General features: G+C 32.8%; 49 protein-coding genes (1 of these 49 running past the window's edge). 30 read left to right on the top strand and 19 right to left on the bottom strand.

Annotation, left to right across the window (positions count from 1 at the left end):
- Positions 1-365 precede the first annotated feature (365 nt).
- The 3 genes from H3T54_RS05825 to H3T54_RS05815 form a co-directional block, all read right to left on the bottom strand.
- Positions 366-1,520, bottom strand: a complete 1,155-nt coding sequence (locus tag H3T54_RS05825) for an MFS transporter (protein WP_198221429.1) — start codon at positions 1,518-1,520, stop codon at positions 366-368.
- Positions 1,521-2,447: 927 nt separating this feature from the next.
- Entirely contained in the window at positions 2,448-3,941 is a 1,494-nt protein-coding gene (locus tag H3T54_RS05820; RefSeq protein WP_198221427.1) for an MFS transporter, read from the bottom strand.
- Positions 3,942-3,970: 29 nt separating this feature from the next.
- The gene (locus H3T54_RS05815) at positions 3,971-7,120 is read right to left on the bottom strand and encodes an alpha-mannosidase (protein ID WP_198221425.1); all 3,150 of its coding nucleotides are present in this window, start codon (positions 7,118-7,120) and stop codon (positions 3,971-3,973) included.
- A gap of 1,105 nt (positions 7,121-8,225) precedes the next feature.
- Between H3T54_RS05815 and H3T54_RS05810 the strand changes: the two genes are divergently transcribed.
- From H3T54_RS05810 to H3T54_RS05775, 8 genes are all read left to right on the top strand, one after another.
- Positions 8,226-9,269 carry a type II asparaginase gene (locus H3T54_RS05810; RefSeq protein WP_198221423.1) on the top strand — a complete coding sequence of 348 codons (1,044 nt, stop codon included), beginning with the start codon at positions 8,226-8,228 and terminating at the stop codon, positions 9,267-9,269.
- A 938-nt stretch (positions 9,270-10,207) separates the two neighbouring features.
- A complete protein-coding gene (locus H3T54_RS05805) occupies positions 10,208-10,666 on the top strand; it encodes a Panacea domain-containing protein (protein ID WP_086364519.1) in 459 nt (152 codons plus the stop codon).
- Between the two features lie 3 nt (positions 10,667-10,669).
- Positions 10,670-11,116 carry a hypothetical protein gene (locus H3T54_RS05800; RefSeq protein ID WP_198221421.1) on the top strand — a complete coding sequence of 149 codons (447 nt, stop codon included), beginning with the start codon at positions 10,670-10,672 and terminating at the stop codon, positions 11,114-11,116.
- 416 nt (positions 11,117-11,532) lie between these two features.
- A complete protein-coding gene (locus H3T54_RS05795) occupies positions 11,533-11,982 on the top strand; it encodes a hypothetical protein (protein ID WP_086365413.1) in 450 nt (149 codons plus the stop codon).
- A 184-nt stretch (positions 11,983-12,166) separates the two neighbouring features.
- On the top strand, positions 12,167-12,637 hold the full coding sequence (locus tag H3T54_RS05790; RefSeq protein WP_198221419.1) for a hypothetical protein: 471 nt from the start codon (positions 12,167-12,169) through the stop codon (positions 12,635-12,637).
- 341 nt (positions 12,638-12,978) lie between these two features.
- Positions 12,979-13,185: a hypothetical protein gene (locus tag H3T54_RS05785; protein WP_065578823.1), complete on the top strand. Its 207-nt coding sequence runs from the start codon at positions 12,979-12,981 to the stop codon at positions 13,183-13,185.
- A 418-nt stretch (positions 13,186-13,603) separates the two neighbouring features.
- Positions 13,604-15,517, top strand: coding sequence for a hypothetical protein (locus H3T54_RS05780; RefSeq protein ID WP_198221417.1), 1,914 nt, complete (start codon positions 13,604-13,606; stop codon positions 15,515-15,517).
- 499 nt (positions 15,518-16,016) lie between these two features.
- Positions 16,017-16,451: a hypothetical protein gene (locus H3T54_RS05775; protein WP_110447924.1), complete on the top strand. Its 435-nt coding sequence runs from the start codon at positions 16,017-16,019 to the stop codon at positions 16,449-16,451.
- Positions 16,452-16,607: 156 nt separating this feature from the next.
- Here the strand turns inward: H3T54_RS05775 and clcA are convergent, their stop codons facing one another.
- From clcA to nikA, 7 genes are all read right to left on the bottom strand, one after another.
- Positions 16,608-17,984 (bottom strand): H(+)/Cl(-) exchange transporter ClcA, encoded by a 1,377-nt coding sequence (clcA, locus tag H3T54_RS05770; protein ID WP_370527362.1) that lies wholly within the window; start codon positions 17,982-17,984, stop codon positions 16,608-16,610.
- Positions 17,985-18,133: 149 nt separating this feature from the next.
- A complete protein-coding gene (locus H3T54_RS05765; RefSeq protein WP_198221413.1) occupies positions 18,134-19,459 on the bottom strand; it encodes an MATE family efflux transporter in 1,326 nt (441 codons plus the stop codon).
- A 3-nt stretch (positions 19,460-19,462) separates the two neighbouring features.
- A complete protein-coding gene (locus H3T54_RS05760) occupies positions 19,463-20,242 on the bottom strand; it encodes an ABC transporter ATP-binding protein (protein WP_198221411.1) in 780 nt (259 codons plus the stop codon).
- Positions 20,242-21,108 (bottom strand): ABC transporter ATP-binding protein, encoded by an 867-nt coding sequence (locus tag H3T54_RS05755; protein ID WP_198221409.1) that lies wholly within the window; start codon positions 21,106-21,108, stop codon positions 20,242-20,244. Before H3T54_RS05755 ends, H3T54_RS05760 begins: the two co-directional genes overlap by 1 nt.
- Positions 21,101-21,928, bottom strand: coding sequence for a nickel/cobalt ABC transporter permease (opp1C, locus tag H3T54_RS05750; protein ID WP_367275174.1), 828 nt, complete (start codon positions 21,926-21,928; stop codon positions 21,101-21,103). Before opp1C ends, H3T54_RS05755 begins: the two co-directional genes overlap by 8 nt.
- Before the next feature lie 2 nt (positions 21,929-21,930).
- Positions 21,931-22,875, bottom strand: a complete 945-nt coding sequence (gene opp1B / locus H3T54_RS05745; protein WP_198221405.1) for a nickel/cobalt ABC transporter permease — start codon at positions 22,873-22,875, stop codon at positions 21,931-21,933.
- A 23-nt stretch (positions 22,876-22,898) separates the two neighbouring features.
- Positions 22,899-24,464 (bottom strand): nickel ABC transporter substrate-binding protein, encoded by a 1,566-nt coding sequence (gene nikA / locus H3T54_RS05740; RefSeq protein WP_198221403.1) that lies wholly within the window; start codon positions 24,462-24,464, stop codon positions 22,899-22,901.
- A 278-nt stretch (positions 24,465-24,742) separates the two neighbouring features.
- On the opposite strand from nikA, the gene rhlE reads away from it, so the two are divergent.
- Together rhlE and H3T54_RS05730 are read left to right on the top strand one after the other, a co-directional pair.
- A complete protein-coding gene (rhlE, locus tag H3T54_RS05735) occupies positions 24,743-26,047 on the top strand; it encodes an ATP-dependent RNA helicase RhlE (RefSeq protein ID WP_198221402.1) in 1,305 nt (434 codons plus the stop codon).
- 26 nt (positions 26,048-26,073) lie between these two features.
- Positions 26,074-26,415, top strand: a complete 342-nt coding sequence (locus H3T54_RS05730; RefSeq protein ID WP_065651175.1) for a YggL family protein — start codon at positions 26,074-26,076, stop codon at positions 26,413-26,415.
- Between the two features lie 67 nt (positions 26,416-26,482).
- On the opposite strand, the gene H3T54_RS05725 is transcribed toward H3T54_RS05730, so the two are convergent.
- Positions 26,483-28,075: an ABC-F family ATPase gene (locus H3T54_RS05725; RefSeq protein WP_198221400.1), complete on the bottom strand. Its 1,593-nt coding sequence runs from the start codon at positions 28,073-28,075 to the stop codon at positions 26,483-26,485.
- A gap of 799 nt (positions 28,076-28,874) precedes the next feature.
- Between H3T54_RS05725 and H3T54_RS05720 the strand changes: the two genes are divergently transcribed.
- Together H3T54_RS05720 and H3T54_RS05715 are read left to right on the top strand one after the other, a co-directional pair.
- On the top strand, positions 28,875-29,561 hold the full coding sequence (locus H3T54_RS05720) for a hypothetical protein (protein WP_198221398.1): 687 nt from the start codon (positions 28,875-28,877) through the stop codon (positions 29,559-29,561).
- A 115-nt stretch (positions 29,562-29,676) separates the two neighbouring features.
- Positions 29,677-30,534, top strand: coding sequence for a carboxylate/amino acid/amine transporter (locus tag H3T54_RS05715; protein WP_198221396.1), 858 nt, complete (start codon positions 29,677-29,679; stop codon positions 30,532-30,534).
- A 7-nt stretch (positions 30,535-30,541) separates the two neighbouring features.
- On the opposite strand, the gene H3T54_RS05710 is transcribed toward H3T54_RS05715, so the two are convergent.
- Complete coding sequence (locus tag H3T54_RS05710) at positions 30,542-31,501, bottom strand: AEC family transporter (protein WP_198221394.1); 960 nt, start codon at positions 31,499-31,501, stop codon at positions 30,542-30,544.
- Positions 31,502-31,515: 14 nt separating this feature from the next.
- A complete protein-coding gene (gene yaaA, locus H3T54_RS05705; RefSeq protein ID WP_198221392.1) occupies positions 31,516-32,289 on the bottom strand; it encodes a peroxide stress protein YaaA in 774 nt (257 codons plus the stop codon).
- A gap of 76 nt (positions 32,290-32,365) precedes the next feature.
- Here yaaA and H3T54_RS05700 point away from each other — a divergent pair, with 76 nt between their 5' ends.
- The 3 genes from H3T54_RS05700 (at position 32,366) to rnz (ending at position 34,200) form a co-directional block, all read left to right on the top strand.
- Positions 32,366-32,593: a YccJ family protein gene (locus tag H3T54_RS05700; RefSeq protein WP_086364319.1), complete on the top strand. Its 228-nt coding sequence runs from the start codon at positions 32,366-32,368 to the stop codon at positions 32,591-32,593.
- Between the two features lie 62 nt (positions 32,594-32,655).
- On the top strand, positions 32,656-33,084 hold the full coding sequence (locus H3T54_RS05695; RefSeq protein WP_086358893.1) for a lysozyme inhibitor LprI family protein: 429 nt from the start codon (positions 32,656-32,658) through the stop codon (positions 33,082-33,084).
- Between the two features lie 198 nt (positions 33,085-33,282).
- The gene (rnz, locus tag H3T54_RS05690; RefSeq protein WP_198221390.1) at positions 33,283-34,200 is read left to right on the top strand and encodes a ribonuclease Z; all 918 of its coding nucleotides are present in this window, start codon (positions 33,283-33,285) and stop codon (positions 34,198-34,200) included.
- Positions 34,201-34,447: 247 nt separating this feature from the next.
- Here rnz and H3T54_RS05685 read toward each other — a convergent pair whose 3' ends face one another.
- On the bottom strand, positions 34,448-35,008 hold the full coding sequence (locus H3T54_RS05685) for an NAD(P)H-dependent oxidoreductase (RefSeq protein WP_198199816.1): 561 nt from the start codon (positions 35,006-35,008) through the stop codon (positions 34,448-34,450).
- A gap of 112 nt (positions 35,009-35,120) precedes the next feature.
- Here H3T54_RS05685 and H3T54_RS05680 point away from each other — a divergent pair, with 112 nt between their 5' ends.
- Positions 35,121-35,468 (top strand): helix-turn-helix domain-containing protein, encoded by a 348-nt coding sequence (locus tag H3T54_RS05680; protein ID WP_110447908.1) that lies wholly within the window; start codon positions 35,121-35,123, stop codon positions 35,466-35,468.
- Between the two features lie 287 nt (positions 35,469-35,755).
- Here the strand turns inward: H3T54_RS05680 and argE are convergent, their stop codons facing one another.
- A complete protein-coding gene (gene argE, locus H3T54_RS05675; RefSeq protein WP_198221388.1) occupies positions 35,756-36,913 on the bottom strand; it encodes an acetylornithine deacetylase in 1,158 nt (385 codons plus the stop codon).
- 258 nt (positions 36,914-37,171) lie between these two features.
- Here argE and H3T54_RS05670 point away from each other — a divergent pair, with 258 nt between their 5' ends.
- The 5 genes from H3T54_RS05670 (at position 37,172) to H3T54_RS05650 (ending at position 43,686) form a co-directional block, all read left to right on the top strand.
- Positions 37,172-37,795 carry a hypothetical protein gene (locus H3T54_RS05670; RefSeq protein WP_198221386.1) on the top strand — a complete coding sequence of 208 codons (624 nt, stop codon included), beginning with the start codon at positions 37,172-37,174 and terminating at the stop codon, positions 37,793-37,795.
- A gap of 370 nt (positions 37,796-38,165) precedes the next feature.
- Positions 38,166-39,239, top strand: a complete 1,074-nt coding sequence (locus H3T54_RS05665; RefSeq protein ID WP_198221384.1) for an HlyD family secretion protein — start codon at positions 38,166-38,168, stop codon at positions 39,237-39,239.
- A 13-nt stretch (positions 39,240-39,252) separates the two neighbouring features.
- Positions 39,253-42,054, top strand: a complete 2,802-nt coding sequence (gene rbbA / locus H3T54_RS05660) for a ribosome-associated ATPase/putative transporter RbbA (protein WP_198221382.1) — start codon at positions 39,253-39,255, stop codon at positions 42,052-42,054.
- A 5-nt stretch (positions 42,055-42,059) separates the two neighbouring features.
- Positions 42,060-43,190 (top strand): ABC transporter permease, encoded by a 1,131-nt coding sequence (locus H3T54_RS05655; protein ID WP_110447903.1) that lies wholly within the window; start codon positions 42,060-42,062, stop codon positions 43,188-43,190.
- 70 nt (positions 43,191-43,260) lie between these two features.
- Positions 43,261-43,686: a hypothetical protein gene (locus tag H3T54_RS05650; protein ID WP_110447902.1), complete on the top strand. Its 426-nt coding sequence runs from the start codon at positions 43,261-43,263 to the stop codon at positions 43,684-43,686.
- 28 nt (positions 43,687-43,714) lie between these two features.
- Here H3T54_RS05650 and H3T54_RS05645 read toward each other — a convergent pair whose 3' ends face one another.
- Together H3T54_RS05645 and H3T54_RS05640 are read right to left on the bottom strand one after the other, a co-directional pair.
- Complete coding sequence (locus tag H3T54_RS05645; RefSeq protein ID WP_198221380.1) at positions 43,715-44,980, bottom strand: Y-family DNA polymerase; 1,266 nt, start codon at positions 44,978-44,980, stop codon at positions 43,715-43,717.
- Positions 44,977-45,423 carry a LexA family transcriptional regulator gene (locus H3T54_RS05640; RefSeq protein ID WP_198221378.1) on the bottom strand — a complete coding sequence of 149 codons (447 nt, stop codon included), beginning with the start codon at positions 45,421-45,423 and terminating at the stop codon, positions 44,977-44,979. Before H3T54_RS05640 ends, H3T54_RS05645 begins: the two co-directional genes overlap by 4 nt.
- 541 nt (positions 45,424-45,964) lie before the next feature.
- Here H3T54_RS05640 and H3T54_RS05635 point away from each other — a divergent pair.
- From H3T54_RS05635 to H3T54_RS05625, 3 genes are all read left to right on the top strand, one after another.
- The gene (locus tag H3T54_RS05635) at positions 45,965-47,053 is read left to right on the top strand and encodes an RNA ligase RtcB family protein (protein ID WP_198221376.1); all 1,089 of its coding nucleotides are present in this window, start codon (positions 45,965-45,967) and stop codon (positions 47,051-47,053) included.
- Entirely contained in the window at positions 47,053-47,673 is a 621-nt protein-coding gene (prfH, locus tag H3T54_RS05630) for a peptide chain release factor H (protein ID WP_198221374.1), read from the top strand. Before H3T54_RS05635 ends, prfH begins: the two co-directional genes overlap by 1 nt.
- A 222-nt stretch (positions 47,674-47,895) precedes the next feature.
- Positions 47,896-49,425, top strand: a complete 1,530-nt coding sequence (locus H3T54_RS05625) for a tannase/feruloyl esterase family alpha/beta hydrolase (protein WP_198221372.1) — start codon at positions 47,896-47,898, stop codon at positions 49,423-49,425.
- Between the two features lie 71 nt (positions 49,426-49,496).
- On the opposite strand, the gene H3T54_RS05620 is transcribed toward H3T54_RS05625, so the two are convergent.
- Positions 49,497-49,862, bottom strand: a complete 366-nt coding sequence (locus H3T54_RS05620; RefSeq protein ID WP_086358907.1) for a helix-turn-helix domain-containing protein — start codon at positions 49,860-49,862, stop codon at positions 49,497-49,499.
- 160 nt (positions 49,863-50,022) lie between these two features.
- On the opposite strand from H3T54_RS05620, the gene H3T54_RS05615 reads away from it, so the two are divergent.
- From H3T54_RS05615 to H3T54_RS05590, 6 genes are all read left to right on the top strand, one after another.
- A complete protein-coding gene (locus H3T54_RS05615; RefSeq protein WP_370527361.1) occupies positions 50,023-50,517 on the top strand; it encodes a nuclear transport factor 2 family protein in 495 nt (164 codons plus the stop codon).
- A 512-nt stretch (positions 50,518-51,029) separates the two neighbouring features.
- Positions 51,030-51,311, top strand: a complete 282-nt coding sequence (locus H3T54_RS05610) for a PTS sugar transporter subunit IIB (RefSeq protein WP_086358909.1) — start codon at positions 51,030-51,032, stop codon at positions 51,309-51,311.
- 24 nt (positions 51,312-51,335) lie between these two features.
- Positions 51,336-52,706, top strand: coding sequence for a PTS ascorbate transporter subunit IIC (locus H3T54_RS05605; RefSeq protein ID WP_198199839.1), 1,371 nt, complete (start codon positions 51,336-51,338; stop codon positions 52,704-52,706).
- Between the two features lie 116 nt (positions 52,707-52,822).
- Positions 52,823-53,782, top strand: a complete 960-nt coding sequence (locus H3T54_RS05600) for a carbohydrate kinase family protein (RefSeq protein WP_086358911.1) — start codon at positions 52,823-52,825, stop codon at positions 53,780-53,782.
- 33 nt (positions 53,783-53,815) lie between these two features.
- A complete protein-coding gene (gene fba, locus H3T54_RS05595) occupies positions 53,816-54,676 on the top strand; it encodes a class II fructose-1,6-bisphosphate aldolase (RefSeq protein WP_232351527.1) in 861 nt (286 codons plus the stop codon).
- A gap of 216 nt (positions 54,677-54,892) precedes the next feature.
- Positions 54,893-57,226 (top strand): TonB-dependent hemoglobin/transferrin/lactoferrin family receptor, encoded by a 2,334-nt coding sequence (locus H3T54_RS05590; protein WP_110447896.1) that lies wholly within the window; start codon positions 54,893-54,895, stop codon positions 57,224-57,226.
- A 96-nt stretch (positions 57,227-57,322) separates the two neighbouring features.
- Here H3T54_RS05590 and H3T54_RS05585 read toward each other — a convergent pair whose 3' ends face one another.
- Positions 57,323-57,671, bottom strand: the 3' portion of a protein-coding gene (locus H3T54_RS05585; RefSeq protein WP_198221366.1) for a hypothetical protein. The gene runs 230 nt beyond the window's last position; the window shows 349 of its 579 coding nt (coding positions 231-579); the start codon falls outside the window, past its right edge — the gene reads right to left on this strand; the stop codon is at positions 57,323-57,325.

The raw sequence follows: 57,671 nt of genomic DNA, 5'->3' as shown, positions 1-57,671 counted from the left end.
AAAAATAGTGAACAAATATACAGCAATAAGGGCGGCTAACCTCTTTAATTATTTGTTTTTTAATAATTTAAATTTAATTCAATAAAGCTATAAAAGCGACTCATAATCGATTGGTCACTGGTTCAAGTCCAGTAGGATTATTATCTTTTGAATTGTTTAATTGTTTTTAAAATTATTTCTTATTTTAAGGAAAAACTTTTGCTATTTTAATTTACTTAACCAACTGATATGTAAATATTTCTTTGTCTGAAAGCCTGTTTTTATTAAATTTCATTCGAGATCTTGCTTAAAAAATATAATATTTTTATCTGACCATAACCTCCTAAGAAGTCTTTTATTACATTAAATCTAACATTTACTATCAATCATTTTTTATTAAGTAATATAAGTTGTACTAAAGCAATAAAGATACAAATTGAGATAAATAGAATTAGGGTGTTAGACTTAAAAATAATAGGCAAAAATGAGCCCAAACTTGCACCAATGAAGAGAATACAAGTATACAGAGATGTTGCAATGCCTCTGTCCTCAATTGCTGATTGAGTGGCTACACAGGTAATCATCGATGGGACTGCGTAAGCAAGTGCAACGATAAATATGAAATGACTAATGAAAAGTAAATAAATATTATTTAACTGTTCATTTAAATAAAGATAATGTATAAGAAGAGAACTTGTCATTAAAAATAGACTTAAAGTAAGGACATAAACTGGCTTAATATATCTAAATAGATAACTTGCGGTAAGGCTAAATAGCATCGCAACAATGCCAATCTTTCTTAGTGTCGGGATGTATTCGGCAATATTATTACTTGGTAGAATGGAATAAAGTGTGACAAAACTTAATAAAACAATTAAAGCACATAAATAAATTGGAAATAATTTTCTGCTAAATAAAACTCGCGCTAATTGCTTGAATATTGAAAATAGTGAAGCTTTCATATTACTAGAATTTTCTTGGTGAGTTTTTTTAGGAGTTTGATAGAAAAATAACAGCGAACCAAAAATATAGATGGCCATTAAAATCCACATAGCTGGATAAAGAGAATTTGTGATCATCAAAGAGCCGAACCACTGCCCAATAATACCAGCTAACAGAAAAGCACAACTAATAATTGATACAGCCTTAGACTTCGATGGTTCCGATAGATTTAACGTAATCCAAGCAATTGCCACAGGCGGATACGATGCAGCACAAAATCCTTGGAGTGTTCGACAAATAAGTAACCAATAATAGTTAGTAATAAACGGCATAATGAAACTAATTGTTGCTAATAGCAATAACCCTATGGATAAAGTACGTTCTTTTCCTATTCGATCGGATAATCCACCCCAGATAATAAATCCAATTGCATAAAAAATAGCGAATAAAGATGTCAGTAAGCCAATGTTATTTAAAGTTGCCCCTTTTATGAAAAGTACTAAATCAGAATAAACAGGAATAAATATATATAACTGAGTTACTACCGATAGGGCGATAATGGGTACAAAGAAAGTTCCTGTTAATAATTTATATTTCACTATTTTTATCTGCTATATAAATATAATTTTTGAATTATAGATCTAATGATTGTAGTTTAACAACAATTGCTTCGCTTTTGATTTTCTATTTGTTTTAAAAACAAATTAGAATATATAAAATACTAGTTATTTTTAATTCGAAATATAAAAATGCAAGGAGCAATGACTGAAAATAAATCTTTTAAAAGTGAATATGATGACTTTTTATTAACTGTGATCGTTGGTATTGGTTAAGTTTCAGAAATGACAAATATTCTTGTAATAAACTTAAAATATTGAGATGACAATGGAATAATTAAAGCTGTTGATCCGCACGCAAAATCTCGTCAGTTTAATATGTCAGATATTAAAAAAATAATTCTAATATAAGAGTTTATTGAGGATGGCTGCATGTTAGATGGTGTAGCTAAAAAGGTTGAGGATAGAATTTCAAAAATTCTATAGCTGATGAGTTTAATAAAAATGTAGCAATAAATATTTTTCATACAGTTGTTTATTCTAACATTAATATGTTTTTCTCAAACTCAGTCATCTCGGCTTTGCTTTTTAAATAATTTACTTAAATATCAGTTTTTATCAAAAATACCTTATCAAAATATTTAATTCTTTTGTTTAGAAAATCTAAAGTTGATATTTTATGAATGAACTTGAACGATTTGCTATCTGTTATTGAAGAGCTAAATCATAATATTAATTATAAAAGTTTCTACTTGTACTGTTAACTTTTGTAGTTTTATATGTGACTAATCACGATTAAATTTTTAGTCTTATTTTACAGTTTAGGGTGGTTTTAAAATAGAATATATTAAGAATATTAGGTATTAGATACTAGCTGAATTTCATCTAGTATCTAATTTTTACGGTTACTAATTTATGTTAGGACTATTTATAGTCATTTTATTAGTAATTACAACCTATAAATAGGGTTTATTTTTTCTCAAATAATTTTTCACACGGATAGCCTGTTAAGTCTTCTACTACGAATTTAGTTTCTTCAGATAACTCATTTACATCGCCATTTGATTGTAAGACATCAATTGCATTAACTAATAATCCATGTTTTTCTTTATCTAGATTAAAGGTGAGAGTCACTAACATAGCTAAGAAAACAAGTAATCCAGTTCCTAAAAATAGAATTAATGCAATTGTGGTTATTGCTTCAGGAGTTTGATCTGCTTGTTTTTGAACAAAACCACCAAATTCTAATATTAATCCAACACAAAGAGTTGATAGGGCGACTGTCGTTTTTCTAGAGAATGTCATAACAGCAGCAAATAAGCCTTCTCTTCTTTTTTTAGTGATCATTTCATCAATATCTGGAATGAATGGGAAAATATTCCATGGTGTGAACTCCATCAGGCATCGGCCTATTTGATATACAGTACCAATAACAAACAGTATGGCTATTTTTGATGATGGATTAAATACAAAAACTAAATAGGTCGCAGCTAAACATAAAAGCATAGTCGAATAAGCACCAACAAGTAGTTTTTTCGGCCCATATTTAACGAATGCGAATCCTGCTACTAATGTAACTGGTAATCCAATGATACTTAAAGATAAAAGGCTTCCAGCTACAGAAGCATCAAGCGTTAAACAATATACACAGAAAAATACAAATACAGTGTTATAAATATCTTTACCAGTAAAAGATAATAAATAGATAGCTAAATGTTTTCTGAAGGCTCTAACTTTCAGGGTAGAGAAATATTCTTTAAACAGACCAAAAACAAAGGTAACTGGATTTACTTTTTTATCAGATTTAGATTTTTCTAATTCTTTTAACATTTCCGGAGTTAGTGGTCTTTCCCAAGTTGAAAAGTAGGATATAATCACGCAAATCATGAATAAGACAGCAAAAAATATACCATTAAATAAATAAGCATTTGGATCATTTTCACCATAGATTGCAATTAATCTGCCTGGTACAAATGTTGCCATAAAAGTACCTACTGCAGAAATAAACATTCGACAAGTAGATAGTTTGGTTCTTCCTGCATAATCACTGGTCATTTCAGATGGTAAAGTTTCCCAAGGAATCATTACCATGGCTACAACTACCTCAAAAGTTAAATAGATAGCTAGATAATATAAGTAGCCCATGCCATTAATCCATAATAATGCATAGGAAAGCATTAATGGTGCGCCAATTATTAAGAAGAATCTTCTGCGTCCAAATTTTTTACCTAATTTATTTTTATAAAAGTGATCGGTGAAACTCCCCATGAAAAGGCATAATATGGCGTCTAATATTCGAGCAATTGCCACAATTGATGCCGCTTCAATTGGGCTCAATCCAACAAAAGTAGTAAAAAAGTATAACAACCATGCACCTATAATGGTGAATGCTCCCCCTCCAATGATGTCAATCATTCCAAAACCTATAGCTTTAGGAATAGTGATTATTTTTTTATTTTTCATTTTCCAAACCTCGTAATAGAATTAAGCAATTAATTTATTGAAATTGCATAAGTTTTAATTTCAAAAGGACTTAATTTTATTTTTAAATTTCCTTTATTTATGTTTTGATCAATAAAGTTCTCCATCAAATCACACTCTCTCCACCAGTTGATTTTGTAGTGAGAGCTGATATTGACATTTTGTGTTCCACCGGAGAAATCATGAATTCTGAGAATTAACCAATCACCTGATTCTGCTTTTTTCAAAGCATCAACCTGAACTAAATGATTATCTAATGTAAGAATTGATAGATTAGATGGTTTAATAAATGATTTTAATTTGCCATCATAAATCCTTAGCGGTTCATTTAAGAACCAAGCTTCTTGGGCAACATGACCTTCTTGCCAATTCTTCGTATGAGGAAATAAAGAATATGTAAATTGATGTTGTCCTTGGTCAGCTTGTAAATCAGGGCTTATAGCTGATTTGATGAGGGTTAATTGCATTATATTGTCTCTAATAGCATGACCATATTTGCAATTATTTAATAGGCTGACGCCATAACCGTATTCGGATAAATCGGCCCATTGATGTGCTACACTTTCAAATTTTGCATAATCCCAACTAGTATTCCAAGTAGTTGAGCGTTTAACATTACCAAATTGAATGTCGTACGTTGCTTCAACTGCTCTAATATCGACTGGAAATACTGTTTTAAGTAGTTGATTGCAGTCATGCCAATCAATATCAGTTATAAAATCAATTTTTGGATTATTACTATAGACTCGCATTTTCTGGCAAATTGAACTGTTATTAAAAATCCATTTAAATGTGATTTCACAAATTAATGGCCCTAATTCAGTCAGTTCGACAGATTGTAACTGTACAACAGGTGATTTTTTCTGAATATGAAATATTTCAATATCCCAAGCATCATATTTCATTGGTTTATCTTCATATACAGTCAATACATTGCCACAACCTGACAATACCTCTCGGTTATTCTTTTTATCAAAAATACGGGTAAGGTGGCCAAATTTATTCCACTTAATGAGATAAAAAGGTGTATCTATTTCATCATCATTATAGATAAAAGCATCTTTTGCCTTATTACTTTCAGATGTAACGTTATTTTCATAACTTACATTTATACAACTTAGTGGCGCTATTGATGGTATTTCAACAAAATAACCATCATTTTGTTTTGATTTTTGTATAGTGAGATATTGATTGGAATCATCTTTTATAGTGAGATTTTCTGCATAAGTATCAAAATAAACAACGTCATTTTTTCTCATAAAGTTAGAGCTATTGATGATAATTTTGCTATTAACATCACTATCTGTAATATTTTTTAACAGAGGTTTAAGAATTTCGTTATGTCTATTATTTAAATCCTGAAATTCAAGTTTGGCATCTTGATAGACTTCATGTATAGATGAACCAGGAATAATGTCATGAAATTGATTTCTAAGAATGAGTTTCCAACAATAATCTAGTTTATTTTTATCATAAACAGACCAGTCATTATTTAAGATTGAGTTAGTCGCCGATAACCATTCGATGAAACGAATATCTAATTCGGCTAATCGATTCGCTTTTTTAATTTGCGCTTGGCTGGTGTATGTTCCGCGATGAGTTTCAAAGTATAATTCGCCATCCCAAGTATGGAACCAATCATTGCTATGATTGATATTATCCTCTAGTTCATGAAAGAATTGCTTAACAGTACCAAATTGAATATTAGGTAATACTGGCATTTTTTCGAATCGTTCCAATAATTCAAGCATCTGCTCATTTGGCCCACCACCACCATCACCATAACCAAATGGTAGCAACAGTGTTTTTGTTAAACCTTTATCTTTATAGTTATCCCATAACCCCTGAACAGATTTAGCATTAACAATGCCATTATAGGTATATCGTGGATGTCCTTCTTCAGGTGTTGTAACAAAATGCGCTAAAATATCACTGCCATCAATGCCTCGCCATTTAAAAGTATCGTGTGGCAGTTGATTAAATTCATTCCAACTAATTTTTGTTGTCATGAAATATTTAATGCCTGATTTTTTTAAAATTTGTGGTAATGCCCAAGAATATCCAAATACATCTGGTAACCATAAGCATTCAGGCGTTATGCCAAACTCGGTTTCCATGAAATTTTTGCCATACATAATTTGTCTGACAAATGATTCACCAGAGGGTATATTACAATCAGCTTCAACCCACATAGCACCATCAACTTGCCAGCGCCCATCTTTGACACGTTGTTTTATTTGATCATAAATTTCAGGATAATCATTTTTAACATATTCATAGAGTTGTGGTTGAGACTGGAAAAAATTATATTTTGGAAATTGTTTCATTAACTTCAAAACAGTCGAAAACGAGCGCGCACATTTTTCTCTGGTATGTTTTATTTGCCATAAAAAGGCGAGATCGATATGAGTATGGCCTACACAATTAATCACAACTGGCGATTTCACCGCATCTTTGCTGTAATTTTCTTCTAAATACCTAGATGCATTACTGATTGATTGGTAAAATTCTTTACTAGATGGGTTTTGCCAATTAATGAGTAGAAAAGAGCTATCTAATAGATTAAGTAATCTCGAATAATAAAAATCATTGTTAGAGATAACATCTAATGTTTGTAATATAGCGGTAGAAGTCACGTACAAATCATGAGTGGCTTTATCTCTTAAACCGAAGGCAACTTGTTTTATACTGTTACCAACATGAAACTCATCAAAATGTTGTCTAACTTTACCTTCAAGTACGCCTGACCATATACGAATATCAAATCTAATTGTTTTACCAGAAAAGTCGTCCGGAAATGAAATAACATTATGGTTTTTATCTAAACCATGCCATGGTTTACCATTAACATAGAGTAACGCTTCATATTCATCACGTAGAAAAGATAATGAAAAATTAAAAAGACCTATATGAGTGGAACGATTCGGATCGGTTTTAGGGAAAGTATGGCTTAACCTTAACCAAACATAGATATCCTTTTCTTTCCACTCAAATCCTTGCTCAATATTTTGCCAATCGGCATTTTCATTAGGGGGCGGGGCACCATTAACTCCTTTACGGTCATAACAAAAATCAAAACTTTGTATTGTTTGAATATCATGTAATTCAAACCGCAATAGTTCTTCAACGCGTTGTTTTAATTTCCTTTCTGTAAAAAACATAATTCCCTCTAATTTAGATAAATATACAAAAACAAACAATTGGTATAATAAGTTAAATAATAAAGTTGTAGTTCACAAATATAAAAACCAAATTTGGTGACTGAGATCACAAAAATTTAATTTAATTAATTTAATAATCGGTTCTAAGTGTTTTTGAAAAGGTATAATAACTTTTAATTTCAACTGATTTATTGATAATAAATTTAAGAGGAGTTTTGATTAGTATAATAAAGTCTAATAGAACAAACTTTATCTATATGAATTTTTATTAGAATTTTGATTTTACTGTGAAAATGAAGAAAAATAAGCGATAATTGGTTGATGATGAAGTGTCTAATGTTAATATTATCAATTGATAAGTAAACTGGTGATTTGTAAATTGGTTCATCAATAATAGATGAATTGGTAATACAAATTAGTTTTACTAAAATGATAGGATGAGGTTGCCCAAAAGGATAGATTTTCACCAAAAACACAGTCAAAATTATAATATTTATATTACTCATGTAAGTTGAAAATCATACATCTTATTTTATTAGAATGCTCAGTGTAAAATATTGAGGATAATTCGATTTCTTCGTTTAATAGTGACAATAAAGCGATGGTTGAAAATGATTTCATAGAATTTAATGTGAATATATTCACTCTTAAACCTTTAAATGGTCATTTACTGTATTAAAAATTATATTTAAGAATCCATAATCGAGCAGTAACAGGTTCAAGTCCAGTTGTAAAATCTATCAAAAGTTTTATCACTATTTATTACTAATCAATAAGTTTGCTGAATGATTAAAAAGAACGGAATTAGGTTGTGTTTTTATACCTTATCATTGTTAAAAATGGTAAATTCACTATATAAAACGAGTTAGCTATCCATATTTGCTCAATTTTGAGGATCAAGGTTAAATCATTAAGAGTAAATCGCACCATTTAGGTGCATTCATTTTGATAATAGATAAAATCTTTCTTGATTAATTTTACTCTATTTTTAATAAGTTAAATAATTCATTGAGAATTTTTAGCGACAATTTAATTTTATTTAACTTGGTCTAGATTTTGCATGGTAAATAAAAGGATATTTATTTACTATCTATAAGGAAAAAAGATGAAATATAAAATAATACTTTTCACCACTCTATTCTTAATGAGTACATTCTGTTTTGGTGAGACAAAACTTCCTCATATTGTTATTTTGGCAACTGGAGGAACAATAGCCGGTTCGGCTGCAAGCAATACCGATACCGTTAGTTATAAAGCCGGTGAATTGGGCGTGCAGACATTAATTGATGCGGTTCCTGAATTAAAAAATATTGCTCAAATTGATGGTGAGCAAGTAGCTAATATCGGCAGTAATGATATGACCAGTGATATTATTTTAAAACTATCAAACCGTGTGAATGAACTATTAGCAAAAGATGATATTGATGGCGTTGTAATTACCCATGGTACAGATACACTTGAAGAAACAGCCTATTTTCTTCATTTAACGGTAAAAAGTGATAAACCTGTTGTCTTGACTGCAGCCATGCGTCCCGCGACCGCTATCAGTGCCGATGGACCAATGAATCTATTAGAAGCTGTGACATTGGCATCTACTTCAGAAGCTAAAGGGCGAGGTGTCATGGTTGTACTTAACGATAGAATAGGCTCAGCCCGATTTATAACAAAGACTAATGGCACAACCACAGATACCTTTAAAGCCGCAGAACAGGGATATTTAGGTGTTTTTATAGCTGCAAAACCACACTTTGAAACCAAAATTGACAAACTTCATACATCAAATTCTATTTTTGATCTTAGCGGTGTTAAAGCGTTACCTAAAGTGATTATTTTATATGGCTATCAGGATGATCCAGAGTATTTGTTCGATGCTGCTATCGAAAACCATGTAGATGGTATTGTTTATGCTGGTTCTGGAGCTGGCTCTACTTCTGTTAGAAGTGATAGAGGCATAAAAAAAGCAGAAAATGCGGGTATTGTTGTTGTACGCTCATCTCGAACAGGTAGTGGGATAGTTCCTGTAAACAAAACATTACCAGGGTTAGTTTCAGATTCGCTTAATACTGAAAAAGCTCGAATTTTACTCATGACAGCATTAACTAAAACTAAAGATCCTGAATTAATTCAGCAATATTTTCATACTTATTAGTTATCATGATTTATTATAATTCAAAGGGCTGCAAGATAGATACTTGTAGCTCAATCCTGATCAAAAACAAGTAAAAAAGTGCGAAAAGCAATTTCTTTTACACAAGATCAATGGAAATCATTAATTAAAATATATTAGTTATAGAGCAAGGCATACAGGCTCCTTTAGTAACAGTTAATAAGTGATTTTGTTTGTTATTTGAGAATAACATTTTGATTTTATAAAATCATAGATTCAACCGCTAACATTAATGGGTTAAAATAAAAGTGTGATAATTAATTAAAGAAATAGTGTAGGAGGTTTAGAAATTGTAAACCTCGATGGAATACTAAATTAGTCAATTTACTGCCGAGTAGGTAGTTTAGAAAATCACAACGAGGAAATTGTACTGCTGATGAATGTTCACTGCCGTGTAGGCAGTTTAGAAAATATGAAAAAATAATCATAGCAATTAAATAATCAATAATTGACAAAATAGAAGACATTGTTAAAAATAACATTGCCAATAAGAACTCTTCTGATTTTTTTGAATAACCATTATTAGTATATTGAATACAAATGTAAAAAAATATATATTTCTATGAATGGTATTATATTGACAACCAGCGTAATCGTATTAAACTGTATAAATAAACAGGTGATTTTTTGTAATGAGATATCCCAAAAAGCAGAAATTTAAGTTGTTTAAGAAAATAACAATTTGGCTTGATAAAATAACAATCAAAGGAATTGCTGTTTTTATATCACTATTAATTGCTTTTGTTATTAGTATTTCTATTGCTTATCTGATAATTTTTAATATTAATGGAAATGAACATCCAGCATTATATGAATTATATATGGTATATGTTGTAGCAGGATTTATGGTAACTTGGCTAATTATATTAGCTGTTTTGCGATATACATTATCTAAAAGACATTGCTCATAGGAGGGATATATGGCTTATTCTACAATTGCTGTAGCAAATACAATATTAGAGATTGCAGAAAAAAAGAACATTGAAATTTCTCCAATGAAAATGCAGAAATTAATTTATTATGCTCAGGCTTGGTATTATTCATTAAATAATGAACCTCTTATTGATGAACATTTTTCTCGTTGGCATTATGGACCAGTTATCCCGTCTTTATATCATAAATTAAAGTATTATGGGGCAAATAATATTACTTCTAAAATAGGTGATTTAGAGTTTATAAATAATGATACGGTTTTTGTTGAACCTGTGATTAAAGATAATTTGATTGGTCAATATCTAGATAGAATTCTAGAAGTATATGGCTCATTTTCAGCAGAGCAATTATCAAATATGACACATCAAGACGGAACCGCATGGGCGATTAGCGGTCCTGATGGCTCAGTAATTACTTTAGATGAAATGAAGCTAGATACTGAGTGATTTATGATTAAAGACTCTCTAAAAAATATAAAAGTTAAGTTTTCTCCCCAAGATGAGAATAATCTTAATAGTAGTATAGAAAAACCACCTAAATCACAAGAAGTCTTAGATTTTGAGATTGAAGAGAAAAGAGTAAGTGTTTACATAAAGCAAGAGCAATATGAAAGAGAAAAAGCTGATCGTCAACTTAGAGACAAATATTCATTCAAAGCATTTAAGGTAGTAAAAAAATCGCTATGGGGATGGGCTATATTGCTTTTTGTTTATGGAGTTACTAAATTCTTAACCAGACATGAAAATGGTGGTGGATTTGAAATTTTTTCGGATCATGTTTTGATTGCAATCACTACTGCGACATCATTAAATATCTTTGCAGCATTTTTAAGTTTGATTAGAGGACTTTTTCCTTCAATAAAAGAAGATAAAAAAGAAGATAAAAAAGAAAAATAGATTTTTAGAATTAATAATTAGCTACTTCGGTAGCTTTTTTTGTTCCTAAAATCAATCATATATATAATTACAGCGCTATAATAAATTTTACTTAATTTCTATATGTATATGAATATATACTGCCGAGTAGGTTTTTTAAGGTATTAACTTAAGATTTATATCTGAAATATAGAATAAAATGACTCATTTCTATGTTATTAACATAATAAGTAAGTTTGTTGGTTATGCTAGAATCAATTAACAGTTAGTTACATTTTAATTATTAAGAAATAAATATCAATTTCACCATACCTAATTTGCTTTTTTAATAATATTAAACTAATCTAAATCCTTAAAAAAATTATTATTAAACAATTCTCCAACCGATTAATAGGGAGGTTTAATGATATTTTCAAGGATTAGAGGTGTTAAGCATTATGAAATATTTATTTAAAGATTCTGTATTGATCGGTCTCTTTTTCATATTCTACTTTAGTATGGACATAACTTATTATGTTGTTTTAGAAAATCCTCATTCGTTTATTAGCAAAATAGGTAAGCCAACTGTTGATATTTTATTTGCTATAGCGGTTGTAGTTGAAATTATTTTCTTTCTTTCAATGTTGATAAAACTATTTGTTGCTAATAGTACACATTTGTTAACCTCTTATTTAGGATTAATTTTAGGGCTAGCATTTTCTTTTATTTGGCTATTTATTTTATATATTTGTTTCGTCCGATTTCATAGTTGGGGATGGAATGGTTTTGGATTTCTTGGTTGGGCGTTTTTGCCTGCGATTGGCTGTTTTATGAGTTATATTGTTTTAATACTTATCAGAATGTTATATTTTTTATATTGTGTTTTATTTGTTGAAAGATCTAAATGAAATTTTTTTGATTAACTGTCATTTTTAGATATTGCTTAAGAGAATTATTTAACCATCTAAAGTAGAATGAATAACTGATTATTAAGCAGTTAAATATTAATTTTATCAGAGTGTAACCATATCTAATTGGATGGGATTTTTTAGGTTAATAGTGAAGTTAACTTAAGTTTTTTAAGGATTAATTATGCCAAAAATTATTAAATATTTATCTAAAGATAAATTATGGATCTGTCTTTTTTGGGTTGCTTATTTGACATTTATAGTTACTTTTAATATTTTTTCATTAAGAAGCGAATTCTACATTAGTGATGCAGCTCCACATATCCTTTTTATAATATTTTGTATAATAATAATCTCTGAAATTATTTTTTTCCTAATACAATTAATAAAATTATTTATTATCCCTCAGACACATGTATTAACTTCTTTTTTAGGATTATTTTGTGGATTAGTTTTTTCTTTTTGCTGGTTGGGTATTTTATATTTTTATTTTGAGTATGTTAGTAATGGTTACGATGATATAGGATTCATCATTGCGATGTTCATTCCTGTACTCGGTTGTTTTTTCGGTTACATTATTTTAGTATTGATTAAAATATTAAGATGTTTATATTGTTATTTATCTGTTAAACAAGTCAATAGCTCTTATCAGTAAAAAAGAATATTTTAAAAAAGTTTTTTAAAAAATTAGTTGAATTTTATTAGGTATTTGTCAGTCATTTTAAAATGATTGAGTACCTTTTCTCATTTGTTATTTGTTAATTTCTTTCAATATGCCATTATTATCAATTTGAGATAAGACAGAATTACGTTGCTTATTTTATCGAGTATTTAAACTTAAAAATCGAAATTTTTTTATATTTTAAAGCTATTTTAGCGAAGATATTGAGAGATTTATTCAATCTTGACTTGATTTTTGGTTCAATCAGCGTTTATATATTATTGTAATAAGCAAATCGGCTTATTATTTATAACATTTTACTGGAGGAGCTTATAATGGTACAAAAATTTGCTGCATACGGTAGTGATGTTTCAGCTGGCACTTATAAATGTGCTGATTGTGGCTATGTATATTCAAACCAAAGTAAAAAATCGTTACCCCCTTGTCCTGATCATAATAAAAAACCACATAGTAAGAATGGTTGGTATGTGGTGAGTGGTCAAGGTGATTCAGTAAAAGATCCTCATCATACTAAAAAATAGCACTCGTTCTATGTTGTAACTTTGAAAGGTAACACTTAGTGTTACCTTTTTGGTTATTTGTCATCATCATTAAATTTTATTTTTGAGTTTTTGTTTTTTGCTAATAACTTTATTTTAAAATTGTGATCTTTATCACGTTGAAAAATAAAAGCAATGTCTCGTCTATTGCTAAACCTACCTTTCATTATTACCTATGGCTAATTGAGAAATGACTTGATTTATGGTAATAAAAAATTAGTTGTAATCAATTTCAATCAAATATATCTCTTTCACTACAAAGTAAATTTAGTCATTTTTTGGCAATTTTGCAATTCTAATAAACTGCCAAGAAGATCACAATTTCATTACTATTTGATGCCTATACTAAGTCCAATATGTACTTATGGAAATAAAATTGTTTATCCTTTAGGAGGTAATAATGAAAAAAAACATGAAAAAATTGGTTGTGTTAGGCATATTATCAGCATTGTGTTTACCAACAGGTGCAGCTTGGGCCAAAGATTATCAGTTATCAGGAAAAAATGCACAAGTTAAATTAGCTAAGGATGACAGTCAAAATAGTATTACAGCACTAAATATTATCAATCCAGTTACTAATGATTCGGTGAAAATTGAAACGTTGTTTGAAATTGTTTTAGCATCCGGAGATAAGTTAACCGATAAAGATTTTTCACTGGATAAAGTGCAACAACAAGATACAGGCATGACATTAAATTACACTGGTCATGATATGTCGATTGAAACTGTCGTTAATCTAAATGATGATAAACATTTTGCGAGTTATGAATTAAGAATCACGCCTAAAAATAAAGCACTTTTAATGTCATCAGTTTCATTAATGCCATTCCATTCACAGGCACCATTTGTGTATGGTTCAGTAGTAAGTTCACCGATTATTAGTGATACTTTTTTTATCATTCCAGAAAATCCACTAACCAATACAGTTGCTTATGAAGGCGGTGTATCACAAAAAATCCCACAAGCTATTCCACTGCAAGCTGAACACACTTTAAGTTATAAAACTTATATTGGTACTTATGAAAAAGGACAGTTAAGACGTAACATTAATCAGTTTATTGATAGTGTTCGTCAACGTCCATATAATCCATATTTACACTATAATTCATGGCTTGATATAGGATTTTTTAATCCTTATACCGAAAAAGAGGCTTTATTGAGAATTGATCAATATGGTGAGGAGTTGGTAAAAAAACGTCAGGTAAAATTGGATGGATATTTATTTGACGATGGTTGGGATAATCTAAAAGGTAACTGGGGATTTAGCGCCAATTTCCCTAATGAATTTAATAATTTGAAAACAGCTTCGGATAAATATCAAACGGCACTCGGTATTTGGTTATCACCATGGGGCGGTTATAATAAACCACGTGATAAACGTGTTGCTAATGCGCCTGAATTTGGTTATGAAACTATGGATGGTAAATTAGCCTTGTCAGGCCCAAATTATTATACTAACTTCCATAAACGAATCCTCGAATTGATTAATAATCAAAACATAACCATGTTTAAACTTGATGGAACGGGTAATGCTGATAAGGTTATTGCTGGTAGCCAATTTACTAGTGATTTTGATGCTGCTATCCATTTAATTGAAGATATGCGCAGTGCTAACCCAAATCTCTACATCAATTTAACCACCGGTACTCAAGCAACGCCATCATGGTTATTCTATGCTGATTCAATATGGCGAGGAGGGGATGACGTTAACTACTATGGACCTGGTAGCAAAGTGCAACAGTGGTTAACTTATCGTGATGCTGAAACTTATCGTTCTATAGTTTTAAAAGGTCCACTATTCCCGCTTAACTCCTTAATGTTGCATGGTATTGTCTATGCAAAACAAGCGAAAAATCTTGATCAAGAAAGTGAAACAGATTTTGCCGATCAGGTCTGGAGCTACTTTGCAACAGGTACTCAATTGCAAGAAATGTATATTACACCTGAATTATTAACGCCCCAAAATTGGGATACGCTAGCTACAGCCGCAAAATGGGCAAGAACTAATAAAGATGTTTTATTTGATAGCCATTGGATAGGTAAAGACCCGACAAAATTAGGTGTATATGGTTGGGCCGGTTGGAGTAAAGATAAAGCAATCATCACATTACGTAATCCATCTGATAAACAGCAAGTTTACTATCTAGATTTGCAAAATGATTTAGAATTACCAACTAATGCAACTGACCGTTTTCAAATTAAAATTGATTATGCTAGTAAGTTACATGCAAAAAAACCAACAACTATTTCGAAAACAGCAATGTTAACGCTTGAGCCTTTTGAAACAGTTATCATGTCATTAACTCCACAATAACCTATAAAGTGCCTTACCGTGACAAGGTAGGGCACTTGATTTTCTGCGATTTTATTTGCAATTATGTTTACTATTAACAGATAAATTTAGTAAACCAATTTTGTCCAAAGAATTTAACTTATCCTAGATAACCTATATATTCAGGTATTTCAAAATTAAAGCTTAATAATACCCAAATCTAATTAAAATTCATTGCTTATTTTGGTTGAAAGATTATTAAATTCAGGCAAAATTTATGAAGATCAATTAGATTCAATGATAAAAATAGTTAAAGTTGAAATGGTCAATATTTGTGTGGTTTAATCTAAATTCTTACAATAAATTGTTAAGTTGGCTTTTTTTATCAGAAATATTGTGTAAGATAGCAGATAATTTTATTATTCACTATTATTTAGATTATTAAATAAATTAAAATATTTAAGATAACTATAAAAATCTAATTATTTATCAATAGATTTGATTGGAAATAGAGTTATAAGGGATAAAGTAAGGAAAAATGATGAAAAAAGTTGTTAATTTGGCCGTGTTGCTTTCAAGCCTTTTTATGTTTACGACCGCAAATGCAGCTGAAGCTGATAAAACTACTGGAGTAAAGGTTACTAAAGCGTTAGCAGATAGCGCAAAACGTTCATTGTTAGGAGAAAAAGGTAAGTTTCCTATTCAAGTAGAGGCCGGTTATGAAGTCACCAATATTACCGCGAACCTTAATAATGTGGTTTTTGAATATAAGATGCCTTCAGATAGCCAAAACACACCTTTAGATGATTTTATGGAAAATGTTAGATTAGGGCTTAATAGTCAATTTTGTGATAAATCTGATGTTGTGAATGTCCTAAAAACTTATGACATTCGTTTTATTTTCCGTTTTCAATTCACTGATGAGCGTAATATTCCTACCACTTTATCAATCAAAGAAATCTGTGAGTTAGAATAGGTAACTATAAGATTATTCTTAATTTAGCGAATTTTAGTAATGAATCGAAACATTGAGATATTAATTTTGATTCATTACTAAGTTAATGGCTTAACTCAAATATTGGTCTTATTTTTCAACTATCCTCAACAACTAGTTTGTTTATGTTGCAATTTATCAAGAATTACTTGCTGTTAGCTGAGTCGTGTTATCTGATTGAAGTTTGTTTCTTAATAAGATTTTTTCCAAAATAGACGTATATAGCGGCATTCCTCCTAGCGCTTGGGCTATGAGTGTTGCACCTAAGCAAGTAATAATCATCGGTAAAATAAGCTGATAGTTATCTGACATTTCCATTACCAAGACAATCCCTGTGAGGGGCGCACGTACGGTTGCTGCAAATAATCCTCCCATTCCAATTATAGCGCAAGCACCAAGTTCAATATGATAATTGGGGTAAATTTGTTGTGCTATCACACCAAAAGCGATCCCAACCGTTGTCCCTAGGGCTAAAGTTGGGGCAAAAATGCCACCTGGAGCGCCGGAACTAAAGCATAAAACGGTAGTGATAAAGCGCAAACATAAAATCATTATCAAACTATTGATTGCATAATTACCTGCAACTGCATTAGGAATAAAATCAAAACCGCTACCAGTTATTTCTGGAATGATAAAACTTACCACACCAAATAATCCCGCTAGGCAAAATCCAGTGATAACGAAATAAACTTTATGCAATAGATAAAACTGTTTGAATCGCTCTTGTAAGGTTAATATACATTTATTTGATAAAACACCCATAGCACCAAAAAAAGTCCCTAATAAGAGATATAACCATAAAGATTCAATAGGAACGGCATTAAAGTGACCGATCTGAAAGACAGATTCCTGATTATATAAAAATTGATACATAATGCTGGCCATAATAACACCAACAAAAATAGCTTTTATTGAGGTCAAATTATAGCGAAATTGTGGGCGCATCTCTTCTATAATAAACAGTATGCCTGCTAACGGCGCGTTAAAAGCTGCAGTAATCCCAGCGGCGGCTCCCGTTGCTAAAAAAGTATGTCGATAAGCTTTATTTTTAACTTTAAGCAGATCGGAGACCATTGCACCAATATTACCACCGAGTTGAACCGTAGGGCCTTCACGACCTAACACCATACCAGAGCCCAAAGCACCAATGCCACCAATAAATTTAACGGGTAGGACAGATCGCCAACGAACTGGACGTAAATCAAGTAATGCACCTTCAATTTCTGGTATACCTGAACCGCCAGATTCTGGTGCAAAACGTTTGACCAAATAGTAAGCTAACCCACTCATTGTCCCAGTGATAGCAAAGATTAATAGATAATTAATTACTAGATTGTCGACCAGATTAAATAATAATGTTTTACGCAGTGAGATTACCCAATTCACCGCATATTGAAATAATACGCCAACAATACCAGTGATTGTGCCGATAACGCCGGCAACTATTAGTACGATTAGTGGGGCTTTATCCTGAAAACTACGTATTTTATGATAAAGTTGAATTCTTTTTTTGATAGCAGAATAACTAGGCACAATATTGACTGTAATTAGAATAATGAAGGCAAATTCTACGCCTGTTTAATCGAAAAAGATAGTTTCAAATTTGCGCTAAAATCCTCACTAGTAGTAAGATTATTTAATCAAAAATCTGCGATAATTCGCCATTAAGCAGTAATGTAGCTGCGCGATTTTTTAATCCAAATAATTAAAAATATTGTTCGGCCAAAACTAAATAAACTATAGGCCAGCCATAATCCATGATTTCCCCAAACTGGTACTGCAAAATATTGTACTATCAACCAAAGCAATAACGCTAATAACATTGAATCACGGATTGATGAAGTATAACTAATACCTGAAAAAACACCATAATAGATTAAACCGCCCGCAGCAACAATAGGGAATATAACTAGCCATGATTGATATTGCAGCGTAAGATTTATAATTTCCGTTTGATTAGTAAGTAGCTTGATAATTGAGCTGTCAAACGCCAACCAAATAGCAATTATTACAATTGGGCAAATAAAACAGGCTTGCAATGACCAACGTAGAGTTTGGTTATAGAGATCCATATTTTTATTCCCCTTCGCGCGACCACTAAATACACTTGATGCATTAGCAAAACCATCAAACAGATACGCCATCATGTAATGGATCTGGAATAAGACGGCATTAGCGGCCAATACTTCGGTATCGAATGTTGAGCCAATCGAAATAAAATGATTGGTGACGATTAATAAACAGATAGTCCTTATCATTAGATTGGTATTGACTAAAATGACTCCTTTTAAGGATTTCCATGACAAAATTGCTTTTAAGTCGGTTTTTTGATGTGTTTTCGGTAGATATCGATAGATGAACAAAATCCCGATTAAAGAGCAACTTATTTGGGCGATTAAGGTTGCGAATGCGACGCCTTTGATGTCCCAACGAAACCACCAGACAAAAAGCATCGCCATTATAATATTAAGTACATTGATGAAAACTTGTAAAAATAATACTGCTTTTACTTTAGAGATACCCATTAACCAACCAACTAATACATAATTGATAAGTACAAAAGGTGCCCCCCAAATTAACACGGAAAAATAGCTATCAGCATAGTGTTGAACTTCTTGATTAGGCTTGATGATCTGCATTGAAGCAGAAAAAATGAACTTTTGAAAAATAATAAATACCAAACCTAAAAAAATCGCAATAAACAGGGGGCGAATAAGCGAAGATTTTAGTAACAATATGTTATCCAAGGCTTGGGCTGCGAAACCGGTGGTACTGACTCTTAAAAAACCAAATAACCAGTAAATGGTATTGAATATTACTGTTCCTATGGCAATGCCAGCAATAAAAGCTGGATTAGGTAAATGACCAACTAAAGCGGTATCAACGACGCCAAGTAGGGGGGTGGTAATAGTAGACAGTACAAAGGGGATCACCAATTTAAGATAATCGCTAAACTGATATTGTTGATTTGATGTTGATGAGTTTGCCATTTTTTAAAAACCTAAAACTGATTCGAGAAGTTGGATAGAGTAAGGGTTTTTGACTTGATTAAGTTTATCTATACTATCAATATATTCAATGATCTCACCTTTATAAAAAAATGCCACTTTGTTACAAAGATAAGTAATGGTCGTTAGGTCATGGGTGATAAAAATACTGGTAAGATTGAGTTGCTTTTGTAAATCGGCAAGTAGTGACAATATTTGGGTTTGTACTGAGATATCTAATGAACTCACAGCTTCATCAAATAAGATAAATTGCGGAGAGCAGGCAATTGCTCTGGCAATGCAAACACGCTGTAATTGACCACCACTCATTTGGTGAGCAAAACGATGATAAAAAGAGCTATCTAAACCGACTTGTTCTAATAAAGCATTAATACGCAGCTTACGGTCATCTTTGGCTAGTTTTTCATAGATATCAATTGGTTCAGCAATGATTTGGGATGCAGTAAAATACGGATTGACCGAGGCATTATAATCTTGAAATACCGCACTGATAGCTTTACGCATTGTTGACTTTTTCCACGCCCGTTTAGCTATATCTTGACCATTAAAATAGATATTACCACTATCAGGTTTTTCTAAACCTAAAATCAGTTTACCTAAGGTACTTTTGCCACTACCACTTTCGCCAATAATGCCAAGACATTCACCTTGTTTTAGCTCGAATGAAACGCCATTGATAACGGTATTTTTTGTTCGGCTAAATAGATTCTGATTCGGCTGTAAAAAAGACTTTTTTACATTTTCAACGTGTAATAACGGTGGCATTAAGTTGTCTCCGTAATCAAATTTGGATTATTGAAACCAATAATAGCATTGAACTTATTCAATAACTGTTTACGTGTGTCTATCAAGTAACGAGTATAGTCATGTTGAGGATGGTAAAAAATTTGTTCACGACTACCCGATTCCACAATCTTTCCTTTATTCATCACAATGATATCATCAGCAATATGATGAATCACACCTAAATCATGAGAAATAAAAATCACGGTTGTTTTCGAGTTCTGTTTTATCTCGGTAAACATTTTTAAAATATGAAATTGGCTAATTGAATCGAGTGCTGTAGTAGGTTCATCAGCAATGATGAGTTCAGGTTCAAGCATCAATGCCAAACCAATCATTATTCTCTGTAACATGCCACCACTTAATTGATGAGGATATTTTCTATAGATCTCTTGTGGATTATTAAGGCCAATATTTTCAATCATTTCTAACGCTTTTGTCATGGCTTGCTTTTTGCTAATAACTTGATGCGCTTGTAGTGTTTCAACCACTTGCTTGCCAATACAATATAACGGATCGAAGGCACTCATAGGATGTTGTAGTATTATCGAAATTACCTTACCACGTATCTGCTTTAAGGTCTGTTTATTCTGTTGTAATAGATCACCATTATTAGCTAAGGTTAGTTTAGATTGGTGTGACTTAAATAATATTTGACCTGACACATTAAAATAGGGCTCTAATAATCCGATAATGGCTTTACATGTTAAACTTTTGCCACTGCCACTTTCACCAACGATACCTAAACATGAATGACGATTAATTTTAAATGAGACATCATCTAATAGCTTGTTACCATTGTCGAGGGTAACAGTAAGTTTATTCACTTCTAATAGCGAGCTACTCATGCTTTTTGTCCTTTGGATCTAAAATATCTCTTAAACAATCACCTAACATATTAAATGCTGCAACGACAATTAAAATTGCGATACCAGGATAGACCATCTGCAACGGATGTTGAGTCATGACATTTTTCGCTTCGCTTAACATTAACCCCCACTCGGCAGTAGGTGCTTGAACACCTAATCCAATAAAGGATAGTGCTGAGATATTTAAAATTACCCAACCTGTATCTAAGGTTGCTAATACCACCAGCTCTGACATAACATTAGGTAATAAATGACGGCAAATAATAAACGAATGTGGTGCGCCAATTGCGCGTGAAAAAAGAATATAATTTTTTCGGCTATATTTGATGACTGAACTACGAATCATGCGGCTATACCATGCCCATTTAACCACAATATTGGCTATAATGACGTTTTCAATACCTACGCCTAATACACCAACAATCGCTAAAATCATTACCTGGCTAGGAAATGACAGCATAATATCACAAAGGCGCATAATGCATTCATCAAGTTTGCCTCGTTGATAACCTGAGATAAGGCCGATTAGACTACCAACTACGATAGTGATGATCATGGTCAGTAAGGATAAAAACAGGGTAGAGCGGATACCATAAAGCAAACGCGATAAAATATCGCGACCAAGATGATCACAACCAAGCCAATGTTGGCTAGACATGGCGGCATATTTACGCACTATACGAACTTTATTGGGATCATACGGTGCGATATAAGGTGCTAAAATACCTAATATAACGATTGTGGTGATGATGATTAAACAGATTAAAGCTGTTTTATTGTTAATCAGTTGTTTAGTTATATTCATACGGCACCACCATTATATCGTAATCGTGGATCTAACCATTGATGAATGATATCAACAATAAAATTACAAACTACAAATAGAATAGCCATGATAAGAATATAAGCTTGAATGACCGGATAATCACGGTTCATGATAGCCGCGATACATAAACGACCAAGTCCTGGCCACGAAAAGATATATTCGACGACAAAAGATCCAGCTATTAATTGCGGAATAGTCATACCTAAAGCCGTGATAGTAGTATGTAGAGAATTAACTAACACATGTTTAACAATTATCGTTGTTTCTTTTAAACCACGGCTACGAGCATAAAATACCGAATAATTATGCATATTTTCCAACATGTTATTACGGATAAAACGAATATAAGTTGAGATATAGACAAACGATAAGGTTAAGGTAGGTAAAATGAGATTTTGCCATGTTCCGTAACCGTTGGTTGGCAGTAAATCTAAATAATTGGCAAACAGCCAAATAAATAGCAAACCTAACCAATAACTAGGCATTGCAGTACCTAGAAAGATAATAATACGAACAATATGATCGAATGCTGAATTGGCAAAGATGGCACATAAAACACCTAAAATTAAACTGATGATAAGTGTAAATGCAAATGCCGACATCGCTAAAATTAATGTCGGAATTAAACTGCGGATCATCTCATCCCAAACTAGTCTATCTCGATGAATAAATGAACGACCAAAATCAAGATGTAAAACATCATATAGCCAAATAAAATAGCGTTCTAAAAAAGGTTTATTCAATCCCAATTCTTGACGCATACTTTCAATAGCATCTGGTGTTGGCATGATTTCGTTTAAGCGTAATGCAACTTCAGCAGGATCGGAGGGGGCTAAATTAATAAGAAAAAAAGCGATAAAAGAGATACCGAATAATATCGGTATCATCATGGTTAAACGTTTAATAATATAATTTAACATTATTCGTCAATAATATTAGTTTATTAAAAATGCATTTTCTCAAATGGAATATCAAATTGAGAAGGAGCGAATTCAATTCCTTTTAATGATTTAACTGCAATAGCACGATTACGTTCATAAGTTAATGGGATATAAACGGCCTGATTGTGCAGCGTTTCTAGTACATAACGGAATAGATCTTGCCGCTCTTTTTCAGCAGTTGAAATTAATGCTTTACTAATACTCTCATCAATTTGTGGCTTTTCTTTCAAGCCTTGTTGCGCCATATAATCACCATAAACCGGTAATTTCATTCCCGATAAAAATGATTGCGGATCATATGGTGTTCCCCATGAAATATCGAATACCATATCAAAATCACCCGCTTTTTGGCGATCACGATAACCTTGCTCTTCTTCACCATGGATATTAAGCTTTAATCCCACTTGCTCAAATTCGTCTTGCATATATTGTGCAATGGTTTTTTGAGAGGCAGTATTACTATCATAATAAAGAGTGATCTCAAACGGTTTACCCTCTTTTTGGCGATAATCTTCACCTTTAACTTTTAGCCAACCAGCTTTATCAAGTAGTGTTTCAGCTAATTTTGTATCGTAGACATAAGGTTTTAAACCAATGTTGGCATAAGGAATATTGGTTGCCATCAATGTATCCGCTGGTGCTTCGCTATTATTAAAAATACCTTCTGAGATATCTTTCTTATTGATAATATGTTCGATAGCTTGGCGGACATTAACATCACTCAATTGGCTTCTTGTCGTATTCATTAAAACAATTCGACTGGAAACCGGTTTAGACATTAAGGTTTGAAACTTATCCATGCTAGAAAAACGCTCAAATGAATCCGCATCAACCATATTTTTACCATAAATCAGATCTATTTCACCTTTTTCAAGGGCCATTAGCCGACTTTGATTATCTGCGATTACTTTCATAGTCACTTTTTTCAGTAACGGTTTAGTACCCCAATAAGTTGGATTGGCATTAAATACTGCATACTGATCTTTCTTATGATCACCTAAAACATATGGGCCGGTACCAATATAAGATTTCACGCCATTTTTAGTTTCACCATCAATCATAGAATTTGGGGAAATAAATCGCATAGGGCGAGTGACGGCAATTTCAATCATGAAAGGGTAGTAAGGCTCAGAAAGATTAACCTCAAGAGTATAATCATCGACTGCTTTGACTTCGGTTATTAAACGCACCATTTCTAACCAAGTATGACGAACTTTGTTGGATAACACGGCATCCCAATTCAGTTTGGCACTGTGCGCATCAAATTTTGCTCCATCACTAAATGTGACGTCTTTTCTTAATTTAAAGGTGTAAGTTTTACCTTTGTTAGTAATAGTCCAGCTTTCTGCCAACCATGGAGAAAAAGTGCCATCTTCATTATAGTGAACTAATGATTCATACAACATATTTTGCGCCCACATTTCACCTGAATATAAATGTGGATTTAAATCACGAATATCACGAAAGTTTGCGAAAGTAATATCATCTTTGGCTAAACAATTTAAACTAAAGCAACTTAACATTAAGAAGATAAATAATTTTTTTAAATGAGGGAAGTTAAAAGACATATCTATTCCATGAAATAATTATGTTTTGGGCTTGCAACAATACAATAAATGATAATGATAATCAATATCATTTTTCCAATCTACCTAAAAAATGAGCAATATATTATGAACATATTTTAAGCGATTAATAACTCTATACTTTATAAGGTTATTCCCTAAAATAGTAACATATATTACATAACTAGCAATGAAAAGATAAAATAATCAGACAATTATTATTAAATTGCTTTATAATGTTGTTGCTTATTTATTTTTTTCGATTATTTAGGAATCATTACATGTCATTTGACTCTCTTGGCTTAGATGCCAAGATATTAAAAGCTATTGAAGAGCAACACTATACCGATCCCACTCCTATCCAACAACAAGCTATTCCCGTAATACTGTCAGGTAAAGATTTAATGGCTAGTGCCCAAACCGGTACCGGTAAAACCGCAGGTTTTGGTTTACCCATATTGCAAAAATTGCATCAAATGCAATTAAGAAATTCACCTAACTCAGAACCGAAAAAAGGTAAACGCCCTTTATATGCATTAATTTTAGCACCAACACGTGAGCTAGCAGCGCAAATTGGTGAAAATATTCGTGATTATAGCCGTTATTTATCTATTCGTTCATTAGTGGTATTTGGTGGTGTCAGTATCAATCCACAAATGATGAAACTTCGCGGTGGGGTGGATATTTTAATTGCCACACCAGGACGATTATTAGATTTAGTGCAGCAAAATGCTGTCGATCTTTCGCCGGTAAAAGTTTTAGTTCTGGATGAGGCTGATCGTATGTTAGATATGGGCTTTATCCATGATATCCGACGTGTGATCGCTAAATTACCGAAAAAACGCCAAAATTTACTTTTTTCTGCCACCTTTTCTGACGAGATAAAAGGATTAGCGAATACCATCTTAAATTCGCCTGAATCGATTGCTGTGGCGAAAACCAATAGTGCATCTGAGCAAATTACGCAATATGTGCATCGAGTGGATAAGCGTCGTAAGCGTGAATTGCTCTCTTATTTAATTGGCAAAAATCAATGGCAACAGGTGTTAATTTTTACTCGAACCAAGTATGGCGCTAACCATCTAGCGGAACAGTTAACCAAAGATGGCATTAAAGCATCAGCAATTCATGGTAATAAGAGTCAGGGCGCCAGAACGAAAGCGTTAGCTGATTTTAAGTCGGGACAAATACGAGCATTAGTCGCTACAGATATTGCTGCCAGAGGATTGGATATTGAGTTATTACCTTATGTTATTAATTATGAGCTGCCACAAGTAGCAGAAGATTATGTTCATCGAATTGGTCGAACAGGGCGAGCCCAAAATCAAGGTCAAGCTATATCGCTAGTTTGTATTGATGAACTTCCTCAATTAAAATCAATTGAGAAATTGCTTAGAAAAACGATTCCGGAAATTTTTACTCAAGGATTTGAAGTCGATCCTAGAATTAAAGCGGAGCCAGCCAAAAAAGCGCCAGCAAAACGAGCTCCAACAAAAAGAAGAAGTGCTGATAAATCTCGAACTTCTAAAAATCATCAGAATAGTATGAAGCAATCAAGCCATCATACACATTCTAAAACTCACTAAATTATTTAAAGCAGAAGGATATTATTATGGCTAAGGTTAATCGCAGTCGTCGTTTAAGAAAAAAATTACATATTGAAGAATTTAAAGAGTTAGGTTTTACTGTAAGCTGGTCATTTGACGAAGGTACTAATGAAGAAACAATCGATAACGTTGTCGATCAATTTATCGTTGAAGCAATACAAGCTAATGGTTTGGCTTACGAAGGAAGTGGTTATTTGACTTGGAAGGGGATTATTTGTACCCAGAAATTAGGTAACTGTACTGAAGAAGATCGTGACAATGTCACTAAATGGCTTGAGAGTCATGGTTTAAAAAATGTTAAAACCAGCGCTTTAATCGATATTTGGTGGGATGAATTAGATTTTTAATTCTTTATAACCAGCCAATAAAAAAATAGCCACTTATGTGGCTATTTTTATTGATTTTTATGCAGCTTTATTCGATACCTTGACTTCGCAAGTAATCTTCATAATTACCTGTATAATCAATCACTTTTTCTGGCGTGATTTCAATAATACGGCTAGCCAGTGAGCTGACAAATTCGCGGTCATGCGATACAAAAAATAACGTTCCTTGATAAAGCTCTAATGCCATATTTAATGATTCGATCGATTCCATATCAAGGTGATTAGTCGGTTCATCCATGACAATGATATTTGGTCGTTGCATCATCAATTTGCCAAACAGCATACGGCCTTTTTCACCACCAGATAGAACTTTAACTTGCTTTTTAATATCATCTTGGGAGAACAATAATCGACCTAAAATACTTCGTACCGCTTGTTCATCATCATTAGGTTGTTTCCATTGACTCATCCATTCAAATACAGTTAAGTCTTGTTCAAACTCATATTCATGATCTTGCGCATAATAACCAATATTGGCATTTTCTGACCATTTAATATCACCTTGTTCTGGTGTTAATTCATTCATCAAGGTTTTGAGTAGGGTAGTTTTACCGATACCGTTAGTCCCTAAAATTGCTACTTTTTCGCCAACTTCGACCATGATATTAAGATTTTTAAATAAAGGACCATTGTCGAAACCTTTAGTGAGGTTTTCTACCACTAGTGCATTACGAAATAGTTTTTTATCTTGCTCAAAGCGAATAAATGGGTTTTGTCGGCTGGATGCCTTGACTTCTTCCAATTTTATTTTTTCAATTTGTCTCGCTCGTGATGTTGCTTGTTTTGATTTAGCGGCATTAGCGCTAAAGCGACTGACGAAGGATTGTAATTCACTTATTTGTGCTTTCTTTTTCGCATTATCAGCTAATAAACGTTCTCTTGCTTGAGTAGCGGCAGTCATATAATCATCATAATTGCCAGGGTAAATACGAAGTTCACCATAATCCATATCGGCCATATGGGTACAGACCATGTTAAGAAAATGGCGATCATGGGATATGATGATCATTGTACTTTCACGTTCATTTAATGTATCTTCTAACCAACGGATAGTATCAATATCTAAGTTATTGGTTGGTTCGTCGAGTAATAAAATATCTGGATTTGAAAATAGCGCTTGGGCTAATAATACCCGTAGTTTCCAACCTGGAGCAATTTCGCTCATTAGACCATAATGTTGTTCGATAGGAATACCAACTCCAAGCAATAATTCACCAGCTCTCGCCTCCGCACTATAACCATCCATTTCGGCATATTGGGTCTCTAAATCAGCGACTTTAAAACCGTCTTCCTCACTCATTTCTGCTAACGAGTAAATGCGATCACGTTCTTGCTTGATTTGCCATAATTCTGTATGTCCCATAATTACGGTATCGAGAACAGTAAACTCCTCGAAAGCAAATTGATCTTGGCGTAATTTACCCAATCTTTCATGTGGATCAAGCGATACATTGCCTGAAGTTGGCACTAAATCGCCACCAATAATTTTCATAAAGGTGGATTTACCACTCCCATTAGCACCAATTAATCCATAACGATTACCATTACCAAATTTGACAGAAATATTTTCAAATAGTGGCTTACTGCCGAATTGCATTGTGATATTGCTTGTTGTTAACACTGATAATTACTCTCGAATTGACAAAAGGAGGCAGTTATATATAACAAAAATACATATAACACCATTAAAATAAATTTCTTTATATTATGGCATATTTAACACTTTTTGAATAATTCAGTTTTATCTCTATGAATTTACTAATGATTTTCATGTTTGTTATTTTTTAACAAACAAAAATTTTGTTAAAAGTAATATATAAAAACCTTAATGAGAAAAAGTGGTTTAGAAAATATTATATTAGTCTTAAGCAGTGAAAGTGAGAGATAACAATAGCTGTATCTCCAACTCAAAGAATATTGAAAATATTCCCAATATACTTCTATAACTTAGAAATCATCATCACAATAAGATTTTTTGATTTTATTAGCAAAAATATTTAAAAATTAAGTCATAAGTATTGTTAATACTTAATCTAAATTTAATTGAAAATGTGCAATTAACTTTATGTTTTATAGAGTAATTCATATCATATCAATTGATGCTCGCTGTTGTATTTCAGCGTCGAAGTAATCATTATTCGATTATTATTTAATTGGGTAACTATATTTGTCATAGTAAATGAGCAAGCCATCGATAAAAACAAAAATGCTGCTATCATTTTCTAATCAAAACTTAAACATTGGTAAATTATAATAAAATTCTATCTTGTTGTTTCAATTAGAATAATAGTATCATTAATACGTTTTAATTGTAGAATTGGCGGAATTGCAATAAAAGGCTTGATTTGTTATCGCTCATAAATCAAGCCTTGTATGATATCAATATGAATAAAAAGGATTTCGAATAATAGGGACAATATATGAAATATTTTTGGTTATCGATAATGTTTTTTTATCTAAGCTGGATTAGTTGTTGTAAAGCAACAAATTTCAAAGATTTAACATCTTGGCAGTATTACGATCAGGAAATTCCGATACAATCTACTGAGGGAGAGTTGTGGGTATTTGATGATAATCGAATTAAATGTGATTGGTTCCCTGATATAGAAGAATTTAATTGTAATTTACTTTTTTTAAAATCAAATAAAAAATTTGATTTTTCTATACCACTCGGTAGTTTCATTGACAGTACTTCATTTAATGGATATTTGTACAAAAGTTCTGCAAATAATTTATTTAACGTGTTTCTTATTGAGGGCGAGTCTGAACGTGGTACAGTTGGTTACTATGTTTTAATCTTTGATAAAACTAAATTGGTTAATCATTTCTACCTTGATTATGGCAGAGCCGGTATCTATTCGTTTGACCAAGCTAAACAATTATTACAAGATAATGCTACAGATAATAAAGAGTTACCAGAATTGAATATCGATAATGCTGAAAATTTTGATGAAATTTATATCAATCCAAAATATTTTATTTCAATTTATAGAAAAAATAATAAGTTTTTATTTAAGATTGCTAGAAATTATATGTGGAATCCTGACGATATTCCAATAACGGATGAAAATAAATATATCTATATTGAAAAAACAATCAATGAATAATTGGAGTAAGAAATAATTATTGTCATGGTTGTAATCAATTAGTGCATCAAAATGTTTACAACCGATATATGAATTGTTACCATGCCTGACTTTTTATTTTCGGTACAAATTTGCTATGTATTACCTTATTTTTGTCACTATTGTTTGGTCGTTTTCATTTAGTTTTATTGCGGTTTATTTAAGTGGTCAAGTTGATACTTGGTTTGCGGTAGTCATGCGCGTTTTGCTGGCTTTTATTACCTTTATTCCTTTTTTACGTTTTAAAAATGTCTCTGTAAAGCAGATGTTGCTTTTGATGGGAGTAGGTGCATGCCAATTAGGAATTATGTACTTCTTTTATTACAACTCATTTCAATATATTTCGGTGCCAGAGGTTCTATTATTTACCATTTCAACGCCAATTTATGTCACCATCATCTATGATTTACTGCAAGGGCATCGACTAAGACTTAATTATTTATTAACGGCCATTATAGCGGTAATTGGTGCGGCAATTATCCGTTATGATCACATCAGTCGTGATTTTATCATTGGCTTTTTATTAATTCAGGGGGCCAATATCGTCTTTGCTTTAGGGCAAGTCGGCTATAAACGTATTATGGAACTCTATCCATTACCGCAACATCAAGCTTTTGCTTGGGTCTATTTTGGGGCAATAGTTGTAGCAACTATTGGTTGGTTATTATTTGGTAATGCTGACAAACTGCCTACCACTCAATTACAGTGGGGGATTATTATTTGGTTAGGTGTTGTGGCTTCGGGATTATGTTATTTTTTATGGAATTTAGGTGCGACTAAAGTCGATTCTGGTACATTGGCGATTATGAATAATTTGGTTATTCCGGCTGGTATTTTAGTTAATGTTGTTATTTGGCACCAATCAATAGATTGGGGGCGATTCACTGTTGGTAGTGCAGTTATTGTTTTTGCTTTGATTTTACACCACAAATTCATAAATTTTGCGGTGAAATAAGTTAATCTTAAGCAAAAGGTAACTGTAACATTATTGATAGAATTAACGGTGTTGTTATCGATGACAATGCCGTTGATATCAATAAGCTAGATGCGATAGGTCCTTGTAAAACCTCAAACTGTCTTGCCATCATATAGCAATTTATGGCTATTGATACGGAACTTAATAATACGATAACTTGTAGCTCTAAAACAGGTAATCCTAATAATTTACCTAGTATATAGGTCACAATTGGTAACACAAACAATTTGATAATACAGATTGCTATAGTGATATGTAAATCATTACGAATTTTATATTCAGCCAGCCCCATCCCTAATACGATTAATGATAGCGGTGCGGTCATATCACTGACCATTTGGGTCGATTTTTCGATAAATATAGGTAAAGGTATACCAGAGTAATTAACGGCTATACCGACAAATATGCCGATGATGATTGGATTTTTCGATACATTTTTAAAGGCTTTGATAAACCCTTTGCTTGATAGTTTACCCATTTGCACAAATTCAATGGATACTGTTGCTAAAGTCCATAAAATTAAAGCATTAAATATTACGATAATGGCGACTATAGGAATCGCTTTTTCACCCAATAACATATTAATAATTGGAATACCAACAAATACCGTATTTGTGTAAATTCCACCCATAGCAAACATGGTACTTTCAGAACCATTAAGTTTAAAAAATTTAACCGCAATAAAGCAACTCAAGGCAAAAACAATAAATGAGCCACCAAAAAATACTAATAAAAGATTAATATCGATTTCTGAATGTTCAGAAAAGTGGCTCATAATTTGAAAGAGCATAATTGGGAAAGCAATATAGAAAGTGAATTTAGTGACACTATCGGTTACCGTTTTTTGCCAACGGCCCATTTTTACAGCAATATAACCTAACAAAATTAAGATAAATAAAGGTAAGGTCGTTAAAAACTGCTGCCATAATGTGATTAAAAATTCCATCTTAATATATCTTTCTATGCATGTTTTCTGGTGAAGTACCATTCTAATTCAGTTGAGCGATTAGAATCAAATTGGTAGCCATCTAAATTAAAACTTTTAATATCATTACAATTATTAATGTTATTTTTTATAATAAATCGGCTCATTAATCCGCGCGCTTTTTTAGCGTAAAAGCTGATCACTTTATAATCATCTTTGCTTTTATCTAAAAATATCGGTTGAATAATTTTGCCATTTAGGTGTTTAACTTGAATCGCTTTAAAATATTCATTAGAGGCTAAGTTAATTAAGGTTGGTTGAGATGATTTTGCTAACTCTTCGTTGAGTTTATCGGTTAAGCTTTCTCCCCAAAATTGGTAAAGATTAGTCTTGTCACCATTTTTTAACCGGATACCCATTTCTAAACGGTAAGGTTGAATTAAATCAAGTGGTTTTAATAAACCATATAATCCAGACAGAATACGTAAATGCGATTGCGCAAATTGCAAGTCACTAGCAGTAAAATCTTCAACATGTAGACCTTCGTATACATCGCCTTTAAACGCTAGGATCGCTTGTCTGGCATTTTGTAAATTAAAATCAGGATGCCAATTCTGGAATCTTTCATAATTAACTGCCGCAAGTTTGGGGCTGATAGACATTAATTTAGCTAAATTATCGCTAGTTAGCTTTTTACAAACAGCAATAAGTTGTTTTGTTGCCTCTAAACAGTCAGGTAGGGTATGGGTTGTAGTGATTAATGGACTTTGATAGTCAAGGGTTTTGGCTGGAGAGATGATAGTTAGCATAAAAAGTGTTACCTATTGTGTTTTGTGCGAATTGGGTATATTTTACCTGTAATCTTAGCAAATAAGGAGAATAAATATGAATAGTACCAAAAAAGAAATACATGATATTCGATCTTGGGCAAATATTCGTGAAACTTCTATTGAAATTGCCGAGGCTATTTTTGAACTCGCTAATGATGATGAAAAATTAGCAGAACAAATTTGGGAAGAAGGTAGCGATGAAGTGTTACAACGCGCTTTCGCTAAAACTAAAGCTGATAAGCTCTTTTGGGGTGAACAGACCATTGAACGTAAAAACGTATAATATGTATTAAAAAATCAATTGGTTAGATTTATTTTAAGTGATCAAAAGGATTTTAAAATTTTATGAAAATAATGAAATTAATGACTATATTTATTATTTTTATGCCACTAGTGGTTTTTGCTAATTCAAAATATGCTGATTTAAATCAGTACGAATTGCGCATCTACTGTGGTCGCGAGCCTTCAGAAGCAGCCCTGACTGAATGTTTAGAAAAAATTTTTTATATTAGTCAAGCTGAGTTAGATAAATCGCAAAAGAAATTTTTCAATAAACTTGATAATTGGTGGGAAGATAAAGAATACATCGTAATTGCTAAAACTAGATTGGAAAAATCTAACCAAGAATTTATTAAATATCGCACTCTGCAGTGTGATTTTGCACGTTCGTTAGGTGGTGGAGCAATTGATAATGCGCTAGATATGATGAAATTTTCTTGCCTTGCTGAACTAAATTTTCAACGAGCAAAACAACTAGATCTTTATCTTAAATAAAGTACAAGATGAAATCTTTATTTAAATTATTGTACTGATTTGTGTGATATAACCATTTTGGTTTTAACGTTCTGTTATAAATGAATTAATTATTATAGTTACTATTATAATAATTTTTCTATTTCTTATAGCAAAATAACATTATCAATAGTTATTCTCAGTATATAATAAAATTTTAAATGACAATTTGATCTTGATATGAAATTAACTTTTTTAGGGACAAGTGCCGGTTCACCAACCGCAGAACGTAATGTAAGTAGTGTTATGCTTGATCTTCGACAAGAACGAGGGCGATTATGGCTGTTTGATAGTGGTGAAGCAACGCAGATGCAAATGCAAAAGGCCAATTTTAGTTTAGCTAAATTGGAGATGGTATTTTTGACTCATTTGCATGGTGATCATCTATTTGGTTTACCTGGTGTGTTAACCACTCGTTCATTAATGCAAAAGCAATCGGCATTAACGTTAGTTGGACCTAAAGGTATTAAACAATTTATTCAAACAGTGATTGAAATTAGTTCTTCATGGCTTACTTACCCTTTAAATATTATTGAACTTGAACAAGATAGCTTAGTATTTGAAGATAATAAATTTCGCGTCGAAGCCAAATTATTACAACATCGAGTGCCTTGTTTTGGTTATCGTATTGTTGAAAAGGATTTACCTCCAAGCTTAGATATTGACAAATTGCAGCAAGATAATATTAATCCTGGTGTACACTACGCCGTTTTAAAAGAAGGGTTAACTGTTACTTTAGAAGATGGTAGAACGATTAATGGTAAGGATTATCAAGGCGATATTAAACGAGGCAAAAAAGTAGCTATATTGGGTGATACCATTCCTTGTCAAGCATCCATTGATTTAGCCGAAAACGTTGATTTATTAGTGCATGAGGCCACTCAAGAGCAAGCTTTTGAGGCAAAAGCCATTGAACGTGAGCACTCAACGACAATACATGCCGCCAACATTGCTAAGCAAGCTAAGGCTAAAAGGTTAATCATAACGCATATTAGCCCTAGATATAGTATACAAGATAATCAAAAACTGGTTAATGAAGCAAGGAGCGTCTTTGTTAATACTGAAATTGCCACTGATTTTGCCTCTTTTCAAGTTTAATCAATTACGCCGACATTGTCGGCTATTACTAATCAAACTAATCAAAATTAAAACGATAACAATAATTAAAACATGACTTTTCTTATATATTTTTACTATATCGAGATGACCATATTTGTAAAAAATATTGAGAAGTCTATACCATCTTATTTTTGCTTATCTGAACTTAATTCCTTAGGACTAATTTGGTTATTAAACGGCCTTAATAAAATTATTTTATTTGTGATTTTGATAATAATTATGTCATTTAGATTAATATTCCTAATTTTTTCATCCAATTAACATAATCATCTGCACTTTTATTTACCTCATTCAAAGTAATTTTATCTGGGTAATCTGGTTCATTGTTTGCGCCATAAAGTGCAAACATAGGCTGATAATCAGCATGAACGTAATTCATTGTTAATTCGAAAGGTTTTAATATTTCCTCAAGCGTATATTGATATTGTCCTGTGCAGGAATAATCTGTTTTCTTAATACCAGCTGAAACCGCTAAAGCCACTTTTTTGTTATTTAATTTATCGCCTAAAGAACCGAAAGCCCAACCATAAGTAAAAACGTCGTCAAACCATTGTTTTAACAGTGGTGGACAATTAAACCAATATATTGGGAACTGAATGACTAAATTCTGATGGTTTTCAATTAAATTTTGTTCAAATTTAACGTCTATTTGTTGGGTTGGATAGCATGAATATATATCATGTATGGTTAGTTGTTCATAGTATTGATTTAATTTATTAAGCCAGCATCGATTAACACTTGATGATGATAAATTTGGATGGGCTACAATCACTAAAGTTCGTTTCATTCTCAATATTCCTTTTTGTTGTGATAAATCATCTTGTCATAGTAATATTGATACAATTATTTTTGAAGTACGGTAATTGTTGTTATGTACTATCTTTAAGGAGCGTGTAAATATGGAAAAGCATCATTGTGCAGAAGATAATTTCGAGAATAGTGGATTTAATTACACGCTCTCGATGATCAGAGGAAAATATAAGATTATTATTCTTTATTGGTTAAATGAAAATCAACCATCTATGCGCTTTAATGAACTAAAACGTAGCATTAAAGAAATTTCCTTTAAAACATTGAGTAATACTTTAAAAGAAATGGAGAGAGATAAATTAATTTTTAGAAAAGAACACCCTCAAATTCCACCAAAAGTTGAATATGGACTATTAGAACGGGGTAAAACACTAGTGCCTGTATTAGATATGCTTTGCCAATGGGGAAATATACATAAAGATGATAGCTTGGATTAATTTAGAAGCTAATTTTTGTAAAAAATATTGAGAAGTGTATACCGTCTTAAAATGAAAATGATTCATTAATATCATTTAGTATCACTATTTACAGAAAAATTTTATTGATGATTGTAGTGGTTAGATAACTTTATAAATAAATTTTATTAAGTGATAAATGTAGGATGAAAAAGTAAGTTTTTGTAAAAAATATTGAGGAGTGTATACCGTCTTAATTTAAAAGTAATGAGCTATTTACTCTAATAACCTTAAACTGATTCGCCGACTTTGCCGGCGAATATATTGATTTATAAACAAAAATCTTTAATTAAATTTTCAATGGTTAATTTGGTCGGTTTTAAGAAATCCATAGAGATAAATTCATCTGGTTGATGAGCTTGCTCAATTGAGCCTGGTCCTAACACAATAGTTGGGGCGATTTGATTTAAATATGGCGCTTCAGTACTGTAGTTAACGGTTTGCGCGGTGTGACCAACCAGTTTTTCGATATGATTTAATGCTGGATGATCTTTTTTACATTCATAGCCCGGTATTGGTGATACCTCATATTCGATGGAAACTCGATTAGGATATTGGTCCATGACGGGTTGTAATGCTTCACAAAGGGCATTATAAAGTGAGTCAATATCGTTATCTGGTAATACCCGAATATCAATAATCAATTCACAACAGCCACAGATACGATTAGCTGCATCACCACCATGAATAACGCCAAGATTCATGGTTGGATAAGGTACACTAAAACCATCATTATGATATTGTTCTTTGAATTTTTGTTTCAAAATAAGTAATCTTTCAATCACTAAATGCATGATTTCGATAGCATTAATACCTTTGTCTGGATCACTTGAATGGCCTGACTTACCAATAACTTTAATTGAATTAGATATAAATCCTTTATGAGCACGAATAGGAATCAATGAGGTAGGTTCGCCGATAATCGTGCAGTCTGGTTGTAGTTGCGTTTGTTGGGCAAAAAATGAAGCGCCAGCCATTGATGTCTCTTCGTCTGCGGTGGCTAATACATAAATTGGTTTAGTTAATGTTTTAAGATCGATATCACGTAATGCATCTAATATAAATGCAAAAAATCCTTTCATATCTGCCGTGCCTAGCCCATAGAGCTTATTATTTTCTTCAGTTAACTTAAATGGATCTTTGCTCCATTGTCCATCATCAAAAGGCACTGTATCACTATGACCACTTAACAATAGGCCGCCTTGAGTTTTATTTTCACTATTAGAATAGGTGGCTAACATATTAAATTTATTACGAGTATTTGGTACTGGTTGAATGTCAATTGTAAAGCCTAAATCAGCAAACCATTGCGCTAATTTGTCAATTAGTGGTTTATTAGAATAATCTAATTTTTCATTGGTTACATTACTGATAGTTGGCGTGGATATTAATTCATTATAAATTGTCAAAAAAGAAGGAAGAGCCATAAAATCACCTTTATTAAATAAGTCCGCTGGGAAAAATATATTTAATTACTATATTTCCTTACAGCACTGCTAGCAATAGTTTGTTGCTATTTTGTTAGACGGTTATTGATTAGCAACTAATTGTTTAATCATTGAATATTTCGCTACTATTATAGTTAAAGATAGGCTAAATATTATTTGTTATTATTGATATAATAACTTATTTTAAAGCTACTCAAAGTAAAAATTTATTATCAATCACTAATAAGGAAATAGACAGTGAAGATTAAATCATTATGTTTTATTGGTTTACTCATGCCATTTTTCGCAAATGCGCAAAATCCATCATTTGATGATGATTTTAGTCATTTATTAAAAAGCTTTACCCAATGTGATAAGACTTTTTTTTCGGATTTAAATCAAAAAAAATATCGTAATTATTTTCCAATCGTAAATTTACCAAATGGTTATAGCAAATTTGCCACTAAATCTATTAATCATCCCCAAAAAAATAGACTTACATTTGATCCACCGATTATCTTTAATGGTTTAAAAATCGAAAGTTTTGATCAGTCTCAATATATTAACGATGATCATCTAAAGTACTATTATTGGGGATTTAACACCGATAATACCTTTGAAGAGATTAAAAGTGCGTTACCATGGGTTGATTGGCAGATATCGGCTGATGGCACGCTTGATGTTGCCAATGCGTTATTTTATAAAAATGGAGTTTGGTCTGAGAATAAACATGTATTAACCAATGACTCTCCAGTAAGAGGCACTGCTGAAAATTTATTGTTTCTTGAATATGATAGGTTTAGTGGCAAAATCATGATTCAATGCACAGTTCAAGGTGATATTCCATTAAAAGAATTAAGACGATTTAGACCGGATTTATGATCTTTTTCAAAATAATCGTTTAACATTTATAAGATAATTCCAAATTAATTTTATATTGATTTGGAATTTAATTTTTTTATTACCTTCATTCCATTGACTAAATCAATAATATATTAAAATATTCTCAATTAAATTAATTAGATATTCATTTTTTTGCTTTTCTTTATAAATCGTCATCTACGTTTATTGTAATCTATATTTAAAATTATAAATGACCTTTTTTAGCTTTTACTGCGTTTGTTTTGAGAGTTGATATTATTTATAAAATACATTTGCTATGATGATCATATTGAAAATAAATCGCTTCTAACGATTAAATTTTTCGTTAAGTTTTATTATAGATTTGTCACTTTAGAATAAGGTGTTATTCATGAAACAAATAAACAAAAAATGGATTGTTATTGCAGTTGTGGTTGTTGTTATTGGTTTTATTTTGTGGCAGCAATTTAAACCTGATGGCTATGGTGCCGATTTTACTAGTGGCAACGGACGTATTGAAGCTACTGAAATCAACATTTCTACTAAGCTAGCCGGTAGAATTGAAAAGATTAATGTTGAAGAAGGCGATTTTGTCACTGCAGGTCAACCGCTAGTCATTATGCAAACTGATACGTTACAAGCGCAATTAAATGAAGCTCAAGCTCAACATCGACAAGCTATAAGTAATGAAGCGACATCAAAAGCACAAGTAGCTTTAAAAATGAGTGATAAAGTTGCAGCTTTAGCGGGTGTTACGCAAAGAGAAAGTGACTTAGATATAGCTAATAAACATTTACAACGTACGACAGCGCTTTATCAAAAAGGAGCGATTTCAGTACAACAATTTGATGATGATACTGCTAAGGTAAATAGTGCTAAAGCGGCATTAGATTCAGCTAAATCACAAATTACCGCTGCCGATGCTGCAATTGAAGCTGCTCAAGCTGGTGTAGAAAGTGCTAAATCAGCGATAAATGTAGCGTTAGCGAATATCAATAAAATTCAAGCTGATATTAATGATAGTACCTTAATCGCTCCTGTTGATGGACGTATTCAATATCGTATAGCCCAACCTGGTGAAGTTTTACCTTCAGGCGGAAAAGTATTAAATCTAGTCAATCTGTCAGATGTTTATTTGACTTTCTTTTTACCTGAAATGATTGCTGGAAAAGTAGGAATTGGTGATGAAGTAAGATTAGTGTTGGATGCTTTACCTGGTAAAGCTATTTCAGCCAAAATTTCATTTGTATCTAGTGTTGCACAATTCACGCCTAAAACTGTTGAAACCAAAGATGAACGTCAAAAATTGATGTTTAGAGTTAAAGCACAATTAAGCCCAGAATTGTTAAGGTGTTATATCACTCATGTTAAAACCGGTCTTCCAGGCGTTGCATGGGTTAGACTTGATCCTAATACGGAATGGCCTGCGGGTTTATCTGATGTTGCAAAATGCCAAACAAAATAATTGGAGATAGCATATGTCAGAATCGGATAAAAAGGATTTGACGTTACTTGCAGAAGGTAAAACCATTGAAGATGCAGTTGTTAATGTCAGTAATGTAACATTACATTATAAAAAAACTTGTGCACTCAATGATGTCAGTATTGCCATCCCACCAAGATGCATGGTGGGATTGATTGGTCCCGATGGGGTGGGTAAATCGAGTCTATTGTCTTTGATAGCTGGCGCGCATGTCATCCAAGAGGGATTAGTTTACGTATTAGATGGGGATATGAAAGATAAAACCCATCGTCAAAACGTATGTACCCGTATTGCTTATATGCCACAAGGATTAGGTAAAAATCTTTATCCAACACTGTCAGTCGAAGAAAATTTACAATTTTTTGCCCGTTTATTTGGTAATGATGCAGCTGAAAGACGGCGACGTATTGATGAGTTAACCAAAAGTACCGGCTTATATCCTTTCTTATCTCGGCCTGCAGGTCGTCTTTCTGGTGGGATGAAACAAAAGGTAAGTTTATGTTCGGCTTTAATTCATGACCCCGATTTACTTATTCTTGATGAACCAACAACCGGTGTTGATCCGCTTTCTCGTGCACAATTTTGGCAACTCATTAATAAAATCCGTGAGCAACGTCCACAAATGAGTGTCATTGTTGCTACCGCGTATATGGATGAGGCACAAAACTTTGATTGGTTAGTGGCAATGTATGGCGGTAAGATCCTCGAAACAGGTACACCACAAGCGTTGTTAGCCAAAACAGCAAAAGATAATTTAGATGATGCTTTTATTCAATTAATGCCTGAAGATGCTAGAGAAGGTTATCAGGCCGTTGAAATCCCTCCATTAGATTTAAATCAAGATTTAAAAGTAGCAATCGAAGCAAAAGGATTAACTAAGCAATTTGGCGATTTTATTGCGGTTGATCATGTTAATTTCTCCATAAAACAAGGTGAGATTTTTGGTTTTTTAGGATCAAATGGTTGCGGTAAATCAACCACCATGAAGATGTTAACTGGTCTATTACCAATTTCGTCAGGTGAAGCGTGGTTATTTGGTAAACCGGTTGATGCCAGTGATATTAATGTAAGACGCCATTTAGGTTATATGTCGCAGGCGTTCTCACTTTATAGTGAATTGACGGTTGAACAAAACCTCGTGTTACATGCTCGTCTATTTGGTATTGAAGAAAGTAAAATACCAGCACGAGTCGAGGAGTTAGTTAAGCGTTTTGGTCTGGAAAATGAATTAAAAAGTTTGCCAGATAGTCTACCGTTAGGCGTTAAGCAAAGACTTTCTTTATCGGTCGCTGTGGTTCACAATCCTGAAATACTTATTCTGGATGAACCTACTTCTGGTGTCGATCCGATTGCTCGTGATGACTTTTGGCGTTTAATTATTGAGCTTTCCCGAAAAGATAAAGTTACCGTATTTATCACTACTCATTTTATGAATGAAGCGGCACGTTGTGATAGGATTTCGTTAATGCATGCTGGTAAAGTTTTAGCCAGTGATACGCCAGATAATATCATTCATTCTAAAGATGCGAAAACCCTTGAAGAGGCTTTTATTCGATATTTAGTTGATGCAGGCGCTGATGATACGAGTAATGATGAAAAAGTTAGTGAAATGCCTAAAGCTGTAGTTAATGATAATGAGCAAGTTAAAATCAATGCGCATCATCTACAAGGATTTAGTCTAACTCGTTTGATTGGTTGTCTATGGCGTGAAACACTTGAGTTATCTCGTGATCCATTGCGCGCTTTATTGGCACTGTTAGGTTCAGCGATATTAATGTTGGTGATGGGCTATGGTATCACGATGGATGTTGAGGACTTAAATTTTGCAGTATTAGATCGTGATCAAACGATTACCAGTCAAAACTATATTACTAATTTATCTGGCTCTAAGCGTTATTTTATTGAGAAACCGCCAATCACTGATTATGATGATATGGACCATAGGATGAGAAGTAATGAGATAGCGTTGGCTATTGAAATGCCACCTAATTTTGGCCATGATATTCAACGCGGTGATCCAGTTAATATCGGTATCTGGATTGATGGGGCCATGCCATTACGTGCCGACACAATTAAAGGATATGTACAAGGTATGCACCTTGCGTGGTTAAGTGACAAAATAAAAACCACCACCGGTACCGCATCTAGCTCATTGGCAAATATTGAGACCCGTTATCGTTATAATCCAGATATTAAAAGTTTGCAAGCGATGGTGCCTGCGGTCATTCCTATTTTACTCTTAATGATTCCGTCAATGTTAGCGGCATTATCCGTAGTGCGTGAAAAAGAGATGGGATCAATAATTAACTTATATGTAACGCCTGTTACTCGAACTGAGTTTTTATTAGGTAAACAAGTTCCTTATATTGTTATTTCGATGCTTAGCTTCTTATTACTGCTACTTATGGCGGTTACGATATTTGGTGTACCGATAAAAGGAAGTTTGCTAACTTTATGTTTAGCTGGATTGGCTTATTGTATTATTGCGACAGGCTTTGGCTTACTTGCCTCAACCGTAACACGTAGTCAAATTGCGGTTATATTTTTGACATGTGTTGGTACTATGTTACCGGCGATACAATTTTCGGGGTTACTCAATCCAGTAGCATCATTAGAAGGGAGTGGGAGATATATTGGTGAAGTCTATCCAACTACCCATATGCTTATTATTGCTCGGGGTGTTTTCAATAAGGCATTAGGATTTTTTGATTTACATAACTCGATATTTACTTTACTTATCACTATTCCGATTATACTTGGTGCAAGTATATTCCTCCTCAAGAAACAAGAAGGATAGATATTATGCAAAGTTTTATTAATATTTATCGCTTAGGTATTAAAGAGTTATGGGGATTGATTCGTGATCCAATCATGTTATTGTTAATCGCCTACTGCTTTACGCTGGATATTTATACCGCAGCCACCGCAACTTCAGATTCACTTCATCATGCTTCAATTGCGGTGGTTGATGAAGACGATTCGCCTTTATCAAGGCAAATTATCGCAGCGCTTTATCCACCAATGTTTAATAAGCCAGTTAAATTAAATTCAATGGATGAAGTTGATCGTGGAATGGATACCGATAGTTATACTTTTGCATTAAATATACCACCTAATTTTCAACGCGATGTGTTAAATAACCAAAATCCAGAAATTCAACTTAATATTGATGCAACCCGAATGGGGCAGGCTTTTGTTGGTAATGGTTATATTACGCAAATTGTCACCAGCGAAATAACTAAATACTTTAATCAAATTGATAAACCAACCAGTTTGCCGGTTAATATTGAGGTTCATGCGGCATTTAATCCTAATTTAACTCGTTCCTGGTTTGGCTCCGTCATGGAGATTATCAATATTGTTACCACATTGTCGATTATTTTAACCGGTGCGGCATTAATGAAAGAGCGTGAGCATGGTACTATCGATCACTTGCTGTCAATGCCTGTGACACCATTTCAAATCATGATTTCTAAAGTTTGGTCTATGGGGCTGGTGGTGCTTGTTTCAACGTGGGGAGCACTGTTAGTCGTTGTTCATGGTTGGTTAAATGTGCCAATTGAGGGCTCGATTACTTTATTTTTAATTGGTGCTGCTTTGCATTTATTCGTGACAACGTCACTCGGTATCTTTATGGCGACGGTGGCTAAATCAACCGCACAATTTGCGATGCTATTTATTTTGATTCTTCTACCGTTACAGATGCTTTCAGGTGGTAGTACGCCAAGAGAAAGTATGCCTGAAGTGGTGCAAAATATTATGTTATTTGCACCTACAACCCATTTTGTCGAATTAGGGCAGGCAATTTTATATCGAGGGGCTGGTTTAAGTGTGGTTTGGACCTCGTATGCGTGGTTATTAGGAATTGGTAGTGTATTTTTCCTTATTGCGCTTAAACGTTTTCGTAGTTCAATTGTTAATATGGGCTCTTAACTTTATTAATAATAATGTGCAAAAATTAACTTTATTTGTACTTAACAATTTAAATTATTGAAGTTTTTTTATGAAAAAGATTCATTTACAAAAATATATTATTGCAATTTTAACTGTTATTACTATTCCTTTTGCAATGGCCGAGTCTTCAGATAATGTTGATAGTAATACAACTGAAGCTATTCCCGTCTATGATTCAAGAACTGAATTTTTAGATATCAATAACAAGGCAACTGAATTTATTACCGCTTATAATAAAGCGCATCATACTAATTTGCATATTGTCGAAGTAAATGGAAAAGATTATTTACCTCGTTGTCTTGTACCATTAAAAGCTGGTTGGAAGAAAGCAGAAGTTCATGGCGGTAAAATTCCTTTTCGATATGTTATTTCTATTTCTTGTGAAAAATCGAAGGATGATAGATATAGAAAAAAATGGGATATTGATGTGCATGTTCGCAATGAACAAGGTAATTCAATTCAATCAATTGATTAAATTATTATCTTAGCGGTTAATCCGTTATCTATTTTACAAAAGGTAACTCGTCCCAACGAGTCGTATACCGTTGGCTAAGTCGCTCTCGCTTGATTTGCCATGCTGCAGTTTGTCTGATACCACCTAAGTGAATAGTGTTTTTTCCCATTTTCTGATTAATGTCATCCATGGTTTTCATTAATTGTTCACTTTTGTGTTTTTCAGTTGCTGATGTTTCAGCGGTAAATAAATCCGATTGGCAATAATTATCTTTAGTTTTTAGATCAAGTAACATCACACCTGATTTCATAAATAAAAAACCTGGTTTATAAATGGATCGTAACCCTTTTTGAGCCGCATGAATAATTAATCTTGAATCATCGCTCGCCGATAGCAATGGCACCACAATTGACGGATTATATTGTACTAATTCAGGTCGAAATCGATTAGTTTTTAAAAATACCAGTACGGCATTAGCAACTGATTTTTGCTTTCTCAATTTTTCTGCGCCACGGCTTGCATGCACACGAATTGCTTCTTGTATATCAAATAGGTCATTGGTTAAATGACCAAAACTACGTGATGTCATAATATTTTTTTTAGCTGTATGCAGATCATCTAATTCAATACAATTCATACCACGTAACTCAAGTATGGTACGCTCAAGGACAACAGAAAATGACTGTCTAATTTGTTTTAAATTTGCTTGATGTAAATCCCAAGCTGTATGAATACCTAGTTCTTTTAATCTTTGCGTAATTCGCCAACCAACCCCCCATATATCTGCAACTGAGAATTGCTTTAAGATAGTTATTTTTTCTTCCTGATTTGTCGGAAAATAATAAACACCCTGATGAATAGGGTATTTTTTGGCGATATGGTTAGCTAATTTTGCTAGCGTGCGAGTTGCGGCAATCCCGATACTGACAGGGATACCCGTATCTCGTTTTACTATTGCTTTTAAATTTTGACAATGACTTAAAACATGACTAAACCCGTTTAGATGAATGAAAGCCTCATCGATCGAATAGAGCTCGATATCCGCAGTATAATGGCGAACGGTATCAAATACTCGCTGACTCATATCACCATAAAGTTCATAATTAGAGCTTAATAAGGTAATTTTTTTTTGAATATGGGAGGGGATTTGATAGGCCGGCATGCCCATCGCGACTAACGGTTTGAGTTCATTAGAGCGAGCTATTACACAACCATCATTATTTGAAAGAATACCAATTGGTTTTTCTTCTAATTTGGGATTAAATACCCGTTCACAAGATGCGTAAAAATTATTACAATCAATTAAGCCAATCATGAGTGTCCCCGTTTACGTAGGGAATGAATGGTATGTATTACCACTCCCCAAATATGTACGTCTTTGCCAACTAATGAAATTGGAGGGTAAAGTTTATTGCCAGACAATAAATGATGTTCGCCATTGATAAAACTTAAACATTTACAGGTTAATTCACCATCCACAGCTGCAACAACAATATCATCTACTTTTGGTTGTAAAGATCGGTCGACAACAAGGAGATCACCACTATAAATGCCATAATCAATCATTGAGTCACCAATTGCTTTAATATAGTAAGTTGCACTAGGATGCTTCACTAAATGACTTGTTAGATCTAGTTTTGTTTCTAAATAATCATCAGCAGGAGATGGAAATCCAGCTCTTACTGGTGTATCAACTAAAGGTAAATAAGCAGTGAGCGAACTATTAGCTTGCCCAAGGACAACACAATATTTATTCAAGAAAAGACTCCGAAAAATTAATAAAAACGAATAGTGCCAGATGATTCGTATTAAAAATAATTATATGTATAAATATACAGTATAAAATACTTAATTCAATAAAAACGAGTGTAAAAAAATAAAAATAGATGATTAAAAAAAGATAATTTGTTACTTTACAACTGACTAAAATTTAATTAGCATACGCGCCATTATAAATAGCAAAGGAGATTTTTATTATGATTTGTTTAACAAACCTTTGCAGGTTAATCCGCCAATAATTAAGTAACTTTTTCTATTCTTACTTCAATTCACTTAGCTGATCTTTGCCTGCCAATTAATTTATACCCATTGTTTAAAGATAACTTGATATCGTTCAAGTAAAACCAATTATTGATAAATCGTATTGAGAGTGATCGTATTGTCACTGGATAAAATTAAACATTTCTTAACGATTAATGTTAAGTTGCATATGCGTTTTATTTGATGGGTTCATTTAAAAATTTGTCTTTAAACAGTATTGAAAAAAATAACAATAATATTTATTTAAATGGATTGATATATGGACAATTCTATACAGGTGCTATCAGATAAAACGTGGTTAATAGCATCTAAAAATACCTGGATCGAAGGTTTAGCAATACAACAATTACTGACAACAGCTAATTTACCTAATATGGTTAAAGTAATGGGGATGCCCGATCTTCATCCCGGCAAAGGCTATCCAATAGGCGCAGCATATTTAAGTCGTGAAATAATTTATCCGGCATTAATTGGTAGTGATATCGGCTGTGGCATGGGATTTTGGCAAACTGACATTAACCTTGCCAAATTGAGTATTGATAAGTTAGAAAAGCAAATAGGGAATATTGATTTGCCTGATACTCGTCACAAATATAATTTAGGTACTATTGGTGGCGGTAATCATTTTGCTGAAATTCAAAAAGTCAGTAAGATTTTTGATGCAACATTATTTAATCAATACCAACTTAATGCCAAAAAACTTTTTTTATTAGTGCATAGTGGCTCAAGAGGTTTAGGACATGCTATTTTGCAAAATCAATTATCACGCTTTGGTTATCAAGGCTTAGCAGATGATAGTGATGATGCATTAAGTTATATTGAAAAACATGATAATGCAGTTGCTTTTGCAAGATTAAATCGTCAAGTTGTGGCGGAAAGATTAATGACCAATTTGAATACTCAAGGCCATGAAGTACTTAATGTTTGTCACAATTTTTTACAAAAAGTCTCCATAGATAAACAGAGCTATTGGTTACATCGAAAAGGTGCATCGTCGGCAATGGATGAACTGGTGATTGTGCCAGGTTCACGAGGTGATTACAGCTATCTTGTCAAACCGATTCAACGAGATGATCTACTTATGTCATTAGCACATGGAGCTGGACGTAAATGGCGTCGAGCAGACTGTAAAGGTAAGTTGGATAATCGCTATTCAATGCAAGAACTCAAACGGACTAAACTAGGTAGTCGTGTTATTTGTGAAGATAGTAGCCTTATTTTTGAAGAAGCGCCGCAAGCTTATAAATCAATTGATAGTGTAATTGAATCAATGCAGCAAGCTAGTATTGTTAGTGTCATTGCACAATTGACACCAATATTGAACTATAAAACACAAGGAGGTCACTGATGGCTTTGTTGTTTTTTTCTTCTGCTAGAGGGCCCGATGAGTGTAGTTTAGCTGTTGCTAAAGCGGTAACGCAATTTTTAAAAGAGGCTGAGCAACAGTCACTAACCACTGAAATTATCGAAAGCGTATTGGGTGATAAACCCAATACTTTTCGATCAGTATTACTATCGATCGAAGGTGTTGAATGTGAACAATTAATTCAACGTTGGTTAGGTACAATACAATGGATCTGTCAAAGTCCTTATCGCCCAAACCATAAGCGAAAAAATTGGTTTTTGGGCGTAACTTGTTTAGCAAACCCGATGGAGTTAAATGACAATACCATTGAATTTACCACTATGAAATCATCTGGAGCAGGTGGTCAACATGTGAATAAAACTGAATCAGCGGTACGAGCAACACATTTAGCAACAGGAATTAGTGTTAAAGTACAAACCGAACGTAGTCAACATGCAAATAAACGGTTAGCTAAATTGTTATTGGCACATAAATTAGCTGAATATGCAGCTGAACAAACCCAGCAACAAAAAAATATCCGTCAACAATTTCACTATTCTATATTGAGAGGCAACAGCCAATTGGTCTTTTACGGTGAAAAGTTTCAGCAGAGAAAAGACTGAAAAAATAAATCCGTCGGTTCTATAACGGCGGATAATTTTGTTTAATTATTGTTTTAATTTAAGTTAATCTCTATAAATAATCTTAGGTATTAAATTACTATCGATAAGAGATATTCACTGATAGAAATAATCATGATTAATGTTGTTATTTATACGGCTAATGACTAATATTAATGATAACTAGTTTTATAAATTATATTTTTTGAGGATAGGAATGAGGATATGATGAAATACAGTTTATTGTTTTTATCGGTGTTAAGTTGTTTAGCATCTTCTGCTTATGCGACTTCCACGAAAGCTAATGTCGAAGAGCGTTGTCACGCATTGGCAAATTTGAAATTAGAGAATGCTAAAGTAGTAAGTAGCGAATTAATTGCCGATCGTTTTTCACCAAGTTCTAAATTAGCTGATACTTTAAGAGGCGCTAAAGCTAAAGAAATTGTTGATTTACCGCAGATTTGTCGCGTCGAATTATCCATAGAACCGGCTATTAATGTCGAAGTTTGGTTGCCGACTAATTGGAATCAACGATTACAAGCAATAGGTGGCGGTGGATATGCAGGATTTATACCATTTGATAAATTAGCCGTAGCTGCTAAAAATGGTTATGTTGCAGCTGCTACAGATACTGGACATACCGGTAATTTAGTTGAAGGCAAATTTGTCTTTAAAGATGGCAAATTACAGGCCGATTCGGTAACTGATTTTGCTTATCGCAGTGTACATGAGATGACAGTAAAAACCAAACAAGTCATAGTGTCATATTATGGTCAAGCTGCTAATTATGCATATTGGAATGGTTGTTCAACGGGTGGAAGACAAGGGCTAATGGAAGCACAAAGGTATCCGGCGGATTATGATGGTTTGTATATTGCAGCACCAGCGATCCATTGGGATAAATTTATACCAGCAGAAATATGGCCTCAAATTGTTATGCAACAAGAGCTAGGTAAACCGATCGATAGTGATAAACTGGAAAAAGTTAGAAAAGCGATTATTGAACTGGCTGATGAAAAAGATGGTATTAAAGATGGTCTAGTTAGTGATCCAGCAGCAGTAGATATCAGTGATGAATTGCTATATAAAGCAGGACTTGATAAGGATGAAGTTCGCACATTAAGAAAAATTTGGCAAGGACCAACAGATCAAAATGGCAAATCTTTATGGTTTAGCATTGAACCGACTGCACCACTTGATGTTTTAGCTAGTAATAAAGGACCTTTTCCTATTCCAGAGGATTATTTAAAGTATTGGATTAAACAAGATCCTAATTTTGACTGGAAAACCTTAGGTTACAGCGGTTTTGATAACTATTTTAATGAATCAGTAGAGTTATTCCGTCCAATAATGGGAACTGATAATGCCGATTTGAGTCAATTTAAAAAATTGGGTGGTAAAATGATTATTTGGCATGGCTTGAATGATCGCCTGATCGCACCAAAAGGAACAATTCAATATTATAATAATGTATTGAAGATTATGGGCGGTAAAGATTCAGTCGATGATTTTGCAAAACTTTACCTAGCTCCTGGTGTTGATCATTGTAATGGTGGTGATGGCCCAGATAACATTAATGGTTTTGAGTCGCTCGTTAATTGGGTTGAGAAAAAACAAGCGCCAAACAGATTAATTGCCCAAAAAATTGAAAATGGTCAGGTCACTCTACAACGTCCTTTATGCCAATATCCACAAAAAACGATTTATCAAGGTAAAGGGGATACTAATAATCCTGAAAACTTTGTTTGTCAGTAATTAAATCATTAGCTAACCAATATATTTGGTTAGCTTTTTTATCCTTTCAAAAATAACTATTCAAATAATGACTAATTTTGTCGTTTTCTCGCTCGACAAATCGCTTGATGATTTTCATCGGCCCACTGTATTAATGTATTCATTGGTTTAAGAAATGATATACCAAGTTCAGCTAGAGCGTACTCTACACGAGCTGGGACTTGTGCATAAACGGTTCGAGTGATATAACCATCTTTTTCTAGTCTTTTTAATGTCCGTGACAGCATTTGTCGTGATATATCGCCAATTTCTCTATGTAAAGAATTGAATCGCATAGCATTATGTTCTAATGATTTTAGAATTAACAGACTCCATTGATCGCCAATTCTATCGAGGACATCACGAATAGGACATGGATGGTCAAATTCAAATAGTTCACTTCTTGTCGTTTTAGTCATTGTCATAATTTTCGTTATCTAGTTTCCCTAAACAGATTAAGTCACATTGAGCTGACCTAGTCATGTTTATGTTACTTATTGTTTTATTTGGTTTTTATTGTTACCATTCAAGCGGTCTACATTATAGACTAATAACGCATTATAGATAGAGTTTATCTAAATTAAAATAGAAATTGGAGTTGGTATGAATATAATTAAAAAAAGCTTTGTTATTGGTATTTGTTTGTTGAGTTTTACTGGTATTGCCGTTGCAAAAGATCTAAAGCAAAGAAATCTCGCTCAAGAGGAAGAAAATCGTACACTGGTTATCAATTTTTATAATAACTTCTTTAATAAGCATCAAGTGGCTGAGGCAACTAAAACGTTGGCTGAAGATTATAAACAACATAATCCCTATGTCGCTAATGGTAGAACACCTGCGATTACGTATTTCGAAGGCTTCTTTAAGCAAAATCCGCAGTCAAGTGCTACTATAGTTCGTTCATCAGTAGAAGGCGATATTGTGTGGTTACATGTCCATTCTAAAATCAATAATGATGATCTTGGTAAAGCGGTAGTTGATATATTCCGAGTTAAAGATGGAAAAATAGTGGAACATTGGGATGTGATCCAAAATGTACCAGAGCAGGCAGAAAATAATAATACGATGTTTTAATGATTGATTCGATAACTTATAAGCGCCTTAATGGCGCTTTTTTCGTTCTTTTTAATTTTTTTAACTTTAAATATTAAGTAAAAATTTATTTGTCATTTCTATTTACGATCCAGCTATTTGTATTTTATATAAAAATCGCTGTTTTTTTGTGCTTTTGATGGTGTCTTTTTTGAACTAGATCACAAAAATAAGCGTTTTAACATTGAATAATTCAAATTATCACTTTTCTATTAGTTTAAATGAATTTTTAATTTATTAAAAATAATCATGATGTTAATTTTTTATATTGTCCTTTCAGTAACTTATTTTAGCTTCGATTTTATTATTATTTTGTGACTTGAATCACTCGCCGTATCAAACAGTGTGATATGTATCACGAATCGGTAAATTTTCATTATTTAATATAAAAATCAGCAAATAGCTTAATAAATAAGAAATTTGTAAGAAATTTATATTTTAGTTTTTTAGTAAAAACTCAATGTTAGGCAAAAATCGAAAAAAGGAGATTAGCAATGTTAAAAATTCGGACAGTATGTGGAAATGGTATTGGTAGTTCATTAATGGCGGCTAATCACGTAAAGAATATCTGTGCTACTTTGAATATCAAGGCTGATGTGGCGTCAATAGATTTTGCTAATGCCGAAGGTGAAAAAGCAGATCTATATGTGACCATTAAAGATTTAGCTAAACAATTTTCTGATCAATCAAAAGTTGTCATTATTCGTAGTTATGTCAATAAAAAGCAAATTGAGGAAGACATTAGTGAAAAATTACAGCAATTAGCTGAAATTTGATGTTTTTTCAAAGGAGATATTCTTATGCAATTGTTACTTTCATTTTTAACGGAGATTTTTAGTCAACCAGCTTTTTTAATGGGAATTATTGCTTTTGTAGGATTAGTTTGTTTGCGTTCTCCATTAAATAAACTTTTGACAGGAACTTTAAAACCAATTTTAGGTTACTTAATGTTAAGTGCTGGTGCTGGTGTAATTATTAGCAACTTAAATCCATTGGGTAGCATTATTGAAGCTGGATTTGGTATTCGTGGTGTTATTCCTAATAATGAAGCAATAGTATCGGTAGCACAAAAAGTTTTAGGTGTTGAAACCATGAGTATTTTGTTGCTGGGCTTTATTATAAATTTAATTATTGCTCGGTTTACTAAATATAAATATATATTTTTAACTGGTCACCATTCATTCTTTCTTGCCTGTTTATTTTCAGCTGTTCTACGCGCGGCTAAATTTGATGGTTGGGAACTCATTATTATTGGTGGTTTTTTATTAGGTTCATGGTCAGCGATTTCACCTGCAATTGGTCAAAATTACACAAAGCAAGTGACAGATGATGGCGGGATTGCCATGGGGCATTTTGGTTCGATTGGTTATTATTTATCTGCGTTTATTGCTAAAAGAGTCGGGGATAAAAATAATTCCTTTGCCGATACCGAAATATCTGAAAAATGGGGATTTTTACGAGATACAACTGTAACAACGGGTATCGTAATGGTAATCATATATATGTTTTGTAGCTTAGTTGCCGGAAGTGAATATATGGCTACTATTACCGAACAAAGCCCAATCATCTTTTCCATTCTGAGTGGTTTACAATTTGCGGTTGGTGTGGCTATTGTTTATAACGGTGTTAGATTAATTCTAGGTGATCTTGTTCCAGCCTTCCAAGGTATAAGTCAAAAACTTATTCCTAATTCAATACCGGCAGTCGATTGTGCTGTATTTTTTACCTTTAGTCCTACCGCTGTTGTCGTTGGTTTTATTTGTTCATTTATCGGTGGATTAATTGGTATGTTTATTTTAGGTGGAATGGGGATGGCATTAATTATTCCAGGTATGGTGCCTCATTTCTTCTGTGGCGGTACCTCAGGTGTATTTGCGGATAAATTAGGTGGCAAACGAGGTTGTATTATCGCATCTTTTATCGGTGGAATATTATTAGCGTTCTTGCCAGCATTATTATTACCTACATTAGGCGATTTAGGTTTCCAAAACTCAACTTTTGCTGATTTTGATTTTGCAGTTTGGGGGATCATCATTGGTAAACTATTTAATATTTTCGGTCAAACTGCTATCTATTTTATCTGTTTAATTTTAATCATTGTTCTTTGTGTGCCATTCTTCTTTAAATCTATCAAAGTTGTTGGTGATTCAAGAAATATAGACCAATCATAATTTGCGACTTCATGGTCGAGTAATTTTATTCTCAACCATGAGTTACTCATTATTTGCAATTAATGAATCTTAGTAAAAACAATTTTTATAGTTAAATGAATAATTAAGGATTAATTATGGCAATACTGACAATTGGACTAGCTTGTTATGATCAGTTTTATTTTACAACTAGTTATCCAAAAGAGAACAGTAAATCATTTGCTTATGATTTTATTGAAAGCGGTGGTGGCCCTTGTGCAAATGCGGCTTATTTATTGGGGCTATGGGGAGAAGATATTTACCACTTAGGACATTTGCATGATGATATATACGGTAACAAAATTGTCTCTGAATTTAAACAAATTGGCGTGAAAACTGACCAAATTATTTTTTCAGATGAGATGATTACGCCACTTGCTGCTATTACCGTCAATAAAGAAAATGGCTCGCGAACTATTATTACGCGAAAATTAAATACTCCACCATCAATAACGACTACCGAAAAAAATAAATTGAATCAGTTTATTCGATATTTACAAGAAAATAAGCGTGATTTAGTTATTCTCATCGATGGTCATGAACCAGAATTAAGTGAATATGTCATTAAACAATTACCTAATGTCAAAGTTGTCATGGATGCTGGATCGTTACGAGATAGTAATCTCTATTTAGCCAAATATACGGATTATCTAGTTGCAAGTGAAAATTTTGCACTTGCTTATGCCCATTTAGATGAATTTACAAATAAAAAGTCATTAGAGAGTGCATTGAAAAAACTAACATCAATAGCTAGAGGTTCGGCTTTTATAACATTAGGCGAAAAGGGATGTGCTTATATGGAAGATAAAAAAGTTAAAGTTAGCCCAAGCTTTCTTTGTCAATCAATTGATACGACAGGTGCTGGAGACATATTTCATGGGGCATTTTCCTATGGGGTAAGTTATGGTTGGAACATTGAAGAGATTATTTCATTTGCAAGTTTAACCGCAGCAATTTCGATTGAACGTAAAGGTGTTCGTAAAGCGATGCCTAATTTATCTGAAGTCAATAAAGCGCAACGTAGATTTGAAAGAAATTTGACTGAATATTTTAAATAACTAATTAATAAATAAAGGATTAAGAGGTAGATTATGTTAGTTTCAATGAAAGATATGTTAAATAATGCTTATCATGAACATTATGCTGTAGGACAATTTAATATCAATAATTTGGAATGGGTAGCTACAGTTTTAAAAACAGCAAAAGAGAATCGATCGCCAGCAATTCTTGGTGTATCAGGCGGTACAATAAAGCATATGTTGGGCTTTAATACTATCCATGCTATTGTCAAAAATGCAATGGATTATTTAGATATTGATGTACCTATTGCTTTACATTTGGATCATGGTCAAAGTTATGAATCTTGTTTTGCCGCAATTAATGCAGGATTCAGTTCAGTAATGTTTGATGGTTCGCATTTACCATTTGCAGAAAATCTCGAAATTACCAAACGTATAGTAGATTATGCGCACAAAAGAGGGGTTTCGGTAGAAGCTGAATTAGGGACTATTGCAGGAAGTGAAGATGGAATAGTTAATTCTCAAGTAATTTATGCAGATCCACATCAATGTTTAACCATGGTAAAAGAAACTAATGTTGATTGTTTAGCTGCAGCATTGGGCTCTACTCACGGTCTATATAAAGGAAAAGCTAAATTAGGATTTAATGAAATGCAGCATATTTCTAATTTAATAAAAATACCATTAGTGCTTCATGGTGGAACAGGAATTTGTGATGAAGATATGTTACATGCGATTTCTTTAGGGACAGCAAAAATTAATGTTAATACTGAAAATATGTATACGTGGTGTGTTGCTATTGGAAAATTATTTGCTGAACAAAAAGATCATGACATTAATGACCCTCGTAAAGTGATTAATCATGGATTAAGTCCGGTAGCAGAAAAAATAACAGAACGAATGAAATTATTTGGATCAGTTAATCGATATTAATCATTCCTTTTATTTAACGAAAAATAAAGCCATCTATCATGATGGCTTTTTTTATTAAAAATAATATTGGAAATTAAATAAATTTTATATTTTGCTGTTTATTTTTTGTTAAACCCAATATACTTGCCATCCCTCTCACATGGTAATGATAATCATTATCATTATTATTTGTGTGGTTAATTTAATTTAAAAATGCATTTTATGAAGGAATGAAATATGAATTATAAGAAGGTGAGTACCATAATGCTCTTTATGAGTTTTTCTCTTCAAGCTGCACCACAGCCTGAAGAGAATAAATTGTCTAACAATATAACAGAACAACAAAAAAATAATAAAAGCAAAACAGTTAATGAAGATATTGATGATGTCATGACAGTTATTGCTCGTTCGTCATCGCAGGATGAATTAAAAAAAATCAATAGTGTGATTGCTGGTCGTTCTACACTTTCTTCTGGTTTAATTGAACAAAAGCAAGCAGATAATGTCGCCGAATTACTTAATACCTTACCTGGTGTAAGTTCTGCTGGTTCGGTAAGGCCGGGAGGACAAACATTAAATATTTGGGGATTTGGTAAAGTTGAAGATGTCAAAATAATTGTTGACGGTGCTCAAAAAGGTTTCCAAAAATATCAACAAGGTTCGGTTTTTGTGGAACCAGAATTATTGAAACAAGTTGAAGTTAATAAAGGTCCACATGATGTCAAATTTGGTAATGGTGGATTTGGTGGTGTGGTTAAAATGGAAACTAAAGATGCCATTGATTTACTTGATCCAGATAAATATGTGGGAGGATTGCTTAAATATAGTTTTCATTCTAATAATCATCAAAATATGGAAACAGGCGCTGTCTATGGTCGTACTAAGAATAATTTTTTTGATGGTTTAGTATACTATACCAAGCGAAATAGCGGTAATTTTAAACGGCCAGATGGATCAAGGTTTGTTTTTTCTGAGGATGATATGGATAGCTACATGGGTAAGTTGAATATTAGACCTAATGAAGAGCACACTTTTACGTTATCAGGTATTCACTCTAAACGTGATTCTTGGCAACCGTGGGCGGCAAAATATGTCGAAAAAATGACGCCTCCTACAGCAGCACAGATAAAAAAATATGGTTATAAAGCTGCATGGTTAAGGAAATTGGTAAAAAGATACCAAACAGATGATTCAGCCCAATTTAAATGGAATTACCAACCAACTTATAATCCGCTCATTGATTTAACACTACATACTACATACTCTAAAACTAAACAACATGATAAGCGCCCAGCTAAATATAATCCAGTTTCTTCGTTAGGAACCATGGGTAATGAAAGTTGGGTCAGTTATACTGATAAAACGATTGAATTGGAAAATGTAAGTTTAATTAATATTGGTGATGTGAAGAACGCATTAAAGATTGGCACACAAGCTCATTTACATGATCGTGATACATTAATGTATTATAAGAATTATGAAAAAAAACCAAACTATCATCATGGTTATTTTCAACCAGCATATATGCCATCGGGTAAACAGCAAACTTATAGTTTTTATGTACAAGATGAAATTTCTGTTAGCAATTTTGTTTTAACGCCTAGCCTACGATATGATTATGTAAGAAATCATGGCACAAAAAATTATGCCTCCGCTTATAATGATCCTGATCCACGTTTTGGACATGATTATTCTCCGGTGACATATAGTGGTTGGACGCCACGATTTGGTACTTATTGGCAAGCAACCAATAATATTGGCTTTTTTGGTGACATCAGTTACGCATGGCAAGCGCCAACCATAGATCAAACTTATGAAGTGCAATTTACACCTAAAAATGGCGGAAGTGGTAAGATTACTGCGACGAGCCGTAATTTAGATAAAGAACGCGATTTATCAATTCGAATTGGTAATATTTTAGATTTTAATAATTTAATATTGGAAAACGATAAAATACAGGTTCGTAGTACGCTATTTAGGCAACGTGTCACTAATGAAATATTTGTTACTCGTGGCTTTAATGGATCGATTTGTGGGCCCAATAAATCATGTCCTTTAGGCCAATCTAATTATCGAAATCTTCCGGGTAAATTAATTGTGAAAGGCTTTGAACTTGAAGCATATTATGATAGTAAATATTGGTTTTCAAGTGCGACATATTCTATACAGAAAGGGGAACGAGATACCGCACCTCAAGCACCTTGGATGCATAACAAAACCTATGTAGCGACTATTGCTCCTCGTACAGCCACGTTAACTGCCGGATTTAAAATACCAGAATGGAATATAAGAGCCGGATGGAATGCTCAATTTGTCAGAAAACAGGATCGAACCGGGCATGAAGATAGAAATCATGATGGTTTACCTGATCTTGGTGCTTATTCATTAGGACCTTCATCAGGGTATTCATTACATAACTTATTTGCTAGTTGGCAACCAACCTTTTTACCAAAAGCAGAAGTTAAACTATCTGTAGATAATTTATTTAACAAGGATTATAGACTCTATCTTGGTGAAAATACTTATGGTATGGCACGTAACTTTAAAGCCAGTTTTTCTTATCGATTCTGATAATTAAGATATCGTTTTTTGCGATATTGATTAATTGTTTTTTATTCAAGACTCATAAAAGCCCTTATAAAGAAGGGCTTTGTTTTATATATTTTATTATTGGTTAAGATAATTTTTAATAAAATTGAATTTACGAGCTACATAAATCATATCTTGAAATTGTTGTTGGGCTGATTGATCCGTTTTTTCAATCCACGCTTTAATAATAGGATTATCTTTAAAAGATGGATCAGAAGCATAGGCGTATAAATAAGTTTCAATGATTTTAATTTCAGTAAATTTTAAATCGACTAAATAATGATAAGCAGCCAATAATCGCTGAAATAATTGCGCTGATTTTTCATTAGGTAATGAAATATGTTCATGTTGCATATTGGTAATTAATTCATTGATATAACTATTTTCATCAACATGATAAATTGTTCTGTTTAAAAGTATTTCTTCG

The sequence above is a fragment of the Gilliamella sp. B14384G10 genome (genome assembly GCF_016101685.1).
GTDB classification, from domain to species: domain Bacteria; phylum Pseudomonadota; class Gammaproteobacteria; order Enterobacterales; family Orbaceae; genus Gilliamella; species Gilliamella apis_A.
This window is presented reverse-complemented; position numbering and strand designations above follow the sequence as displayed.

What these genes read in the sequence shown, in the direction of transcription:
- H3T54_RS05820 (WP_198221427.1), bottom strand. Translation starts at nt 3,941, where the DNA reads ATGAAAAATAAAAAAATAATCACTATTCCTAAAGCTATAGGTTTTGGA.
- H3T54_RS05815 (WP_198221425.1), bottom strand. Translation starts at nt 7,120, where the DNA reads ATGTTTTTTACAGAAAGGAAATTAAAACAACGCGTTGAAGAACTATTG.
- H3T54_RS05810 (WP_198221423.1), top strand. Translation starts at nt 8,226, where the DNA reads ATGAAATATAAAATAATACTTTTCACCACTCTATTCTTAATGAGTACA.
- H3T54_RS05805 (WP_086364519.1), top strand. Translation starts at nt 10,208, where the DNA reads ATGGCTTATTCTACAATTGCTGTAGCAAATACAATATTAGAGATTGCA.
- H3T54_RS05800 (WP_198221421.1), top strand. Translation starts at nt 10,670, where the DNA reads ATGATTAAAGACTCTCTAAAAAATATAAAAGTTAAGTTTTCTCCCCAA.
- H3T54_RS05795 (WP_086365413.1), top strand. Translation starts at nt 11,533, where the DNA reads ATGAAATATTTATTTAAAGATTCTGTATTGATCGGTCTCTTTTTCATA.
- H3T54_RS05790 (WP_198221419.1), top strand. Translation starts at nt 12,167, where the DNA reads ATGCCAAAAATTATTAAATATTTATCTAAAGATAAATTATGGATCTGT.
- H3T54_RS05785 (WP_065578823.1), top strand. Translation starts at nt 12,979, where the DNA reads ATGGTACAAAAATTTGCTGCATACGGTAGTGATGTTTCAGCTGGCACT.
- H3T54_RS05780 (WP_198221417.1), top strand. Translation starts at nt 13,604, where the DNA reads ATGAAAAAAAACATGAAAAAATTGGTTGTGTTAGGCATATTATCAGCA.
- H3T54_RS05775 (WP_110447924.1), top strand. Translation starts at nt 16,017, where the DNA reads ATGAAAAAAGTTGTTAATTTGGCCGTGTTGCTTTCAAGCCTTTTTATG.
- H3T54_RS05765 (WP_198221413.1), bottom strand. Translation starts at nt 19,459, where the DNA reads ATGGCAAACTCATCAACATCAAATCAACAATATCAGTTTAGCGATTAT.
- H3T54_RS05760 (WP_198221411.1), bottom strand. Translation starts at nt 20,242, where the DNA reads ATGCCACCGTTATTACACGTTGAAAATGTAAAAAAGTCTTTTTTACAG.
- H3T54_RS05755 (WP_198221409.1), bottom strand. Translation starts at nt 21,108, where the DNA reads ATGAGTAGCTCGCTATTAGAAGTGAATAAACTTACTGTTACCCTCGAC.
- opp1B (WP_198221405.1), bottom strand. Translation starts at nt 22,875, where the DNA reads ATGTTAAATTATATTATTAAACGTTTAACCATGATGATACCGATATTA.
- nikA (WP_198221403.1), bottom strand. Translation starts at nt 24,464, where the DNA reads ATGTCTTTTAACTTCCCTCATTTAAAAAAATTATTTATCTTCTTAATG.
- rhlE (WP_198221402.1), top strand. Translation starts at nt 24,743, where the DNA reads ATGTCATTTGACTCTCTTGGCTTAGATGCCAAGATATTAAAAGCTATT.
- H3T54_RS05730 (WP_065651175.1), top strand. Translation starts at nt 26,074, where the DNA reads ATGGCTAAGGTTAATCGCAGTCGTCGTTTAAGAAAAAAATTACATATT.
- H3T54_RS05720 (WP_198221398.1), top strand. Translation starts at nt 28,875, where the DNA reads ATGAAATATTTTTGGTTATCGATAATGTTTTTTTATCTAAGCTGGATT.
- H3T54_RS05715 (WP_198221396.1), top strand. Translation starts at nt 29,677, where the DNA reads ATGTATTACCTTATTTTTGTCACTATTGTTTGGTCGTTTTCATTTAGT.
- H3T54_RS05710 (WP_198221394.1), bottom strand. Translation starts at nt 31,501, where the DNA reads ATGGAATTTTTAATCACATTATGGCAGCAGTTTTTAACGACCTTACCT.
- yaaA (WP_198221392.1), bottom strand. Translation starts at nt 32,289, where the DNA reads ATGCTAACTATCATCTCTCCAGCCAAAACCCTTGACTATCAAAGTCCA.
- H3T54_RS05700 (WP_086364319.1), top strand. Translation starts at nt 32,366, where the DNA reads ATGAATAGTACCAAAAAAGAAATACATGATATTCGATCTTGGGCAAAT.
- H3T54_RS05695 (WP_086358893.1), top strand. Translation starts at nt 32,656, where the DNA reads ATGAAAATAATGAAATTAATGACTATATTTATTATTTTTATGCCACTA.
- rnz (WP_198221390.1), top strand. Translation starts at nt 33,283, where the DNA reads ATGAAATTAACTTTTTTAGGGACAAGTGCCGGTTCACCAACCGCAGAA.
- H3T54_RS05685 (WP_198199816.1), bottom strand. Translation starts at nt 35,008, where the DNA reads ATGAAACGAACTTTAGTGATTGTAGCCCATCCAAATTTATCATCATCA.
- H3T54_RS05680 (WP_110447908.1), top strand. Translation starts at nt 35,121, where the DNA reads ATGGAAAAGCATCATTGTGCAGAAGATAATTTCGAGAATAGTGGATTT.
- argE (WP_198221388.1), bottom strand. Translation starts at nt 36,913, where the DNA reads ATGGCTCTTCCTTCTTTTTTGACAATTTATAATGAATTAATATCCACG.
- H3T54_RS05665 (WP_198221384.1), top strand. Translation starts at nt 38,166, where the DNA reads ATGAAACAAATAAACAAAAAATGGATTGTTATTGCAGTTGTGGTTGTT.
- rbbA (WP_198221382.1), top strand. Translation starts at nt 39,253, where the DNA reads ATGTCAGAATCGGATAAAAAGGATTTGACGTTACTTGCAGAAGGTAAA.
- H3T54_RS05655 (WP_110447903.1), top strand. Translation starts at nt 42,060, where the DNA reads ATGCAAAGTTTTATTAATATTTATCGCTTAGGTATTAAAGAGTTATGG.
- H3T54_RS05650 (WP_110447902.1), top strand. Translation starts at nt 43,261, where the DNA reads ATGAAAAAGATTCATTTACAAAAATATATTATTGCAATTTTAACTGTT.
- H3T54_RS05645 (WP_198221380.1), bottom strand. Translation starts at nt 44,980, where the DNA reads ATGATTGGCTTAATTGATTGTAATAATTTTTACGCATCTTGTGAACGG.
- H3T54_RS05635 (WP_198221376.1), top strand. Translation starts at nt 45,965, where the DNA reads ATGGACAATTCTATACAGGTGCTATCAGATAAAACGTGGTTAATAGCA.
- prfH (WP_198221374.1), top strand. Translation starts at nt 47,053, where the DNA reads ATGGCTTTGTTGTTTTTTTCTTCTGCTAGAGGGCCCGATGAGTGTAGT.
- H3T54_RS05625 (WP_198221372.1), top strand. Translation starts at nt 47,896, where the DNA reads ATGATGAAATACAGTTTATTGTTTTTATCGGTGTTAAGTTGTTTAGCA.
- H3T54_RS05620 (WP_086358907.1), bottom strand. Translation starts at nt 49,862, where the DNA reads ATGACTAAAACGACAAGAAGTGAACTATTTGAATTTGACCATCCATGT.
- H3T54_RS05610 (WP_086358909.1), top strand. Translation starts at nt 51,030, where the DNA reads ATGTTAAAAATTCGGACAGTATGTGGAAATGGTATTGGTAGTTCATTA.
- H3T54_RS05605 (WP_198199839.1), top strand. Translation starts at nt 51,336, where the DNA reads ATGCAATTGTTACTTTCATTTTTAACGGAGATTTTTAGTCAACCAGCT.
- H3T54_RS05600 (WP_086358911.1), top strand. Translation starts at nt 52,823, where the DNA reads ATGGCAATACTGACAATTGGACTAGCTTGTTATGATCAGTTTTATTTT.
- fba (WP_232351527.1), top strand. Translation starts at nt 53,816, where the DNA reads ATGTTAGTTTCAATGAAAGATATGTTAAATAATGCTTATCATGAACAT.
- H3T54_RS05590 (WP_110447896.1), top strand. Translation starts at nt 54,893, where the DNA reads ATGAATTATAAGAAGGTGAGTACCATAATGCTCTTTATGAGTTTTTCT.